This is a genomic window from Paraburkholderia sp. CNPSo 3274 (assembly GCF_024206475.1).
Taxonomy (GTDB): Bacteria; Pseudomonadota; Gammaproteobacteria; order Burkholderiales; family Burkholderiaceae; genus Paraburkholderia.
In genome coordinates, this window is sequence record NZ_JAMBPR010000061.1 from 1 (window position 1) to 54,230 (window position 54,230).

At 63.5% G+C, this 54,230-nt stretch carries 51 protein-coding genes, 1 tRNA gene and 12 pseudogenes; 36 read left to right on the top strand and 28 right to left on the bottom strand.

Going from position 1 to position 54,230, the window contains the following annotated elements; all coding sequences use genetic code 11:
* A pseudogene (locus M3I54_RS32035) lies at nt 1-210 on the top strand (IS3 family transposase); the annotation flags it as partial.
* A 124-nt stretch (nt 211-334) separates the two neighbouring features.
* Here the strand turns inward: M3I54_RS32035 and M3I54_RS32040 are convergent.
* The 6 genes and pseudogenes from M3I54_RS32040 to M3I54_RS32065 all read right to left on the bottom strand — a co-directional run.
* A complete protein-coding gene (locus M3I54_RS32040; protein WP_254343131.1) occupies nt 335-2,569 on the bottom strand; it encodes an ATP-binding protein in 2,235 nt (744 codons plus the stop codon).
* Between the two features lie 494 nt (nt 2,570-3,063).
* Complete coding sequence (locus M3I54_RS32045) at nt 3,064-3,432, bottom strand: hypothetical protein (RefSeq protein WP_254343132.1); 369 nt, start codon at nt 3,430-3,432, stop codon at nt 3,064-3,066.
* Nucleotides 3,433-4,041: 609 nt separating this feature from the next.
* Nucleotides 4,042-4,296 carry a hypothetical protein gene (locus M3I54_RS32050; protein ID WP_254343133.1) on the bottom strand — a complete coding sequence of 85 codons (255 nt, stop codon included), beginning with the start codon at nt 4,294-4,296 and terminating at the stop codon, nt 4,042-4,044.
* Nucleotides 4,297-4,406: 110 nt separating this feature from the next.
* Nucleotides 4,407-5,931: pseudogene (gene groL / locus M3I54_RS32055) on the bottom strand (chaperonin GroEL).
* A 75-nt stretch (nt 5,932-6,006) separates the two neighbouring features.
* Entirely contained in the window at nt 6,007-6,324 is a 318-nt protein-coding gene (locus tag M3I54_RS32060) for a co-chaperone GroES (protein ID WP_254343134.1), read from the bottom strand.
* 220 nt (nt 6,325-6,544) lie between these two features.
* Nucleotides 6,545-7,010: pseudogene (locus tag M3I54_RS32065) on the bottom strand (diguanylate cyclase); the annotation flags it as partial.
* Nucleotides 7,011-7,208: 198 nt separating this feature from the next.
* On the opposite strand from M3I54_RS32065, the gene M3I54_RS32070 reads away from it, so the two are divergent.
* The 6 genes from M3I54_RS32070 to M3I54_RS32095 all read left to right on the top strand — a co-directional run bounded on the left by M3I54_RS32070 (nt 7,209) and on the right by M3I54_RS32095 (nt 9,908).
* Nucleotides 7,209-7,649, top strand: a complete 441-nt coding sequence (locus M3I54_RS32070) for an Hsp20/alpha crystallin family protein (RefSeq protein ID WP_254343135.1) — start codon at nt 7,209-7,211, stop codon at nt 7,647-7,649.
* Nucleotides 7,650-7,681: 32 nt separating this feature from the next.
* Nucleotides 7,682-8,095, top strand: a complete 414-nt coding sequence (locus M3I54_RS32075; protein WP_254343136.1) for an Hsp20/alpha crystallin family protein — start codon at nt 7,682-7,684, stop codon at nt 8,093-8,095.
* 80 nt (nt 8,096-8,175) lie between these two features.
* Entirely contained in the window at nt 8,176-8,454 is a 279-nt protein-coding gene (locus M3I54_RS32080) for a hypothetical protein (protein ID WP_254343137.1), read from the top strand.
* A gap of 101 nt (nt 8,455-8,555) precedes the next feature.
* On the top strand, nt 8,556-8,861 hold the full coding sequence (locus tag M3I54_RS32085; protein ID WP_254343174.1) for a hypothetical protein: 306 nt from the start codon (nt 8,556-8,558) through the stop codon (nt 8,859-8,861).
* A 198-nt stretch (nt 8,862-9,059) separates the two neighbouring features.
* The gene (locus tag M3I54_RS32090; RefSeq protein WP_254343138.1) at nt 9,060-9,302 is read left to right on the top strand and encodes a hypothetical protein; all 243 of its coding nucleotides are present in this window, start codon (nt 9,060-9,062) and stop codon (nt 9,300-9,302) included.
* Nucleotides 9,303-9,440: 138 nt separating this feature from the next.
* The gene (locus M3I54_RS32095) at nt 9,441-9,908 is read left to right on the top strand and encodes a hypothetical protein (protein WP_254343139.1); all 468 of its coding nucleotides are present in this window, start codon (nt 9,441-9,443) and stop codon (nt 9,906-9,908) included.
* An 873-nt stretch (nt 9,909-10,781) separates the two neighbouring features.
* On the opposite strand, the gene M3I54_RS32100 is transcribed toward M3I54_RS32095, so the two are convergent.
* The 3 genes from M3I54_RS32100 to M3I54_RS32110 all read right to left on the bottom strand — a co-directional run bounded on the left by M3I54_RS32100 (nt 10,782) and on the right by M3I54_RS32110 (nt 12,258).
* Nucleotides 10,782-10,854: transfer RNA gene (locus M3I54_RS32100), tRNA-Lys, on the bottom strand.
* Between the two features lie 42 nt (nt 10,855-10,896).
* The gene (locus M3I54_RS32105) at nt 10,897-11,460 is read right to left on the bottom strand and encodes an Hsp20/alpha crystallin family protein (protein WP_254343140.1); all 564 of its coding nucleotides are present in this window, start codon (nt 11,458-11,460) and stop codon (nt 10,897-10,899) included.
* Between the two features lie 597 nt (nt 11,461-12,057).
* Nucleotides 12,058-12,258, bottom strand: coding sequence for a CsbD family protein (locus tag M3I54_RS32110; protein WP_254343141.1), 201 nt, complete (start codon nt 12,256-12,258; stop codon nt 12,058-12,060).
* A gap of 185 nt (nt 12,259-12,443) precedes the next feature.
* On the opposite strand from M3I54_RS32110, the gene M3I54_RS32115 reads away from it, so the two are divergent.
* From M3I54_RS32115 to M3I54_RS32140, 8 genes and pseudogenes are all read left to right on the top strand, one after another.
* A complete protein-coding gene (locus tag M3I54_RS32115; RefSeq protein ID WP_254343175.1) occupies nt 12,444-13,322 on the top strand; it encodes a YihY/virulence factor BrkB family protein in 879 nt (292 codons plus the stop codon).
* A 322-nt stretch (nt 13,323-13,644) separates the two neighbouring features.
* Complete coding sequence (locus M3I54_RS45445; protein WP_375542253.1) at nt 13,645-13,938, top strand: DUF2934 domain-containing protein; 294 nt, start codon at nt 13,645-13,647, stop codon at nt 13,936-13,938.
* Nucleotides 13,939-14,651: 713 nt separating this feature from the next.
* Nucleotides 14,652-15,568, top strand: a pseudogene (locus M3I54_RS32120) (YihY/virulence factor BrkB family protein).
* A gap of 321 nt (nt 15,569-15,889) precedes the next feature.
* Nucleotides 15,890-16,297, top strand: coding sequence for a hypothetical protein (locus M3I54_RS45200; RefSeq protein ID WP_309249663.1), 408 nt, complete (start codon nt 15,890-15,892; stop codon nt 16,295-16,297).
* The gene (locus M3I54_RS45205) at nt 16,254-16,442 is read left to right on the top strand and encodes a hypothetical protein (protein ID WP_309249661.1); all 189 of its coding nucleotides are present in this window, start codon (nt 16,254-16,256) and stop codon (nt 16,440-16,442) included. The genes M3I54_RS45200 and M3I54_RS45205 overlap by 44 nt, the downstream gene beginning before the upstream one ends.
* Nucleotides 16,443-16,768: 326 nt before the next feature.
* Nucleotides 16,769-17,236, top strand: a complete 468-nt coding sequence (locus tag M3I54_RS32130) for a response regulator (RefSeq protein ID WP_254343142.1) — start codon at nt 16,769-16,771, stop codon at nt 17,234-17,236.
* Nucleotides 17,237-17,353: 117 nt separating this feature from the next.
* Entirely contained in the window at nt 17,354-17,827 is a 474-nt protein-coding gene (locus M3I54_RS32135; RefSeq protein WP_254343143.1) for a PRC-barrel domain-containing protein, read from the top strand.
* Between the two features lie 497 nt (nt 17,828-18,324).
* Nucleotides 18,325-18,825: a ferritin-like domain-containing protein gene (locus tag M3I54_RS32140; protein WP_254343144.1), complete on the top strand. Its 501-nt coding sequence runs from the start codon at nt 18,325-18,327 to the stop codon at nt 18,823-18,825.
* Nucleotides 18,826-19,433: 608 nt separating this feature from the next.
* Here the strand turns inward: M3I54_RS32140 and M3I54_RS32145 are convergent.
* Both M3I54_RS32145 and M3I54_RS32150 read right to left on the bottom strand, forming a co-directional pair.
* Complete coding sequence (locus M3I54_RS32145) at nt 19,434-19,610, bottom strand: hypothetical protein (protein ID WP_254343145.1); 177 nt, start codon at nt 19,608-19,610, stop codon at nt 19,434-19,436.
* Nucleotide 19,611: 1 nt separating this feature from the next.
* Nucleotides 19,612-19,773 (bottom strand): annotated as a pseudogene (locus tag M3I54_RS32150) (transposase); the annotation flags it as partial.
* A gap of 132 nt (nt 19,774-19,905) precedes the next feature.
* Here M3I54_RS32150 and M3I54_RS32155 point away from each other — a divergent pair.
* Nucleotides 19,906-20,538: pseudogene (locus M3I54_RS32155) on the top strand (IS110 family transposase); the annotation flags it as partial.
* A 495-nt stretch (nt 20,539-21,033) separates the two neighbouring features.
* Nucleotides 21,034-21,600: a phosphate-starvation-inducible PsiE family protein gene (locus M3I54_RS32160; RefSeq protein WP_254343176.1), complete on the top strand. Its 567-nt coding sequence runs from the start codon at nt 21,034-21,036 to the stop codon at nt 21,598-21,600.
* 66 nt (nt 21,601-21,666) lie between these two features.
* Here M3I54_RS32160 and M3I54_RS32165 read toward each other — a convergent pair whose 3' ends face one another.
* The 3 genes from M3I54_RS32165 to M3I54_RS32175 are packed head-to-tail and all read right to left on the bottom strand — an operon-like array spanning nt 21,667 to nt 25,086.
* Entirely contained in the window at nt 21,667-22,689 is a 1,023-nt protein-coding gene (locus M3I54_RS32165) for an XdhC family protein (protein ID WP_254343146.1), read from the bottom strand.
* 19 nt (nt 22,690-22,708) lie between these two features.
* Nucleotides 22,709-24,148, bottom strand: a complete 1,440-nt coding sequence (locus M3I54_RS32170) for an aldehyde dehydrogenase family protein (protein WP_254343147.1) — start codon at nt 24,146-24,148, stop codon at nt 22,709-22,711.
* The gene (locus M3I54_RS32175; protein ID WP_254343148.1) at nt 24,145-25,086 is read right to left on the bottom strand and encodes a LysR family transcriptional regulator; all 942 of its coding nucleotides are present in this window, start codon (nt 25,084-25,086) and stop codon (nt 24,145-24,147) included. The genes M3I54_RS32170 and M3I54_RS32175 overlap by 4 nt, the downstream gene beginning before the upstream one ends.
* A gap of 279 nt (nt 25,087-25,365) precedes the next feature.
* Here M3I54_RS32175 and M3I54_RS32180 point away from each other — a divergent pair, with 279 nt between their 5' ends.
* The 10 genes from M3I54_RS32180 to M3I54_RS32225 all read left to right on the top strand — a co-directional run bounded on the left by M3I54_RS32180 (nt 25,366) and on the right by M3I54_RS32225 (nt 38,216).
* Entirely contained in the window at nt 25,366-26,859 is a 1,494-nt protein-coding gene (locus M3I54_RS32180; protein ID WP_254343177.1) for a UbiD family decarboxylase, read from the top strand.
* Entirely contained in the window at nt 26,852-27,466 is a 615-nt protein-coding gene (locus M3I54_RS32185) for a UbiX family flavin prenyltransferase (RefSeq protein ID WP_254343149.1), read from the top strand. The genes M3I54_RS32180 and M3I54_RS32185 overlap by 8 nt, the downstream gene beginning before the upstream one ends.
* Nucleotides 27,467-27,470: 4 nt before the next feature.
* Nucleotides 27,471-30,512 carry a molybdopterin cofactor-binding domain-containing protein gene (locus M3I54_RS32190; RefSeq protein WP_254343150.1) on the top strand — a complete coding sequence of 1,014 codons (3,042 nt, stop codon included), beginning with the start codon at nt 27,471-27,473 and terminating at the stop codon, nt 30,510-30,512.
* On the top strand, nt 30,509-31,330 hold the full coding sequence (locus M3I54_RS32195; RefSeq protein WP_254343151.1) for a xanthine dehydrogenase family protein subunit M: 822 nt from the start codon (nt 30,509-30,511) through the stop codon (nt 31,328-31,330). Before M3I54_RS32190 ends, M3I54_RS32195 begins: the two co-directional genes overlap by 4 nt.
* Nucleotides 31,327-31,863 (top strand): (2Fe-2S)-binding protein, encoded by a 537-nt coding sequence (locus M3I54_RS32200; protein WP_254343152.1) that lies wholly within the window; start codon nt 31,327-31,329, stop codon nt 31,861-31,863. Before M3I54_RS32195 ends, M3I54_RS32200 begins: the two co-directional genes overlap by 4 nt.
* Complete coding sequence (locus M3I54_RS32205) at nt 31,856-33,430, top strand: AMP-binding protein (protein ID WP_254343153.1); 1,575 nt, start codon at nt 31,856-31,858, stop codon at nt 33,428-33,430. The genes M3I54_RS32200 and M3I54_RS32205 overlap by 8 nt, the downstream gene beginning before the upstream one ends.
* Nucleotides 33,431-33,434: 4 nt before the next feature.
* Nucleotides 33,435-34,241 (top strand): enoyl-CoA hydratase/isomerase family protein, encoded by an 807-nt coding sequence (locus M3I54_RS32210; protein ID WP_254343154.1) that lies wholly within the window; start codon nt 33,435-33,437, stop codon nt 34,239-34,241.
* Nucleotides 34,242-34,286: 45 nt separating this feature from the next.
* Nucleotides 34,287-36,008, top strand: a complete 1,722-nt coding sequence (locus tag M3I54_RS32215) for a GMC family oxidoreductase (protein ID WP_254343155.1) — start codon at nt 34,287-34,289, stop codon at nt 36,006-36,008.
* A gap of 67 nt (nt 36,009-36,075) precedes the next feature.
* Nucleotides 36,076-37,452: an MFS transporter gene (locus M3I54_RS32220; RefSeq protein WP_254343156.1), complete on the top strand. Its 1,377-nt coding sequence runs from the start codon at nt 36,076-36,078 to the stop codon at nt 37,450-37,452.
* Between the two features lie 62 nt (nt 37,453-37,514).
* Complete coding sequence (locus M3I54_RS32225) at nt 37,515-38,216, top strand: sterol desaturase family protein (RefSeq protein ID WP_254343157.1); 702 nt, start codon at nt 37,515-37,517, stop codon at nt 38,214-38,216.
* Here the strand turns inward: M3I54_RS32225 and M3I54_RS32230 are convergent.
* The 3 genes and pseudogenes from M3I54_RS32230 to M3I54_RS32240 all read right to left on the bottom strand — a co-directional run.
* Nucleotides 38,213-39,133: a LysR family transcriptional regulator gene (locus tag M3I54_RS32230; protein WP_254343158.1), complete on the bottom strand. Its 921-nt coding sequence runs from the start codon at nt 39,131-39,133 to the stop codon at nt 38,213-38,215. The two genes, M3I54_RS32225 and M3I54_RS32230, sit on opposite strands and share 4 nt — an antisense overlap.
* Before the next feature lie 357 nt (nt 39,134-39,490).
* Nucleotides 39,491-39,655, bottom strand: a pseudogene (locus tag M3I54_RS32235) (SET domain-containing protein-lysine N-methyltransferase); the annotation flags it as partial.
* Nucleotides 39,656-39,667: 12 nt separating this feature from the next.
* Nucleotides 39,668-39,814 (bottom strand): annotated as a pseudogene (locus tag M3I54_RS32240) (IS6 family transposase); the annotation flags it as partial.
* On the opposite strand from M3I54_RS32240, the pseudogene M3I54_RS32245 reads away from it, so the two are divergent.
* The 3 genes and pseudogenes from M3I54_RS32245 to M3I54_RS32255 form a co-directional block, all read left to right on the top strand.
* Nucleotides 39,746-40,006, top strand: a pseudogene (locus M3I54_RS32245) (transposase); the annotation flags it as partial. The pseudogenes M3I54_RS32240 and M3I54_RS32245 overlap by 69 nt on opposite strands.
* Nucleotides 40,007-40,166: 160 nt before the next feature.
* Entirely contained in the window at nt 40,167-41,045 is an 879-nt protein-coding gene (locus M3I54_RS32250; RefSeq protein ID WP_254343159.1) for an FAD-binding oxidoreductase, read from the top strand.
* A gap of 112 nt (nt 41,046-41,157) precedes the next feature.
* A complete protein-coding gene (locus M3I54_RS32255) occupies nt 41,158-42,291 on the top strand; it encodes a HAMP domain-containing sensor histidine kinase (protein ID WP_254343160.1) in 1,134 nt (377 codons plus the stop codon).
* A gap of 242 nt (nt 42,292-42,533) precedes the next feature.
* Here the strand turns inward: M3I54_RS32255 and M3I54_RS32260 are convergent.
* The 3 genes and pseudogenes from M3I54_RS32260 to M3I54_RS32270 all read right to left on the bottom strand — a co-directional run.
* A pseudogene (locus tag M3I54_RS32260) lies at nt 42,534-42,816 on the bottom strand (integrase); the annotation flags it as partial.
* A gap of 57 nt (nt 42,817-42,873) precedes the next feature.
* Nucleotides 42,874-44,403, bottom strand: a complete 1,530-nt coding sequence (locus M3I54_RS32265; protein WP_254343161.1) for a CYTH and CHAD domain-containing protein — start codon at nt 44,401-44,403, stop codon at nt 42,874-42,876.
* A 631-nt stretch (nt 44,404-45,034) separates the two neighbouring features.
* Nucleotides 45,035-45,535 (bottom strand): DUF421 domain-containing protein, encoded by a 501-nt coding sequence (locus M3I54_RS32270; protein WP_254343162.1) that lies wholly within the window; start codon nt 45,533-45,535, stop codon nt 45,035-45,037.
* Nucleotides 45,536-45,790: 255 nt separating this feature from the next.
* Here M3I54_RS32270 and M3I54_RS32275 point away from each other — a divergent pair, with 255 nt between their 5' ends.
* On the top strand, nt 45,791-46,084 hold the full coding sequence (locus tag M3I54_RS32275) for a hypothetical protein (protein ID WP_254343163.1): 294 nt from the start codon (nt 45,791-45,793) through the stop codon (nt 46,082-46,084).
* A 57-nt stretch (nt 46,085-46,141) separates the two neighbouring features.
* Here the strand turns inward: M3I54_RS32275 and M3I54_RS32280 are convergent, their stop codons facing one another.
* From M3I54_RS32280 to M3I54_RS32300, 5 genes and pseudogenes are all read right to left on the bottom strand, one after another.
* Nucleotides 46,142-46,345, bottom strand: a complete 204-nt coding sequence (locus M3I54_RS32280) for a hypothetical protein (protein ID WP_254343164.1) — start codon at nt 46,343-46,345, stop codon at nt 46,142-46,144.
* Nucleotide 46,346: 1 nt separating this feature from the next.
* Nucleotides 46,347-47,057: a cytochrome c gene (locus M3I54_RS45210; RefSeq protein WP_254343165.1), complete on the bottom strand. Its 711-nt coding sequence runs from the start codon at nt 47,055-47,057 to the stop codon at nt 46,347-46,349.
* Nucleotides 47,058-47,068: 11 nt separating this feature from the next.
* Nucleotides 47,069-47,383: pseudogene (locus M3I54_RS32290) on the bottom strand (transposase); the annotation flags it as partial.
* A pseudogene (locus tag M3I54_RS32295) lies at nt 47,371-47,637 on the bottom strand (GMC family oxidoreductase); the annotation flags it as partial. The pseudogenes M3I54_RS32295 and M3I54_RS32290, both read right to left, overlap by 13 nt.
* A gap of 162 nt (nt 47,638-47,799) precedes the next feature.
* Nucleotides 47,800-48,354 carry a type 1 glutamine amidotransferase domain-containing protein gene (locus M3I54_RS32300; protein WP_254343166.1) on the bottom strand — a complete coding sequence of 185 codons (555 nt, stop codon included), beginning with the start codon at nt 48,352-48,354 and terminating at the stop codon, nt 47,800-47,802.
* 185 nt (nt 48,355-48,539) lie between these two features.
* Between M3I54_RS32300 and M3I54_RS32305 the strand changes: the two genes are divergently transcribed.
* The 4 genes from M3I54_RS32305 (at nt 48,540) to M3I54_RS32320 (ending at nt 50,979) form a co-directional block, all read left to right on the top strand.
* Complete coding sequence (locus M3I54_RS32305; protein WP_254343167.1) at nt 48,540-49,874, top strand: NRAMP family divalent metal transporter; 1,335 nt, start codon at nt 48,540-48,542, stop codon at nt 49,872-49,874.
* A gap of 105 nt (nt 49,875-49,979) precedes the next feature.
* Nucleotides 49,980-50,243: a CsbD family protein gene (locus M3I54_RS32310; protein WP_254343168.1), complete on the top strand. Its 264-nt coding sequence runs from the start codon at nt 49,980-49,982 to the stop codon at nt 50,241-50,243.
* Between the two features lie 53 nt (nt 50,244-50,296).
* The gene (locus M3I54_RS32315) at nt 50,297-50,671 is read left to right on the top strand and encodes a phage holin family protein (RefSeq protein ID WP_254343169.1); all 375 of its coding nucleotides are present in this window, start codon (nt 50,297-50,299) and stop codon (nt 50,669-50,671) included.
* Nucleotides 50,668-50,979 carry a hypothetical protein gene (locus M3I54_RS32320; RefSeq protein ID WP_254343170.1) on the top strand — a complete coding sequence of 104 codons (312 nt, stop codon included), beginning with the start codon at nt 50,668-50,670 and terminating at the stop codon, nt 50,977-50,979. The genes M3I54_RS32315 and M3I54_RS32320 overlap by 4 nt, the downstream gene beginning before the upstream one ends.
* A 611-nt stretch (nt 50,980-51,590) precedes the next feature.
* Here the strand turns inward: M3I54_RS32320 and M3I54_RS32325 are convergent.
* The 3 genes from M3I54_RS32325 to M3I54_RS32335 all read right to left on the bottom strand — a co-directional run bounded on the left by M3I54_RS32325 (nt 51,591) and on the right by M3I54_RS32335 (nt 52,967).
* Nucleotides 51,591-52,172 carry a pyridoxamine 5'-phosphate oxidase family protein gene (locus M3I54_RS32325; protein ID WP_254343171.1) on the bottom strand — a complete coding sequence of 194 codons (582 nt, stop codon included), beginning with the start codon at nt 52,170-52,172 and terminating at the stop codon, nt 51,591-51,593.
* Nucleotides 52,173-52,179: 7 nt separating this feature from the next.
* Entirely contained in the window at nt 52,180-52,512 is a 333-nt protein-coding gene (locus M3I54_RS32330) for a uracil-DNA glycosylase family protein (RefSeq protein ID WP_309249662.1), read from the bottom strand.
* A 161-nt stretch (nt 52,513-52,673) separates the two neighbouring features.
* Nucleotides 52,674-52,967 carry a hypothetical protein gene (locus M3I54_RS32335; protein ID WP_254343172.1) on the bottom strand — a complete coding sequence of 98 codons (294 nt, stop codon included), beginning with the start codon at nt 52,965-52,967 and terminating at the stop codon, nt 52,674-52,676.
* A 966-nt stretch (nt 52,968-53,933) separates the two neighbouring features.
* On the opposite strand from M3I54_RS32335, the gene M3I54_RS32340 reads away from it, so the two are divergent.
* A partial coding sequence (locus M3I54_RS32340) for a hypothetical protein (protein WP_254343173.1) occupies nt 53,934-54,230 on the top strand: 297 nt, incomplete at its 3' end.

Sequence of the window (54,230 nt, forward strand, 5' to 3'; positions counted from 1 at the left end):
CTGGCTGAAACGATCAACGGCTTGTACAAGGCAGAGGTGATCCATCGCCTCGGACCGTGGCGCAATCCGCAGGCCGTTGAAATGGCGACGCTCGAATGGGTTGACTGGTTCAACAATCGTCGACTATTCGGCCCCATCGGCAACATTCCACCTGCCGAGGCAGAAGCCGCTTATTATTCAAAACTCGCTGGGTCCGCCATCGCGGCGTGACTCAAGCAAAACAGCCTCCGGGAAACCCGGGGCGGTTCACCTGGCTGGCCACGTGCTTCGAGGTGTAGTCAGGTCGACGCGAGCCGGCGCTAACGGCCACTGGCCACTGGCCGCCGGGACGGTGTCATCCCCGGTAGCGGTCTGCGGGAACGGACATCACCAGTTCCAGAAGCTGCTGTGGCTGCAGCGGCTTGACAAAATAATGGTCGAAGCCCGCGGCGGTGCTGCGGGTACGGTCCGTTTCCTGCCCGTATCCGGTTAGCGCCGCGTAGGTGCGCGGCCGGCCGCCCGCCAACGACCGCAGACATCTGCATAGTTCGTAGCCATCCATGCCAGGAAGCCCGATGTCGAGGACGACGATATCGGGATCGAACGACGGCACCGCCTTCAGGGCGGCCGCCGGATCGTGCAGTGCCTCTACGATGTGCCCGCGGCTGCGCAGCCATTCAGCGAGCGCCAGGGCGTTGTCCACGCTGTCATCGACTACCAGAACGCGCCGGGGCACATCCGGCGGATTGGTGGCCGCGCACACCCCGCCACGGAGCGTGTGCGATTGCCTGATGACCGGCCCCGCATTGCCACGCGGTAATTCCACAACAAACTCGCTCCCGCGTCCGCGCCCATCACTTTGGGCATGGACCCGGCCGCCATGCAGTTCGACGAGATTTTTTACCAGTGCGAGCCCAAGTCCGAGTCCACCGGCGCCGCGTCCGTCCTCCGGCTTGCCGCGATAGAACGTATCAAAGATGCGCCCGAGGGTCTCGGGAGTCATGCCGATCCCGTTGTCGCGCACCTGGATGGTTATCCACCCGCCCTCGCTGCGGGCGAGCACCCGTATGTCGCCCGGCGCATCGGTGTATCGCGCGGCGTTGGTGAGCAGGTTACTGATTACCTGGGCAATGCGGGCAGGGTCCGCCTCGCAGGCAATGTCGCCAGCGACCTCCACGTCCAGCCTGTGGCCGCGCTGCTCGAGAAGTGGGCCTGCCATTTCGACAGCCCTGTCGATTACCTCGCAAATGCTGACCGTTTCCTTCTTCAGTACGACATCGCCGCGGGCAATCCTGGAGACGTCGAGGAGATCATCAACGAGACGCTCGAGGTGCCCGACCTGTCGCCGGATGATCGACTGCTCGCGGGACGTGCCCTGCGCGCCATGCAGCTGCATCAACTCCAGCGCGGTGACAATCGGTGCGAGCGGATTGCGTAGCTCGTGACCGAGCATGGCGAGGAATTCATCTTTCGCGCGGCTCGCATTTTCCAGACCGGCAAGCAGCCGTGCACGCTCGGCGTGCAGGTTTTCCAGGCGTTCCCGCGCGAGGACGTGGTCGGTCTCATCAATAGCCGTCAGCATGACGCTATCGACGGCCTGCCCGGTTACTGAACCCAGGGGGTTCATGTGCAGGGTGAAGATCCGTCCCTGGTCCCTGGTGCAAGGGGCGCCGTGCCCACGGTATTCTTCGAGGACCACAGGGTTACCGTCTTTGAGGACCTGTCCAAGCCCCTCCATGACACGTGGTTCGTGCGGGTAAACGTCGACGTAACGGGAGCCGGCGAGATCGTCGCGGCCGGCCATTGCCTGAAAGGCCCGGTTGGCCAGCCAGAAGCGGTGCTCCGGACCGACGAGCAGGGCCGACGCCACCGGGGAATTAACGAGCATGTCGTCGCGCTGCCGCTCGGTACGCTGCCGCCGTAGCATTTCCGCCTCGAGGGCGCCCGCCTTCTGTCGCCAGAGCGCAGCCAGTCTGAATGCGTCCGTGGCCGGAGCGTTCGTGAACACATCGTCTGGCAGCACCCGCGTATGTGCCGCGCATATGTCCTGGAAAATGGCCGTTTCGTTGCTGGTGGGAAAGAGCCGTCGAGGGTAGCCGCACATCAGCGAAAACCTGTAGTTCGCGCCCAGTGCACTCCACAGGCGTTCAAGGTGGAGGGCCGCCGCCTGACGTCCACGCTCGCAGAGAAGACCAACCATTTCGCCAAAGGCGTGGACAGGGCCTCCGCGAGCAGCAGCCCGCGCAATGGCGGCGCCTACCGTCGAATGAAACCGTTGCTCGTCCGGCCAGTCATCGACGCTCAACGCGGCGAGTGCGACGTCGGCGTCCATCAGGACGAGCGGACCGGGATCCGGGTCCGAGCCGTCTGAGGATTTTCCCGGAGAGACCCGGTAATGGATGCCCAGGCGGTCTTGCAGCATGGCCAGATGCGGCGCGGTCGCGATGACGACTGCGCTCCCACCGGCGCGAAGCGCCTGTTCCACGTAGTCTGCAACGCGCTGGACGAGCGGTGCATCCTCGTCGTAGAAGTGGACGAAGTGGCCGGCGTTTTCGTACGCATCCGTGGCCAGATGACCAGCAGGTTTCATTGACGGCACCTGAACAGTTTCGCTCCCTGAGGGGCCGCCGAACCGGGTAGCACAGGATGATGGCTCGGCAGCGCCAGTCGCCTTGACGATGGGACGGTTCAAAGTGGACCAGCGCATCTTTTCGCAGTTGAAGAGCGAAGAGTACACGAACGTATTTTATGCAAAATCGCGGGGGGCGCAAACGATCAGACATGTCCGGTGGCAGTTGAGCCCGCATGAAACCAGATGCCCACCGGCGGATCGCAGTGCCCCGCGGGCTGGCCGCAAGAACCCGGCGGACGGTCCGCTTTCACGCGTTGCGTTGCGGTCCGGGGATTTAATCATACAAAACGACGAGCGCACCCGGCAGTGTCGCGCCGTTTGCAGTGGCGGGGCCGGGCTGCCCCGTCCCGGACTTGTCAATCCACTCACGCCGCTTCTGGTGTACTGATGCTGCGCCCCCGAATGGCCGATTCGGTGCCTTGTTAGTTGCGCGCGCAACGAGCGCGCGTCTTTCAATAAACGGGAAAGACAACGTCCGGTTGCGGAGCAGGGCGCACCACCGAGCCCGGGCAGGCGACGGGACTCGTGGTAGCCACACGCTGATTCAGCTGAAAGAGCGGTGGCGAATGCGCACGCAGCCGCGTCGCGTTAACTTGGGTATCGCTCATGGCCGCTCGCCTGCAGGAGAACATGGCCGACGGGCCGGGGGTGGCCGTCGGCAGGTCATCGCGTGCTTCCGGCCCGCTGCTTCGCAGCTCCGTCCAGTATCCCATGCCGCCTTCGCCTGCGAGTGCCAGCCTTTGCTCGCTGGCCGTTACGGCTGCCATTGCCGAGGCAGCAAGGGTTACCACCGCCACAAACGCACAGATCTGCTTTTTCATGGCAAACCCCGTCCTTCAACCCTGTCCAGCACAGCCGAACACGCAGTGAGCGCCGGGGCGGATGTTGCACACTGCCTGACTGAGCCGGATATAACTTAGCTTCCCATATTAAATTTTTCAAGAGGCGGCCGGCGGCGTCCCCGGCTTCGGCAGGGCCTGGCTCCCTTCGCTGCGTGTGCAGGACGCTCCCTGCGCGGGGGAGCGGGCATCAGGCGGATGGCGGTCAGTAGACGTGTTGAATCAGTCACTTCAGTAACGATCCGTGGCCGAAGTCCATCGCGAGGCGTGTCGCCTGGCGTCATTATGGGTGCCCGGTTCAATTTCGCACCGGAACTCCTGGTGGCGGGCGCCCAGACGGCACGCTGCCTCGTAACGGTGAAGATCACCGGCGAGCCAGAACTGGCATCCATCGAAGAAGAGCTTCATCGCCGGTCGCGCTGCACGCATGGACCCGCCCCGGACGGCGCGCTTCGCCTGGCGCAGCGCGGAAGCGTCGATGGCCTGGCCGGTGCGAATCTCAGCACCAACCGAAGATTGCCGGAACGTGAGGAAGTCGCGCCCGAGTATTCTTGGGGGGAAGCTTCGCCACTGACCGCACAGGCACAAGGGTTACTGGTCAGCCATGAGATGGCGGATGACGAGCGCCGGGTCGGCGATGTCCAGGATCAGCCGGCGCAGGATGCGTCGGCGCATGTGTTCCTCGTCGAGAATCCAGGGCTCGCCCTTCTCGCTCAGATAGCGCGCGAGGGCGTCGCGGTTATCCTCGCCTGCTGGCAGGCCGAGCCTGACGGCCAGTAGTCCCGCCACGACGTCATCGATCTCGATGTCGAGCGGCCTTGAATCAATACGAAGTTCGAGTTTCATGACATTCCCGGGAAAAAGCGACACCGCCCCCGCGAAAACAGAAAGAGCGGTGCCGGAGGAAACGCACCGCCCGGGCCAGTTGAGCGGTGCACACAGCAAGACCGATGCGGTCAGTATTCCAGTTCCGGCGTGCTCGCCAGCACTGACTTTTCGTCCTTCGGTGCGTCGGCGATCGTCGCGTCCGTTGTCAGGATCAGCCCGGCAATCGACGCCGCATTCTGGAGCGCCGTGCGCGTGACCTTGGTCGGATCGACCACGCCCGCTTCGACGAGGTCACCGAACTCACCGGTAGCGGCGTTGGAGCCAAAGTTGCCCTTGCCTGCGAGCACCTTCGCGATGACCACAGAAGGCTCGTCCGCGGCGTTCGCGGCGATGACGCGCAGCGGCGACTCGAGCGCGCGCTGCACGATGCGGATGCCCGCGTCCTGATCGCCGTTGACGCCCTTAAGGGTGGACATCGCCTCGCGCGCGCGCAGCGGCGCTACGCCGCCGCCAGGGACGATCCCTTCCTCGACTGCCGCACGCGTGGCATGCAATGCATCGTCGACGCGGTCCTTTTTCTCCTTCATCTCGAACTCGGTCGCTGCACCGACCCTGATGACGGCCACACCGCCTGCAAGCTTCGCCAGACGCTCCTGGAGCTTCTCGCGATCGTAGTCGCCCGTCGTGTCCTCGATCTCCCTGCGGATCGACCATACGCGCATCCTGGATGCGCTTCTCCTCGCCCGCGCCGTCGATGATGATCGTGTCGTCCTTGCGGACTTCCACACGTTTCGCACGTCCGAGATCCTCGAGCGTTGCCTTCGGCAGCTGCTTGCCGGTCTCTTCGGAAATGACCGTTGCGCCCGTGAGGATCGCGATATCCTCGAGCATGGCCTTGCGCCGATCGCCGAAGCCTGGTGCCTTGACGGCCGCGACCTTCAGGATGCCTCGCATCGCGTTGACCACGAGCGTGGCCAGTGCTTCACCATCGATGTCCTCCGCGCCGATCAGCAGGGGCTTGCCGGCCTTTGAGGTCGCTTCGAGAACTGGCAGCAGATCCCGGATATTCGAGATCTTCTTGTCGAGCAGCAGGATCAGCGCGTCATCGAGATACGCCGCCTGCTTTTCCGGATCGTTGATGAAGTAGGGGCTCACGTAACCGCGGTCGAACTGCATCCCTTCGACCACATCGAGTTCGTTCTCGAGCGACTTGCCGTCCTCGACGGTGATGACGCCTTCCTTGCCGACACGCTCCATCGCATCGGCGATGATCTTGCGGATCGCTTCGTCGGAATTGGCCGAGATCGATCCGACCTGGGCGATTTCGCGGTTGGTCGAAATCGGCCTGGAGAGCTTGCGCAGCTCGTCGAGCACGGCGGCCGTGGTGGTGCCATCGCCGGCCACATCGGCGGTCTTTGACGCGACCTGCTTGACTACCTGCGCGCCCATGTTCTCGAAGCGGTCCTTCAGTTCGATTTCCTTTGCGACCGACACACCATCCTTGGTGATGGTCGGCGCGCCGGAGCTGCGTTCGATCAGCACGTTGCGGCCTTTGGGCCCGAGCGTGACCTTGACGGCATCGGCGAGCACGTTCACGCCGTTGACGATACGGGCGCGGGCGCTGTCGTGGAACCTGACGTCTTTTGCACTCATGTTGTTGCTCCGGGTAAAGTCGTTGACTCAACACGTCGCGAACGGCCGGGCGGGTGTCCGCGACCGGTCGAAAGATCAGGAGGCCTTGCGGGCGGCGCAGGCGTCAGCCTCGAGGACGCCCATGACGTCTTCCTCGCGCATGACGAGCAGTTCCTCGCCATCGACCTTGACGGTCTGGCCCGCGTACTTTCCGAAAAGCACCTGGTCACCGACTTTCAGCGGGAGCGCGCGCAGCGTTCCATCCTGCAGCGGCCGGCCGCTGCCGACCGCGACGACTTCCCCCTGTTCTGGTTTTTCTGCCGCTGAATCGGGAATCACGATGCCCGAGGCCGTCGTCCGCTGCGTTTCGATTCGCTTGACGATAACCCGGTCGTAGAGGGGACGAATCTGCATTTCCATCTCCTGAGCGATTAAAGGATCACCAATAAAGGGAATCCGGCTGCGGGTATCGGGGAACGTGATTCGCCTCGGTGCAGCCGATCCAATGTCTGGCGGAAAGCGAAATAGAGGCGGCCATCGCGCCCTTCAAGGGGCGTGAAGATGGCTCTTTGTAACAGATTGTTTCATCGCGGCAGCAGGATGCGATGGACTGCGCCAAGGCGATAAACCGTCCCCACACGCCACCCTTGATGGGGCGGAACAGCCAGCGCACGTAGCCCCTGCGCGCGGCAAGCTGCATCAGCTCGCCGCGATCGGTCTCGTCATCGAGAGGTTGCGGGTCGCGGGCCATGTCCTCTGCGTAGTCGCCGAACGCCTGCCGGCACGCGAGCGCCTCGGCAGCGCTTGCGCCGGTCACGTTGCAGCCGCGCTGCTCGATGCGCTCGACATCCCATGCACCGGATTGCCAGGCGGCGTCCAGAAGCAGGGCGTCCACGGTCTCGAAACTGTGCCACGGTGCATCGAGCTGGACGGCCGATCTCGATGCCAGGGAGGACGAGCGGTGTAGCGCGCCGGAATGCGTGCCAGTGGAGTATCGCGAGAAGCGGCGTATTCACCTGTGCCGCCGCCGTGAGCGTGACAGCAAAGAGCGGCAGGCGCACGCTGTCGATCTGTTCCTGAAGCGTATCGAAAAGAACCATAAGACTCCCCGAAAGACATGTTGCAGGGCCCCTTGAAATTTCCGTTCCTTGCGCTATTTTATTCATCGCTCAGGCAGTCGCGATTAGCGCTGCGTGTTTCGATTTGTTTGTCGGCGGGGCTATCCCACGGGCAGGCGGACTGGAGCGCGTGGTCCGGTTCGAAGCTTCGTGAGAGCCCCCGGTTTCAGGGAGCCAGTCATGAGCGATCTCTTTTTCAGCCCCGATCTGCTGGGCGAATTCGACCGCCTGCAACGGCAGATGGCCAGCGTCTTCGCGGGATTTCCCGCGAGCCTGCGCGCCGTGCGCAGCGAAACCTTTCCTCTCATCAACATAGGCAGTACTGACGACAGCGTTGAGATCGTCGCGTTCGCGCCGGGTCTGGATCCGGCATCGATCGATGTCTCGATCGACAAGGGACTGCTGACGATCAGCGGCGAACGCACGCCCCCGGAGACCGAAGTCGGGGACGAGGCGCGAGTCTATGCCAGGGAGCGTTTCATGGGCGCATTCCGGCGGGTGATCGAGCTGCCCCAGCACGCGGATCCTGACAAGGTCAACGCGCGCTACGTGAACGGTTGCCTGACGGTCAGCATCGGACGTTCCGAGGCCTCGAAGCCACGTGCCATCACTGTCCAGTAAGCCACCCGATACACAGGATCACGGAGGACATCATGAACGACAGCACTGAACTGGCGAACCGTCGTGCGGGAACGGACATTGCCTCGCGGGAGGGTGCCGAAGCAGCGAAGCAGCTCACCCGGATCGCGCCTGCAGTCGACGTATTCGAGGACAGCCGCGGCATTACGCTGTATGCCGACCTGCCAGGCGTGCCGCGCGAGAAGCTCGATGTGCGTGTGCAGGACGGCAGCCTGAACATCGAGGCGGAGTCAGTGATTCCTACGCCATCCGGGCTGCGCCTGCAGCACGGTGAAGTGCGCCATCCGCACTTCTGGCGCGCCTTCACGCTCAGCCCGGACTTCGACGTGTCGCGCATCGACGCGCAGCTGCGCGATGGCGTCCTGAAGCTCACCATTCCCCGCCGGGAGGAGGCGAAGCCGCGGCGCATCGAGGTGAGCGCTGGCTAGCCGTATGCGCACGAACGGCTCAAACCATGCGGCGCGGGCCGCCGGGCCTGCGCTGCCTCACCGGCCACGTGGAGGCACCCATGGAGAACACAGCAAGCAAAAGCTGGAAGGGTTTCACGATTGAGACCCGCGCATTTCCGGTATCGCACTGCGCGCTGCCCGGGAGCGTCCCGGACAGTTACATGGCCGTGGTCCGCATCCGGCGCGGCGAGCACGTAATCGCGAAGTGGCACCTGCCGCGCTACGCCCAGCACTGGGCAAGCGCGGACGAGGCACACCGGCAAACGACGGAGTATGCGATACGCGCCATCAATTCGGGCTGCTTCGCAGGCACGGTATCGCCGGGGCTGGTCGCATGAAGGTGCGTCGCTGCATCGCGGCGCAGCCCGAATGCGCTGTGCACCATGTGTCGTTTTTCTTCACCGCCCCTGCCTTAGTTGAGGTCTTTCGGGAGACGGAAATGCTCAGTCCACACGAATTTGCGACCCTGATGCTCGTTCGCCAGGCGCCGGACCAGCTCGACATGAACCGCGCCGAGCTCGACGCGCTGCTGGAGCGCCAGCTGGTCATGCTCGACCATTGTGCTGCCGGCGCACGACGCGCGTATCTGACCGGCAAAGGAGAGACGTTCCTCCAGGCGCTTCACCCTGACACCTCGCCGCGCCGAAGGCCAAAGGCCGCGACAGGCGGCGCTGACGAATCACAGGCTCCGCCTCCGCGGTCAGGCGAGCGCACGACGGATATGGAGGTGGATTCGCACAGCTGAACGTGGCGCAGGCTTACGGCATGCAATTGCAACCGCAGCAGCGCACGGGCACGAGGTTGCAGGGCGATCCGGCGAACTGTCGCCATGGTAGTTTTGCTGCGCGTTGACGACGGCCCGGCGCGCCCGCGTGCTGCACGGACTGGCTGCGGGCGGGCGTCGCCGGGCCCGCGGATGGCGCGGCAACTGAAGGGGTGACATATGCATATGGCAAACGTCATGGAGTATCACGGCTGTGAGGTTCGGCCGGTCGTGACCGGGACTGGCCAGGGCCGCTACGCGGCAGCGGCCATCGTCACCGGCCGGGACGGCGAAGCCCGAACGCTCGGGGTTGACGCAGACTTCGCCAACAGCGACGAGGCGTGCGATGAAGCCCTGGAGGCCGCCGTCGCCTGGATCCAGCAACGTTCCGTTGGTTCATGGCGGTATGTTCGACGGAGCTAGCCCACCGGCCACGAGCGTTCGTCTGTTTGTGAAGCGGGAACTGGCCGGTGCTGCCCACGGCGCGACCGGTCGTATTCCGGTGCAGCCTGGCTGGCTCAAACGTGTTGCAGGGGAGAAGGGATGAGAGGGACGCGAGTTATGGATCCGTCTGAAGACGCGCTCTATCAACGCGTCCGGCTGATGCTTTTTAGCGCTGACCTGCCGGTACAGCGTCTGCAAGCCGACGTTGAAGACATCGGACGTTTCACTGCGCCGGACGTGCGCTCCCCGCACCTGCGCCTCGTTGAGGCGATGCCGGCGCTTACGCCGGCTGCCGAGGCGATTGTGCGTGCCATGATCCGTGTGTACGGCCCAGAGCTTTTTGGTCCGGGCAGCGCCAGTTCGGGCCTTCGTGCGCTGTTAAAGGCCGGACCCGTAAAATTCGCACAGACGGCCTTGCTGCTTGGGCCTGACGCTCCGGTGCCGGAGCGCGCCCGTCCGCTCGTCGCGGAGTTCAACCGCATATTCGAGCGTCATCCCAGGAGCGGATTCGCCGAAGCCCGACGCCTGCTCTCGGCGATTGGCCTGCCAGTTGGCTGCGACGAGCCTCCCCAGACCAGTCGCTAGCGCTAGCGCGACCAGAACGGGGCAAATCGGGACGAACGAGCCGCGCCGGACACTACGCCGCCCGGTCAAGTTTGTGCCGCACAGGCCGTGCCGTTCAGACTATCGCGCGCGCGACACGAAAAACGGCCGCCATGTCGGCAGGGTGCAGCGGCCCCGAAGGTTGCAACCACCATGAAAAGCCGGGCAGGCGCTGGCCGTCCACTTTCCCGTGGATCGCCGGCGGCCGCCACACGGATCCCGTCGCGGACCGGCTCGCGGCGTCGGGTGTACCGCCAAACGGCAAAAGAAAAAAGAGCCCGTCACACTCTCGGGAATGCGACGGGCACAAGATCCGGGAGCCGTTGCGAGAACTCCCAGGGGCTGGGTGAGCGCGACTACCGCGCACCCGCTTCGAACCTTGGCAGGCGCGTTGCGGGGTGTCTATACGGCCTGTGTCCGGGTGAAAGGCTGTCGGCGTGATCTCCAGCGGGCGGTCGGACGCGATCCTTTTTCTTCATCGGTCGCGAGGCTTGCGTCGAGGTGTCCTGATGACGCTCAGGTCATGAGTGGTACGCACGCAAAGCGTATTCTTGATTCCAGCGGGCGATCTGCACGACTCCGGATTGAAGGCTTCACGCCTGCGGGAAGACCGCGTCGCGTTGAGCGGGACGATAGCGGGCCAGCAATGGACGACACTGCGCAGCACGTACGGAGATGCTGATGCGCGTGCAGGTCAAAACCGGGTCGGCGTGGACCGCGCGGATTCGTGGCGCCGTGATCCGGTCCACAGGTCGGCCATGCGGCAGTGTGCCGGGAAACCGGCGCTTCGCCGTCCCGGCGCGGGCCTTCGCCCCAAAAGGCCAGGATTGGCCTTCAGGAACGGCTGGCTGAATGTGGGCCGTACTGGGTTCGAACCAGTGACCAACGGATTAAAAGTCCGCTGCTCTACCAGCTGAGCTAACGGCCCCGCTCACCCGAAGCGTGCGACGGGTTTTTTTGGCGGCTGGTCCTAGCCGATATCAATCGGGCGACTCGCTGAGCGCGCGGGCTCCGTTTTCGGCACGGTCAATGTGAGCACGCCGTTATCAAATTTTGCCAGGGCGTGATCGGGATCGGCGTTCTCCGGCATCGGGATCGTGCGCATGAAGCTCCCATGGGCGCGCTCCAGCCGGTAGCAGCCGTTTTCCTCGCTGCGCACATCCTGCTTTTTTTCGCCGCGCAGCACGAGCGCCCCGTCCTCAACGCTCACGTTCACGTCTTCGCGCTCCATGCCGGGCAGCTCGGCGGTGATGCGCAGTACCTTCCCTTCGTCGACAACGTCGATGCGGGGCTGGAAGCGCGATGAACTGAAGTCGCCAAACCATCGTTCAAGCACGCCCCGACCCGCAAACGGGTCATGAAAAAACTCCTCGACGGCGCGCCACTGGTCCCGAGAGAACAGCCGCGGAATATCGGGCCACGAAGCCCGCCATTGATCGCCCGCCGGCTGACTTTCCGGGCCGTCCGCGTCGGACTTGCGGGCTGCCCCGCGAAGGAACTTGAAGGGACTCCACTTTTTGCGGTCGGTGTTCATCGCATCCTCCTCCAGGATAGGCCACGAACGATCAGCTCTCAGGCGCCGATGCCGAGATCCTTTCCGTGCAAATCCGCGGTGCCTGAATATGCCGCTTTCTGCGGTCAGATGAAGTGCCCGAAACATGTAGCGCGCTGAGATTGAAGCGGCGATCCCTGGGCGAAATTCAAGATAGGTCGCCGAGAGCAAATTTCAAGGGTTCTGCGCGTTTCGAGCGGTTTCAACGGCCTGTGCTTATGTCCGGCTCGAGGGGGGCCGGTAGAGCGAGGGACCGCGTCGTTAAATTCAATTTATCAGTTGCCAGGCAATGGCAGCGCACGTGTAGCCGTTGCGCCGCAATCGTGAGGAAGTTCCGGAACCCGGCGAGATGCCCGACGTGCCCAGTCTCATAGACGACGCAGTTATGCGCACGAATCGGCCTTTGACGTTCCCTTGATTCGAGGACAGCCACGGCCAAACGCGCCCAGCGATAGGCAACAGGTTTGATACGAAAGAAAGACGTTGATGGATGCTGCTGGATTCCGTCTGCGGGCCGTGAGTTGCACGCAGGCGTGCGGGCAGTTTCGTACCACCCGCACGCGCGATGCAACGCTCGCCTTACTCGCGGTCCTCCTCGCGATCATCGGCGGCATCCTTCGCGGCGTCCTTCAGGTCGCCTGCCTTCCTCTGTGTTTCGCCCGCCCCCTGCTGGACGTCGCCCTTGAGTTCCTGGGACTTGTTTCCGGTGACTTTTCCAGCGACTTCATTTGCCTTGCCTTTGAGCTTTTCAGCTTCGCCTTTCACGTGGTCCTTGTTCATGACACCTCTCCCAATATGTTCGCGCCGGACGCGCGCATTCCTTCCGCAACGGTCGTGCCTGATGTCACCGGCAGGCGGGGCCAATCAGGCACCGCGCCCCGCCCGGTGCGTTCGTTTCGGGAGGTATCAGGCTTGCGGCTGGTCCGATGTCCATCGGTCCTCCCTCGAGCCTCCGGAGCCATGCGATGAAAGGACGCTCCCAGCCTGTTCGCGCGCGCAGTCGCACGGGCCTTCGCGGTTGCTGGGCCGTTGCGTCGAAAGCAGTCAACCGTTTCGGCCGGGACCGCTGTTCGACTCTCGCGGCGAGCATCGGATTCTTTTCGGCTTTTTCGCTCGCCCCCACCTTGATCATTGCGCTCGCCATTGCGGGACGGGTTTTCGGTGCGGACGCTGCCCGGGGCAGACTGTTTGCCCAGATCCACGACATCATGGGAAATGACGCGGCGGCGGCCATGCAGGCGATCGTCGCGCACGCTCACCGTTCCGGGCAGGGTGGCTTCGCAGCTTTCGTATCGGTGATACTGCTGGCTATAGGCGCATCTGCGACATTCACTTCGCTCAATACGGCGCTCGATGTGGTTTTCGACGAGCTTGCGCTCAAGAACCGCAGCAGCATCTCGATGCTCATACGGGCGCGGTTGATGTCCCTGGGCATGGTCATGGGCGTCGGATTTTTGCTGGTCGTCTCGCTTGTGCTCGATGCGGCCATCGAGTGGGCCGGAGATCATCTGTTCGGCGTTTCTCCTCTCGCGGTTATCGCGCAAGTGGTCCAGACCGTGTTGGCGTTCGCCGTTCTGGCTGCTGCCTTTGCTGCGCTTATGAAATTCATGCCCGATGCGAGGGTGCCGCTGAAGCATGCGATATGGGGCGGCCTGGTGGCGGCGCTGTTGTTCTCCGCCGGCCGCCATGTCTTCGGGCTGTATCTCGCACATGCGGGCACCGCGAACGAATTCGGGGCTGCTGGCTCACTCGCGGTGCTGATGATGTGGCTGTATTTTTCGGCCGCCACCTTCCTGCTGGGCGCTGAAGTGGCAGCGTCGATCGGGCGTGCCAGGCTGCGGTGAGGCGAGAGGGTCGAAGGCCCCCGACGGGGCCGCATGCGTAGGTTTCGCGCGTCATGTGCGGTCGATCAGTTCCGGGCATGCGGGGTCGTTTCTCTGGGCCCTCGGCCATTCCTGAGCGGGTTCAGGCGCTTCAGCGCACGATCTATCGCGGTGACCCGCTTTGCGACGAACGTGCGGGCACACCACCAGCGCTTTTCACCTATTCGCATCTCGCGGGATGCGGTCGGGGGACGGGCGCAACAGACGTGGCAGTGCTCAACTCCGCCGTGGCCGGAGGAACGCCATTTGCGGAGCTGTCCTTACTAGTGCAATGGAGGGCGAGATGGGGAAGACAGTGAGTGAGCAAAAGAGCGCGACCGGCGTATCCGATCGCACAATTGATGATGCTGTAGAGGCGTCATTTCCGGCGAGTGATCCGCCGGCGCGTGGCCGAGCGACGAGGATCGATGAACCGCCTGCGGACAGTGACCGGGAGGCTCGCATCCGGCGTCGCGCATACGAGTTGTGGGACGAAGCGGGATGTCCGGACGACCACACCGACGAGTACTGGTATAGGGCGGAGGCGGAGATTTCAGAAGCCGGCCCGTCCGGCTCGACGGAGCCTGGTCCGACGTAGGCAAGCCGTGCCGCACGAGGTCGTCGTGCGTGTTGTTTGCCGCATCTCATACTGCGTCTCAGCTTCGCTGCCAAAGCCATTTTGCAGCGGGAGTTTCGCTTTTCCGCAATCTTTTCCGCAATGCCAGAGCGGGGCTGCCCTCTGGCTCGCGTCCTGTCGACCTAGAGGCCGCGCAGGGGGGCACCGGGGGTGGGACAGTCGCTAAGGATCGTTGTTTACATCGGCCCGGTTTGCATCGGCCGCGTAGCCCTTGCGGGATCTCGCCGTATTTTCAGGTCAATTTCAAGGTCTATTGCAATAGAGGCAAACGGGAAGACAATCGAGGTGCAACTCTTCGCAGCGCTGGCGTGTCCTGCTCTGTCCGGCGGCGCGTTCGCGCAGGCGGCGGGCGGTGGGGCTGGAGGCGGCGGCACGGGTATGAGCACACCGAACTCGCACGGATGCACCGCAACGACCGCGAATGCCAGGGGCGCAAACCCATGGGCGTACCCGGCAGCGGCTTCGTCAGTGAGCGCTCGCCTCGGGGCCTGAGGCGGGCCCGTTTTTCGAAAGAGGTACGGTCTGTCTCGCAGGGGGACTGGAAGCGCGCCGACTGCGGAGATTTTGCCCGGCGCCCACAACGGGGTCGGTCCGCCCAGGTGGACTCGGGCTGTTCACAACGGATGCAAGGTTGAGGACACGTGCACCGGCCGTATAGGCGCAGAGGAACGGGGGTGGCATTTGAGCAAGACCAGCAATCCGCGTGGGCGCGCCTTTCGCTTCGTGCGTCGCATCCGCTCCGATTCGTGTTCGTGGTGTGCAGGGCGTTCCGGAGCAATCAGGGCCTGCTGCTTGCAGGCGCGATCGCGTACTATGCGTTGCTCTCGATCGTCCCGCTCCTGATTCTGGCAGCTATCGCATTGAGCCATTTCGTCGGGGAGCAACTGCTGCTGGATACGCTCGCGAACCTGCTCGAATGGCTGATCCCGGGCAGTCTGCAGCGATCGTGGCCGAGCTTGCAAATTTCCTTGCTCATCGCGCCGTAGTTGGCTGGTTTCTCGTCGTCACGATGGTGTTTTTCAGTTCGCTCGCGTCTACCGTGCTCGAGAATGCACTGTCAATCATCTTCGTCCATCGGGTCGCGATCCGGCGCAGACACTTCCTCCTGTCGGCAATCGTGCCGTACCTGTTCAGCCTCTCCCTTGGTATCGGCGTGCTGCTGGTGACGCTCGTGTCAAGCGGACTGCACGCGGTAGCAAGCGACAGCATCGTGCTGTTCGGCCATGCTCTGTCGCTGACTGGTGCGACTCGCGTCGCACTGTATTTATGCGGATTCGCCGGAGAAATTCTCGTCTTGACGGCGATTTATCTGGTCATACCGGCGGGACGCACGACGTTGCGTCACGCGCTCCTTGGCGCAGTCGCCGCCGGTGTGCTGTGGGAGATAACGCGGCGTGTACTGGTGTGGTATTTTGTGACACTCTCCCAGGTAAGCGTCGTCTACGGGTCACTGACAACGGCGATCGTCGTGCTTTTCAGCCTTGAAGCGCTGGCTACGCTCATGCTGTTCGGGGCGCAGCTTATCGCGGAATACGAGCGCCTCGAGATGCACGGTGGCGATGCGGCTCCGCAGCCTTTAGAGACTGGTTGAAACGGGGCGCACAATAAGCACCGTACGTAGCGCTGTGAGGCTTTGGTGGTCGTCTGCGGTGGCCGGCCCCGTGGGCTTCGACGAGCTGCCCCGCGCGCCTGGTCGGCTTGCGCGCCGCCTCCACGGGAGCGGAGGCGCGCGGGTTCGATCCCACTCTCATCGCGACGCACTAGCAGCTTTCGTCCGCGCAAAAGGCGCGCGCTCCGACCCGCACGACCCGCGAAGCGCTCATGACGCAGCCCACACTTCACAGTGCAAAGCCGTCCCGTCTTCCAGCCCTGCCGGGTGCTCGCGTCACGAGCCATCCGCCGGGAACAAGCAATGCGCACCTTTTTCCCGCTCGACGTAAAGACTCGCAGCATGGCACCCAGGGATCGCAAAGCTCATGGTGCGGGTACACCGAACCTGAGTACTCCCACCGATCTTGGAGCGGAGGCTCGTAACGCGGCTTCCGCCGGGCTCACGAATCTGCTGGCCGATGGCTTTGCACTATTCGTCACCTGGAACTTTCACTGGCACGTGAGCGCACCGCACTTCCGCGACCATCATCTGCTGCTCGACGACCAGGCCGCACTGGTCTTTGCGATGGTCGATCCCGTGGCAGGGGGCGTGCAAGCTTGGCGGACCAACGCCGCGCGGTCAGAATGCGTCATTCAAGCGCCTTTTCGACAACGACGCTGCGTTTGTGGCGCCGGAGGCGATGCTCGACGAACTGCGTCGCGACAATAAGTCCCAGGTCAAATTCATGCGCGAACTCCATCAGCTCTGCTACGACAAGGAACATGTGGAGACGGCGAGCCTGATCGAGAACTGGATCGATCAGACCGAGGAGCGTGTCTGGTTCCTTTTCGAGACGGCTCGCCATACGCGCTGAAATCCCGCCCAATAGCTGGCCGCCGCGGCGCGACGCCTGCAAGCAGTCCCGTGTCGCGCAGCGCCAGCAGCGCCATCATTCGCCATCACCCAACGCTCCCTCCCTGCGCCATCGTTCGCAACCGTGTCCAACCACGGCTGCAGTGCCTGCGGGCCCTGGCGTTCCTTTCTTTCTCGCGTGGCACGCGTGATGCGGAATCGTAAGCGGGTACTTCTGGCCCGGTGGGCACATTGCGAGAGCGTGCTCGAGAAGACGGAGGGAAAACCGGCGAACGGGCGACGGGGCGCGTGGGGGTTGACGCTCCTGATAGAGGTAGGGAGAGTTTTGTGGCGAACGTCCTGCTGGTTGATGATGAACCGGAAAATGCGTGCTCCCTCGCGTTGGCGCTCGAGCACAGCGGCCACCGTGTGCACATCACTGGCGACGCGCGGGCTGCCCTGGATTTCATGCGGCGAGAAAGCATTGAATGTCTTATTACTGACTACCAGATGCCAGACATTGACGGCGTGCAATTGTGTCTGATGATCCGGGCCTGTCCTCGCCTCGCCGGAACGCCGGTGTTGATGGTCTCGGCTGCGCCAGAACCTGCGGAGTGCCAATGGTGTTGTTCCCAATTTTTTCGAAAGCCGGTGTGCATTGAAGAAGTCATCGAGGCTGTTGACGCTCATGTCGCAGCGCGGATCACGGTTGGACTGCGCGCAGGGATACACAAGGTTTCACTTCGAGCTGCAATGCGGTGTGGGGCACCCGCCGCCTCAAGATGGGCTCCGGTGAGATCCGCGTGCTGGCCTTGACCGCAAGCGTGTACCGCCAGGCGCGCCCTGGACACGGCTGCGCATACTGCTCGCCAAGTGGGGTGGCACACGGCATGCGCTGTAGTCGGCGCAACTCTTAACCGAAAGGAGCGCAAGATGACTATTCTCAATCCCCAAACGAGCGGTACTGGCGCACAGATCGTCGGCGGGGGTGGCGGCGAAGGCCCGGGCCCAGACGTCATGGCCGCGGCCACGCTTGACGGCAACAAGGTGATTTCCGCCGATGGCGAACATGTCGGCAAGATTTCCGACATCATGCTTGACGTGCGTAGCGGTCGCGTCGCGTACGCTGTTCTGTCCGAGGGTGGATTCCTCGGCATGGGCAATACGCTTCATGCGATTCCATGGAGTGCACTGACACTTGACACCAACGAGAAGTGTTTTCGCGTCGACATCCAGGCACAGCGTATCAAGGACGACCCTGGATTTGATAAGGATCACTGGCCGTCGATGGTTGATCCGACATGGGGCACGCAGCTGCATGATTACTACAACCGCCGCCCGTACTGGTTGGCAGCCGGCGAGCTTCCGGGACGTGATCCCGGTGTGAACAACCCGATGGACGTGTGACACCATTCAGGTTTAAGGGCGCCTCTGCATCAACAGGAGGATCGACGCGCACCTTCTGTAGAAGAGTCGTATGAGCGGCAAGTTGGGCATCGGCTTCCTTCGGTCGATGCCCGTTTTTATATCCTGACGGTCGTTACAGACCCCGCGGGTCGGTCGCGCGGCACGCTTCTGCTCTGCCGGTGGCGCCTGGTGCATGTCTGGCCCGGGCCTTCGACCTGAGAGAAGAGGCTTCATGGGAGAGATGGATCTACAGGCGGATTTCGCGACGGAGCGGCACTCAAACAGCCGTACGGGCACGCACGCGGCGCAGTTTCACGGGCTGAGATGCTAGCAGGCGCGGTCGCCATGGTCGCCTTTTCTCTCATCCTGCTCAGGTCCGATGGACGTCGGAAGAAAGCCCTGCGGACGGGAGCAGCCTCCGCGTGGCCGGGCGACCGCTGGCGTGGTCGCGGGAATAGTGGTTGCGCTTCACACGTCGCCCAACCATGGAGGCAATCATGAGCCAGAGAAAGACGGTCGACGACCTTTTCGTCCACATGCTGTCGGACATCTACAGCGCAGAAAAACAGCTGACTCGTGCGCTAGGGAAGCTTTCGCGCACCGTTAGCGACCCGGAACTTGCGGAGGCATTCAAGACTCACCTGGAAGAAACGCGGGGGCAGATCGAGCGGATCGACAAGGTTGTCGAAGTGACGGGACTGCGCCTCAAACGCATGAAATGTGTCGCGATGGAAGGCCTTATCGAGGAAGCGGATGAACTGATCGAGGAAATCGAAAAGGGTCCCGTTTTGGACGCAGGGCTCATCGCGGCAGCACAAAAGGTCGAGCACTACGAGATCGCTGCATATGGCAGTCTGTGTGCGCTCGGCAAACTGCTCGGTCACAGCGAGGCGGTGAATCTGCTCAAGGAAACGCTTGAGGAAGAAAAGGCTACCGATCTGAAGCTCTCAAAGTTTGCCGAGACGGCGGGTAACGCCAGGGCGGCAGAAAAAGCGTAGCCAGCGGGCCGGAAATTCCATCTGCTGGTTTAAATCTGTTAGCAATCCAAATTGTCAGGTCTGGCAAAAATACTGGAGATCCTCCGCCGTCGAGGGAGTTGCCCCGGACCTTGTTCGGCGGCTTCTGCGATACTAGGCAGCAGTCCGACTTCCCGCGCCCGTCGCTCATCGTGGTACGCCCTCAGGCTTCACGATGCGCACTGCGTTCAACGCTTCCCAGCGCGACACAGCAGGGCACGGGATCTCCCGGTTCCCGTGCAAGGTGTTTCCGCACGCGCTCAGGGTCTCCGACTGCGCGGGATCCGGGATTGCCTTGCCAATACGGCAATCCCGGCGTGGCTTTCGGCAAGCGCCAAGTGCCTCGGCACCCCGATCAGCCCGCGCCTTTCGGCGCGGGGAATGGATTTCGCAGCTCGATACCTGGCCCAGGCGTACCTCTGCCAACGCTTCGCCTGCGTCCCTACGGACGCAGGCGCATGACTCGAGGCCGTCGTGGCTGGCTAGGCCTTCAACGCCTTACTCTTTCATTCACCACATTTTGCCGATGTTGACCGGTGCACGGACACTATCATTTCGCATCTTCGCTACGCCGCGCCTGACTGGCGACGTCAGGCACGATTGGTGACTCCCTGGTTCGCGTCCAGGTTGATCCACGCATTGCCGTCGCCACCGTCCACCGCCGGTTCGCCTTGCTGCATTTCCTGACCGCTGCCGCTATTCCACGGCGCGGCCACGTCTCCGCCGCCGTGCGACATCTTGTAGTAGACGTTCGCGAATCTGGCCACAGGCGGCCGCTTGCCCGGCGGAAAGTTGATGGGGAGTCATCCAGTTCCCTAACGTCGCCACTGGCACCCCAAGCCTGCGCGCAGCCTCATGCTGCCCGACTGACTCGGCAAGCCTGACAGCCTCGACCTTGAATTCGTCCGTGTATTGCCGTTTCCGTAGAACTCGATAACGTTGTCACCGACTTGGCCCCGCAGTGACGGGATCTGCGCCGGACGAATTGACACTAATGGGATGGTCCCTCCCGCCCCCTCGAGCGCGTAAGCTTCCGAAATCCCAAACCGTTTGGAGACCATCATGGACACGGTGACGCTGGTTGGAATAGATCTCGGCAAACACACATTCCACTTGCATGGCCAGGACAAACGTGGGGAAGCCGTGTTCCGCAAGAAGTTGAGCCGGAAGCAACTGGTTGAGTTCTTCTCCACGTTTCACCCGTGCACCGTGGCAATGGAGGCTTGCGCCGGCGCTCATCATACTGCTCGCCTACTCGCCGCTTTCGGCCATAACGTCAAGCTGATCTCGCCGCAATTCGTGCACCCGTTCGTCAAATCGAACAAGAATGATTTCGTCGACGCAGAAGCTATCTGTGAGGCCGCTTGCCGACCGGCGATGCGTTTTGTGACACCGAAGACTGAATCCCAGCAAACGCTTTCGACGCTGCATCGTGTTCGTGAATCGCTGGTCAGGGATCGTACCAAGGCCGTCAACCAGATACATGGGTTCCTGCTCGAGTTCGGCGTTAGCTTGCCCGTTGGATCTGCAACGATCAGGCGTCTACCGGCCGTCCTTGCGGAGCATCCGTTGCCGCCAAAGCTCGTAGCGATCATTGAGCGTTTGCGTCTTCACGTTAAGTATCTCGAAGAGCAGATTGGTCAGCTCGAGAGAGGCATCGCGCGCCAAGTCTCGGACGATGAGGTTGGAAGGCGCGCCGCAAAGCTGCTCTTCGGAGAAACGCCCAAAAGGCTACAGGGGCCTGAACATCTCCAGGCCAGTCCGTATCGAATTTAAAGCCGGTGTCCGCGGTTGATGATCCGCGAGGCCTCCCAAGACCTGCATAAATCGTATGAGATGTTGACGGCCGGTCGACGCATCCTGGGTGGGGCGGGTGGTGACGCAATCCCTGTGGCGCCGCCAAAATGGCGTATTCCATATTGCGCTCGTTGGGGTACAGTGCATGGACCTGCTGCTTCAGGCTGAGTACCTCTTCGAACAGATGACAGGAACGGGTATCAGAATCGCGAGATAGTTCGACCTCGGTTATCGATAACTGAATATGTCAGTATCCACAAAGAAGCCGCGCAAACGCGAAGGACCGTAGCCTGTGCGTTACGCGACCGTCGGATGGACTGTGCACGGCGCATGTGCAATCCATGCACGTGCGGTGCGCTCGCGGCGCAGCGACGGCCCTCCGGGAGTCTAATCATGGAAAGTAAGAGAAGCTGGCTACGCAAGGATCTCGATGCGTTGCGTCTGCAGTGGGACATGCTCAGCTTTTATGAACGATTCGAGCAGCTTGTCGTGCATGTGCTGAGCGTCGTGATTTCCGTCATTATCCTCGTGTCGCTCTGGCAGTTGATTCACGCCGTGATTGCATTGCTGGTTTCGGACGCGCTGAACCCGCTGGATCACGCGGTGTATCAAACCATCTTCGGTATGGTCATGACACTGCTGATCGCGATGGAATTCAAACATTCGATTACGCGGGTGATGGCGCGGCGCGATCACATCGTGCAGGTCAAAACGGTGCTTCTGGTTGCGCTGCTGGCTATCGCCCGGAAATTCATCATTCTCGATCCCGCCAGTGCGCCCGCCCAGATCGCGGCGCTTGCATTTGCGCTGGTGGCACTGGGGAGCGTCTACTGGCTGATGCGGCAGCGTGATGACCCGGTCGACGCGGCGACCGCCGCGCAAGCGGAGCATGATCGAGTGATGCACGCGCGGCAACAGCAAGGCGGACCGCCCCGCGAAGGCGGCCAGACCGACAATTGACCTGAGTTGCCGCGCTCGTCACGTGATGAGCGCGTAAGCTTCAGGCAAAATTCTTTTCTGCTCCGCTTACAAGGCGCCACAGCCCACCGCGTTGCCCGCCATCTCGCGGACCGCCTTAGCGCCTTCGACCCGTAGCAGTTCCGGCAACGACACGCCATTTTTCGCGGCCGTCAATTCGGCCAGTATCGACAGGGCGATCTCCAGCGGCGTCCGGCTGCCGATGTAGATGCCCACCGGTCCGTGCAGGCGCGCGAGTTCTTCATCGTTGAGATCGAACTCCTTCAAGCGCTTGCGCCGCGCCGCGTTATTGCGACGCGAACCGGGCGCACCCACATAGAACGCAGGCGTTTTCAGCGCTTCCATCAGCGCGAGATCGTCGAGCTTCGGATCGTGCGTCAGCGCGATCACCGCACAGCGTTCGTCGAGCTTCATGTCCATCACGGTGTCGTCGGGCATGGTGCGAACGATGGTCGTGCCCGGCAGGTTCCACTCGTCCGTATATTCCTCGCGCGGATCGCACACCGTGACCTGATAATCCAGCCCCACCGCGATGCTGCACAGATAGCGCGACAACTGTCCCGCGCCGATCACCAGCATCCGGTAACGTGGCCCATGGATAGTCAGCAGCGTCGTCCCGTCGAAGAGGACGCCGTCCGTCGCCTGCGCGGGTTCGAGGCGCGCAGCGCCCGTCGCCATGTCGAGCGTGCGCGCGACGAGCCTGCCTGCCTCCACCGTTGCACACAGCTCGGCGATACCGCTCGCAAGCGTCAACGGCTCCAGCACGAGCTGAATGGTGCCGCCACAAGGCAGGCCGAAGCGATGCGCCTCTTGCGCGCTGACGCCGTACTTCAACGCCTGCGGCCTTTCCTGTTCGATGCCTCGCTGCCGCACGCGATCGATCAGATCGTCTTCGATGCATCCGCCCGACACCGACCCGACCACATGCCCATCGGCGCGCACGGCGAGCATCGCGCCTACGGGACGCGGCGACGATCCCCATGTCTTCACCACCGTCACCAGCAGCACGCGATGCCCGTCTGCCAGCCATCGCGCGCTGCTTTTCAGGACTTCGAGATCCACGCTATCCATTGACTCGCCTCCCTGCCATTCACCGCAACGGCGCGATATGTTCCGCAACGCCGGCCGGCATGCAGATGTGCTTGATTTCCGTGAAGTCGGCGAGGGCATCGTAGCCGTGCAGCCGACCCAGTCCGCTTTGGCGATACCCGCCCGTTTCGGCTTCGGCGAAAAGCTTGTTGTGGTCATTGATCCACACAGTGCCGTTGCGCAGCGCACGCGCGACGCGGAACGCGCGCGCTCCGTCGTGCGTCCATACGCTTGCCGAGAGACCGAAGACCGTGTCGTTGGCTTTGTCGATCGCTTCCATTTCGTTCGCAAAGACTTCCAGCGTGACGAACGGGCCAAAGATCTCGTCCTGACAGAAGAACGCCTTGGGATCGCCGTGTTCGACGAGCGTCGGCGACAGAAACGCATGCCCCGAGCAAGTGCCTCGCAGCAGCACGCGCTCGGCCATCCCGCACGCGCGCTCGATCGTCCGTTGCACCGCATCGCGCGTCGTGCCGTCGATGAGCGCGCCGATATCCGTTGCCGGATCGATGCCCGGTCCGACCCTCAGCGACGCTAGCGCCGATGTGAGGTGCTCGCGCATCTCCGTGGCGCGCGACGCATGAACCAGCACCCGGCGCGCCGCCGTGCATTGCTGCCCGGAGATGATCGTCGCGGCGCGCGCGAGACGCGGCGCTATCGCCGCAATATCGGCATCGTCGAAGACGACGCAGCATGACTTGCCGCCAAGTTCGAGCGACAGCTTCTTCATGCTGTCGGCAGCGGCCGCCATGATCTTCTTGCCCGTTGCCGTCGATCCCGTGAAGCTCACCACATCGACGTCGTGAGAATCCACGAGCCGCTGGCTGGCCGCGTGTCCCCGTTCGTTGACGAGGTTCACCGCGCCTTCAGGCAACGCCGTGCGTTCGAAGCAGCGCAACATCGCGGCCGTGAGCAGCGACGTCTGTGCCGCCGGTTTGACGATCGCCGTGCAGCCGGCCGCCAGTGCAGGCGCGAGCGAGCGCACGAGCAGCACGGCGGGTGCATTCCACGGCACGATGATCGCCGCAACGCCGGCCGCTTCGCGCAGCATCGTCGATATCGTGCCCGGTTCCGGTTCGAGCACGTGCCCGGCAATATGCCGCGCGAGCCCCGCGTAATAGCGTACTTCCGATATCGCGCCCGCAATCTCGCCGCGCGATTGCGCGATCGCCTTGCCGTTTTCGCGCGTGAGCAGCGTCGCGAGCATGTCGCGTTCGGCTTCGAGCGCTGAAGCCCAGCCGAGCAACACGTCCTGGCGCAGGCGCGCGTCCTGCGCCCATGCCGTGTGATCGAACACGTGCCGAGCAGCGGCGATGGCGGCATCGGCTTCGATCGCGCCGCCGTCGGCGAACTGGCCGACGGCCTCGCCAGTCGCGGGATCGATGCTGTCGACGTTGGGCATCCCCGTCCATTCGCCGGCAATCCAGTGTCGTGCATTCATGCTGAGCGTTCCTTCGTGTCGTTTGAGGGCTCGTCACCCGTAATGGTCGACGCCCGATGCAACTCGTCGCCGATGGTCGCGATCAACGCCTCCGCCGCCGCGCTCAATGGGCGGCGCGGATGGCTCACGCAGAGAATGTGCCGGACGATACGCGGCGCGAGGATCGGGCACGCGCGCAAGGTGCCGTGCCGCGCGGCACGCTCGACGACGATGCGCGGCAGGATCGTCGCGAAGCGCGTGTGCTCGACGAGCTTGAGAATCGTCGAGAGCGCGTCGATCTCGAAGCGCGGCGCGAGCAAAACGTCCTCGTGTTGCGCCGCGCTGTCGAGCACGCCGCGCAGGCCGTGGCGCTTCGTCGGCAGCACCAGTTCGAGTTCGGGCAATTGCGCGAGTTCGATTGCATGGGGCAAGTCGGGACCATGCGCGGCGCTGGTGGCAAGCACCATCTCTTCGTCGAGCAGCGGGCGCGAGTCGAGCGAAAGGCGCGCTCGCGGCTTGTTGATGATGGCGGCATCGAGCTGGCCGCCCGCCACCCAGTCGATGAAGGTCGCGCTGTAGCCATCGGCGACGGTGACTTCGACATCGGGGTAACGCGCGTGAAAGCGCGACAGCGAATCCGCGAGCACGCTTTCCGTCACCGATGCGATCAGCCCGATGCCGACATGCCCCGTCACCACTTCGTCGCGCTGCACGAGTTGCTGCCGCGCGTGGGCAAGGTCGCGCATGATCGGTAAAAACAGGCGGTACATCAGCCGTCCGGCGGCGGTTGGCGCCATGCCGTCTGCGCCGCGCTCGAACAGTTGCTGATGTAGTTCGTCCTCGAGCTTCGCGATCTGCATGCTCAAGGCCGGTTGCACGATGTTCAGCCGCTTCGCGGCGCGCGTGACCGAGCCGTCCTCGAACAGCGCGATGAAGTACCGGATTTGCTTGAGGTCCATGTTCCCTCGGGGCATCAGCGACGCTAATGGGGTGCGGTGACATTATCACCCTGCGTTCGTCGACGGTGCAGGGCGGCTTATCGTGGCGCGCCCTTCCGTAAGGGCGTGCGCGAGCGGTCTATTCATACGTAACTGTAAGAACGCTGTCATCCGGGCTAACACGGATATAAGAACGAATGATTCGTCGCATCAGTAAACAGTATTAGATGTTATGGCGCGATCTCGCTACGCTTCATCCCATGCGCTTGCCATGGCAGGCGCTCACAGATGGAGACGATGATGAACACACGCGATGCCGCAACGCACGGCATTCCCTCATTCGCCTGGGCACGGGATCACGCCGACACCGGCTCGCTGTCGCTGCGCGACTGGCTCGCGCATCTCGCGAAAACCGGTCGTGTCGCCACGATCGACAAGCCCGTCGCGCTCGAGCACGAACTCGCCGCCATTGCGAAGCGGCTCGACGGCGAACAAGCTGCTTTTTTCACGCAGCCGCACGGACATGCGATGCCCGTCGTGAGCGGCTTCATGTCGAAGCGCGCGTGGATCGCGGAAGCGATGGGCGTCGATGAATCCGCGTTGCTCGCGCGTTTTTCCGCTGCAGCCGCCGCGCCGCTCGCATCGAAACTGATTCAACGTGAGGACGCGCCCTGTCAGCAAGTGGTACATACGAGCGGCATCGATCTTCACGCGCTGCTGCCCATTCCCACCCACAGCGAACACGACAACGGCCCGTACATCACCGCCGGTCTCGTGATCGCGCGCAATCCGCGCACCGGCGTGCAGAACGTCTCGATCAACCGCATTCAGGTGCACGGCCCCGATCGCATGGCGATCCTGCTGCTGCCGCGCCATCTCTACGCGTTTCAGCGCGCAGCCGAAGAAGCGGGCGATGCGCTCGACGTCGCCATCGTGATTGGCGTCGATCCCCTGACGATGCTCGCGTCGCAAGCGATCACGCCGATCGATCACGACGAACTCGAAATCGCGGGCGCGCTGCACAGTGCGCCGCTGCCTGTCGCGCGATGCATGACGAACGGCGTGCACGTGCCGGCGTTTGCGGAGATCGTCATCGAAGGGCGCATTCTGCCGAACGTGCGCGAGCCGGAAGGTCCGTTCGGCGAATTTCCGAAGTACTACAGCGCTAAGGAAGCACGCGAAGTCATCGAAGTGACGGCCGTCACGCATCGGCGCGATCCGATCTTTCATACGATCGTGCCCGCGGAAATGGAGCATCTGCTGCTCGGCGCGATTCCGCGCGAAGCCACGTTGCTCGCGCATCTTCAGCGCAGCCATCCTGCCGTGAGGGACGTGCATCTGTCGGTGGGCGGCGTGTGCCGCTATCACCTGTGGGTGCAATTCGACAAGAAGCGCGAAGGCGAAGCGAAGAACGTCATCCTGTGCGCGTTCGGCGCGCATTACGACATCAAGCAGGTCGTCGTCGTCGATGCCGATGTGGACGTGCACGATCCCGCCGAAATCGAATGGGCGATCGCGACGCGCTTCCAGGCAGACCGCGATCTCGTCGTAATAGCGGGCGCGCAAGGCTCGCCGCTCGATCCATCGACGACGGTCGGTCAGCCCGACGATGCGCCGTCGCATCTGCAAGGCGTGAGCGCGAAGATGGGCCTCGATGCGACGCGCCCCGTCGTGTATCCCGCGCATGTGTTCACGCGCGTGCACATACCGGGGCAAGACACGGTCGATCTGCACGCACTCGTCGCCGCTGACAACAGCGCGTTCGACGCCTATTTGTCGCGCGATCATGGCTGAACGAAAGAAGCGCATCGTCGTCGGCATTTCGGGCGCAAGCGGCGCGGTGATCGGCGTGCGTTTGCTCGCCGCGTTGCGCCGGCTCGGCACGCACGAGACGCATCTCATCGTGTCGTCGTCGGGCGCGGTGACGGCCGCACAGGAACTCGGCTTCGCGCGTGGTGATCTCGAAGCCGTTGCCGATGTCGTGTACAACGTGCGCGATATCGGCGCGGCCGTGGCGAGCGGATCGTTTCTGACCGAAGGCATGGTGATCGCGCCATGTTCGATGAAAACGCTCGCGGGCGTCGCGAACGGCTTCGCGGACAACCTGCTGACGCGTGCCGCCGATGTGATGCTCAAGGAGCGCCGCCGCCTCGTGCTGGTCGCGCGCGAAACGCCGCTCAATCTCGCGCATCTGCGCAACATGACGCTCGCCACGGAAATGGGCGCGATCGTGATGCCGCCGGTGCCCGCGTTCTACGCGCATCCGCAGACTATCGAGGACGTGGTCGACCACACGGTCGGGCGCATTCTCGATCTGTTCGGCATCGAGCACGACGAGATTACGCGCCGCTGGAGCGGTCTCGCAGATGAATTCGGCGGCCGCGCCGCACTTGAGGAGTAACGTCATGAATCAGCGCGAAACCGCATTTGCCGACATGGACGCGCGCGTCGCCGGCAAAGAGATGCGCGAAGCGACCGCACCGCAGCGTCACATCGGACGCCCGATGGAGCGCCTCGAAGACCCGGCGATCCTGACGGGCCGTGGCCGTTATGGCGACGACATCGCTGTCAAGCCGGGCACGCTGCACGCCGCGATTCTGCGTTCGCCGCACGCGCACGCGGACATCCTTTCGATCGATACGCAAGCCGCGTCGAAACTCGCGGGCGTGCGCGCCGTGCTCACGCGCGACGATTTGCGTCCGTGGTCGCGACCGTTCGTCGTCGGCGTGAAGTCGCCGATGGAACAGTGGGCGCTCGCGATGGACCGCGTGCGCTACGTCGGCGAGCCGGTCGCGGTCGTGATGGCCGAATCGCGTGCGCTCGCGGAAGACGCGCTCGATCTGATCAAGGTCGACTACGCGATGCTCGATCCCGTGACGTCGATCGAACAAGCCGCGAAGGACGACGCGCCGGTGCTGCACGAACGCGTCGGCAGCAATGTCATCAGCGACCGGCATTTCCGCTACGGCGAGCCGGAAGCGGCCTTCGAGCGCGCGCCGAATCGCGTGAAGCTGGTCGCGCATTATCCGCGCAACACGTGCGCGCCGATCGAGTGCGGCGTGGTCATCGCCGAGTATCTTTCGGGCGACGAAGGCTACGACGTCACGTCGAATTTCATGGGGCCGTTCTCGCTGCACGCCGTCATGGCAATGGCGTTGAACGTGCCCGCCAATCGCCTGCGTCATAAGGCCCCACGCGATTCCGGCGGCAGCTTCGGCGTGAAGCAGGCCGTGTTTCCGTATGTCGTGCTGATGTGCCTCGCGTCGCGCAAGGCGGGCGCGCCGGTGAAGTGGGTCGAGGATCGGCTCGAACACCTGAGCGCGGCGACATCGGCGACGGCGCGTGTTTCAACGATAGAAGCGGCCGTCGAAGGGGATGGCCGCATCGTCGCGCTGTCCTACGATCAGTTGGAAGACGTCGGCGGCTACGTGCGCGCGCCCGAGCCCGCGACGTTCTACCGGATGCACGGCTGCCTGACGGGCGCGTACGCGATCCCGAATCTGCTCGTGCGCAATCGCGTCGTGCTGACGAACAAGACGCCGACGGGGCTCGTGCGCGGCTTCGGCGGGCCGCAGGTGTACTTCGCGCTTGAGCGGCTTATCCAGCGCATCGCGATCGAACTGAAGCTCGATGTGCTCGACGTGTATCGCCGCAACTTCGTTCCCGCCGATGCGTTCCCGTATCGCGCGGCGGCGGGCGCGCTGCTCGATTCGGGCAACTATCAGGAAGCGCTGCGCCGTTCACTCGACGAAGGCGGATACCGGGAACTTGTTGCGCGCCGTGACGCCTTGCGCAACGAAGGGCGGCTGTATGGCATCGGCTTCGCGGCGATCGTCGAGCCGTCGGTATCGAACATGGGCTACATCACGACCGTGATGCCCGCCGACGCACGCAGGAAGGCCGGGCCGAAGAACGGCGCGATCGCGAGCGCGACCGTCAGCGTCGATCTGCTCGGTGGCGTGGTCGTCACGATCGCATCGACGCCAGCGGGCCAGGGCCACATGACGGTGTGCGCGCAAGTCGTCGCCGATGTGCTCGGGCTCGATCCGAAGGACATCGTCGTCAACGTCGAATTCGATACGCACAAGGACGCCTGGTCCGTCGCGGCGGGCAATTATTCGAGCCGCTTCGCGGGCGCGGTGGCGGGCACGGTGCATCTGGCCGCGACGCGCGTGCGCGACAAGCTCGCGCGCGTGCTCGCGAAGCAGTTCAACTGCGCGCCCGGCGACGTGCGCTTCGAAGGCGCGCGCGTCTTTGCGCACGACGCCGAAGACCGCGCGCTGCCGTTCGCGCGCGCCGCGAGCAATGCACCGCACTGGGCGCCCGCGCTGTTGCCCGAGGGCGAAGAGCCGGGCCTGCGCGAAACCGTGTTCTGGTCGCCGCCGCACATGGATGCGCCCGACGAACAGGACCGCATCAATACATCGGCGGCGTATGGCTTCGCGTTCGACATGTGCGGCGTCGAAGTGGATCGCGTGACGGGACGCGTGCGCGTCGACCGATATGTGACCGTGCACGACGCGGGCACCATCCTCAATCCCGCACTCGCCGATGGCCAGATTCGCGGCGCGTTCGCGCAAGGCGTCGGCGCGGCGCTGATGGAAGAGTTCCGCTACGGCGCGGACGGCAGCTTCCAGTCCGGCACGCTCGCCGACTATCTGATGCCGACGACCTGCGAAGTGCCCGATCCGCTGATCGTGCATCTGGAGACGCCTTCGCCTTTCACGCCGCTTGGCGCGAAGGGTCTCGGCGAAGGCAACAACATGAGCACGCCGCCGTGCATCGCGAATGCGGTGGCGGACGCGCTCGGCGTCGAAGACATTCGCCTGCCGCTCACGCCGCCCAGAGTGATGGCGATGATCGGCATGGACGATCCCGAACCGTCGCGGCCGGAATATCGCGAAGCGCCCGCCACGAAGCCCGCGACGCCCGGCGGCGGACGCGCACTGACGGCGCAGGGCGCTGTCGATCTGCCCGCGACGCCCGAAGCTGTGTTCGCCGTGCTGCTCGATCCGAAGGCACTCGCGAACGTCATTCCCGGCTGTCACGCGCTCGAAGAGACGGCGCCGAACCAGTATCGCGCGGACGTGACGGTGGGCGTCGGCATGATCAAGGCGCGCTTCGAGGCGCGTATCGGCTTGTCGGAGATCGATGCGCCGCGCCGCCTGCGACTCGCTGGCGCGGGGATCTCGCCGCTCGGCAGCGCCCGCGGCAGCGGTCTCGTCGAACTGACGCCGCAGGGCAGCGGCACGCGCCTCACGTACGACTACGACGCGCAGGTGTCAGGCAAGGTCGCGGCGGTTGGCGGCCGGATGCTCGAAGGCGCGGCGAAGGTGGTGCTCAGGCAATTGTTCGAATCGCTCGGCCGGCAGGCGGCGGGCAAGCCCGTGCAAGCGCACGGATCGTGGATCGCGAGACTCCTCGCACGTTTCAGGAGACACGCATGAAGCCCGCACCGTTCGATTACCTGCGCGCGATGACCGCGCAAGACGCGCTCGACGCGCTCGCGCAATACGGCGAAGAAGCGCGCGTGCTGGCGGGTGGCCAGTCGCTGATGGCCGTGCTCAACATGCGGCTCGCGCAGCCGAAGGTGCTCGTCGATATCTCGCGCACCGCCGAACTCGATGCCGTGCGCGTGGACAAGCAGGCGGGGCATCTCGTCGTGAACGCCGCGGCGACGCAAGGCAGCGTCGAATGGCGCAGCACGCTCACCGACGAAGCGCCGCTGCTCGCGATGGCCTTCCCGCATATCTCGCACTTTCAGATTCGCAATCGCGGAACCGTGTGCGGATCGATCGCGCATGCGGACCCGAGCGCGGAGTTGCCGCTCGTGCTTTCCGCGCTTGGCGGCGACGTGATGCTGCGCTCGCGAAAGAGGCGGCGCACGCTCGCCGCGCAGGACTTCTTTCAGGGAATGCTGATGACCGCGCGCGAGCCCGACGAACTCGTCGAAGCGGTGCGCTTCCCGCTGCGCAAGGCAGGCGAGCGCTACGCGTTCGCGGAATTTTCCGCGCGACACGGCGATTTCGCGATCGCCGCGTGCGCGGCCGTGGTCACCGACGAGTCGATCCGTATTGCAGTCGGCGGCGTCGCGGACCGGCCGGTGACGGAGCAATGGCCGCGTCTGCAGGGCGACGACCTGCGCGGCGCACTGAACGATTTGAGCTGGAAACTGAACGCGCAGGACGATGCGCACATCAGCGCGAAATATCGCCGGAATCTGGTCCGGCGACTCGGATGGCGCGTGATCGAGGAGGCAAAGTGAGCAAGATGTCGGGCACCATCATGCGGCACGGCAAAGCGCAGCGCATCGCGCTGACGCTGAACGGCCGCGAACGAAGCGGCTATTGCGAGCCGCGCGAACTGCTGTCGGACTTTATCCGGCACGAACTCGGCGCGACGGGCACGCACGTCGGCTGCGAACACGGCGTGTGCGGCGCCTGTACCGTGCAGGTCGATGGCGTCGCGGCGCGCTCGTGCCTGATGCTCGCGGTGCAGGCCGATGGGCGGCATATCGATACCGTCGAAGGCCTTGCGCCCGATCAGACGCTTGGCGACCTGCAGCAGGCGTTCCAGCGGCATCACGCGCTGCAATGCGGCTTCTGCACGGCGGGCATTCTGATGTCGTGCGCGGATTATCTGCGGCGCGTGCCGGATCCGTCCGAACAGCAAGTGCGCGAGATGCTCTCGGGTCATATCTGCCGCTGTACGGGCTACACGCCCATCGTGGCCGCGGTGCTCGACGTGGCCGCGCGCCGCCGGGCCGAGGCAAGCACGAAGGAGGTCGAACATGCTTGATCTCGGACGCACGTTCCTGCAAAGCGTCGAGCGCAGTCCGAACGCGCTCGCGCTCGTCGATGGCGATGTGCAACTGACGTACGCGCAGTGGCATCGCATGATCCTGAATGTCGCCGATGGCCTGCGCGAGCTCGGCCTGCAACGCGGCGACCGGCTGCTCGTCGTGCTGCAAAACCGCTGGGAGATGGCGACGCTGCATTGGGCCGGACAGTTTGCGGGCATCGTGATCGTGCCGCTCAACTGGCGCGCGAAGCCGGAAGAAGTCGACTACTGCGTGACCGACGCGGGGGCGAAGGCGATCGTCTACGAACCCGTCAGCGCCGATTCCGTCGCGCAGAGCGCCGCCGCGCAAAACGTGCCGCGCGTCGGACTCGACGATGCACCCGGCCGCACCACCGCCTTCGATGCGCTCATCGTCGAACGAACACGCAGCGGCGACGTGACCGACACGACGCACGCCACCGCCGACGACATCTCGCTGTTCCTTTACACGTCGGGCACGACGGGCAAAGGCAAGGGCGTGCCGCGCCGGCATCGGCATGAACGCGCGGGCGCGCTCGCGCACGTCGCGCAGAACCTGTACAGGCGCGGCGAACGCACGCTCGGCGTGATGCCGCTCTATCACACGATGGGCGTGCGCTCGCTGCTCGCGATGGCGCTCGTCGATGGCCTTTTCGTCTGCGTGCGGCGCTGGAACGCGAAGCTCGCGCTCGAATGCATCTCGAAGCACGCGCTCACCTGCCTCTATCTCGTGCCGACGCTCTATCACGATCTGCTCGCCGACAGCGCGTTCGCGAGCACGGACACGTCGTCGGTCAGAAAGCTCGGATTCGCGGGCGCACCGATGAACGACGGCCTGCTCAAGCGCCTCTCGGCCGCGTTCGAGCCGGAGCTCTTTGTCAATCACTACGGCTCGTCCGAGGTCTACACGTTCAGCATCGACCAGGACGCGACAAAGAAGCCCGGCAGCGCGGGCCGCGCGGGCATCAATACGCGGCTGCGCGTCGTGAAGCTCGATGCGCTCTCGCCCGATGAGATCGCCGAAGTCGGCGAAGAAGGGCAGATCATCGTGGACCTGCTCGGCGACGAAGCGTTCGAAGGCTACTGGAACCGTCCGGACGCCAACGCGAAGTCGCTGCGCGACGGCTGGTACTTCACCGGCGACACCGGCTACTTCGATACCGACGGCGATCTCTACGTGACCGGCCGCGTCGACGACATGATCATCAGCGGCGGAGAAAACATCTCGCCGGTGGATATCGAATCGGTGTTGTCGCTGCATCCTGCCGTCGACGAAGTCGCGGTCGCGGGCATCAAGGACGAGCGCTGGGGCCAGCGTGTGGTTGCATTCATCAAGCGCCGCGAGTACGTCGATTCCGACTCGCTCGATGCATGGTGCCGCCAGTCCGACCTCGTCAACTTCAAGCGCCCGCGCGATTACGTCTTCGTCGACGACATCCCGAAGTCGCCGGTCGGCAAGATTCTGCGCCGCAAGCTGCAAGCGGGCGAGTACACGCCCGATTCGAAAGCGCAGGCCGCGCAACCTACAGCAACCACCAAGGAGTAACACAATGAGTGATCTCAACCATCGCGGCCAGACGCTGCTGCAAGACCTCGACGGCTTCTCGGTCGAAATCGACGCGCAGCGCGAGCGCGCGGACATCATCCTGCATCGGCCGCCGTTCAACGTCATTTCGATGCACGCACGCGAGCAGTTGCGCGCCGTGTTCGAAGCCCTCGACGAGGACGACCGCGTGCGCGTGATCGTCGTGCGCGCGAAGGGCGAGCATTTTTCGAGCGGCGGCGACATCAAGGGCTTTCTGGAAGCCTCGCCGGAGCACGTATCGAAGCTCGCCTGGAACATCGCGGCGCCCGCGCGGTGCTCCAAACCGGTGATCGCGGCCAATCGCGGCTTCTGCTTCGGCGTGGGCTTCGAGTTGTCGCTGGCGTGCGATTTCCGCATCGTCACCGATACGACCTTCTATGCGCTGCCGGAGCAGAAGCTCGGCCAGATTCCCGGTTCGGGCGGCTCGGCGCGTTTGCAGTCGATGGTCGGCATCGGCCGCACGAAGGACATCGTGATGCGCTCGCGCCGCATTCCGGGCAAGCAGGCGTACGAGTGGGGCATCGCCGTCGAATGCGTCGCGGACGCCGAACTCGAATCGGCGACGGATGCGCTCGTCGACGAGCTGCGCGCGTTCTCGCCGCTCGCGCAGCGCACCGCGAAGAAGCTCTTGAACGATTCGGAAGACGCACCGTTGTCGATCGCGATCGAACTTGAAGGGCATTGCTATAGCCGTCTGCGCGCGTCGGACGATTTCCGCGAAGGCGTCGAAGCGTTTCATGGCAAGCGCAAGCCGGTGTTTCGCGGCAGCTGATACCGGACACGCCGCGCGGCGGACGAGACAAGAGGAGACAACGCGATGGATCGCTTCGACTACGTGATCGTAGGCGGCGGCTCGGCGGGATGCGTGCTTGCGCATCGGCTGTCGGCGGAGCCGTCGGTGCGCGTCGCGCTGATCGAGGCGGGCGCCGATACGCCGCCGGGCGCGGTGCCCGCGGCGATACTCGACAGCTATCCGATGCCCGTCTTCTGCGGCGACACGTACATCTGGCCCGATCTGCAAGCGAAAGCCACGCAGGACGCCGCGCCGCGCGTCTACGAGCAGGGTCGCGTGATGGGCGGCGGGTCGAGCATCAACGTGCAGTCGGCCAATCGCGGCCTGCCGCGCGACTACGACGAATGGGCCGCGAACGGCGCCGAAGGCTGGTCGTGGCGCGAGGTGCTGCCGTACTTTCGCAAGCTCGAACGCGACGTGGACTTTCCCGGCGGCGAGTTGCACGGCGGCGACGGTCCCGTGCCGATCCGCCGCATCTTGCCGAAGGACTGGCCGGCGTTCTGTCATGCATTCGCGAAGGGTTTGCGCGCGAACGGCTTCGCGGAACTTCAGGACCAGAACGGCGAATTCGGCGACGGCTTCTTTCCGGGCGCGTTCTCGAACCTCGACGACAAGCGCGTGTCGACGGCCATCGCCTATCTCGACGAAGCCACGCGCAAGCGCCCGAATCTCAACATCTATTCGAATCTGCGCGTCGAGCGCATCGTGATGGAAGGCGCGACGGCGCGCGGTGTCGTCGCGATTGCGGCGAACGGCGAGCGCGTGCGTTTCGATGCGGGTGAAGTGGTGCTGAGCGCGGGCGCGTTGCAGTCGCCCGCGATGCTGATGCGCGCCGGTCTCGGCGATGCGCGCCAACTCGTGGCGATGGGCATCCCGTGTACGGTGGATTTGCCGGGCGTCGGACGCAATCTGCAGGATCATCCGTCGCTCACGTTCTGTCATTTTCTCGAGCCGCGCTTTCGGATGCCGCTCGCGCGACGCCGCGCGAGCATGATGGCCGCGCGCATGAGTTCGGGCGTCGCGGGCTGCGACGAGTCGGATCTGTATTTGTCGAGCGCGACGCGCGCCGCGTGGCATGCGCTCGGCAACCGGCTCGGCCTCTTTTTCCTGTGGTGCAACCGGCCGTATTCGCGTGGCCGCGTGCAACTGGCGTCGCCCGATGCGGCCGTTGCGCCGCGCGTCGATCTGAATCTGCTCGACGACGAACGCGATCTGCAACGGCTCGCCGCTGGCGTGCGGATGCTGGCGCGCATTGTCGATGCATCGGGTCTGGGACGCGATGCGCGCGACTTCTTTCCCGCGGCTTTCTCGCCGCGCGTGAAGGCGCTGAGCAAGGTCGGCGAAGGCAATGCGCTGCTGACTTCGATGCTCGGCGTGCTGCTCGACACACCGGCGCCGCTGCGGCGTCTGCTGATCGAACGCTTCTTCACGCGCGGCCTGAAGATGACTTCGCTGATCCACGACGAGCGCGCGCTCACCGATTTCATCCGCGCGAACGTGTTCGGCGTGTGGCATGCGAGCGGCACCTGCCGCATGGGTGGCGCGCAGGACCGCGACGCCGTCACCGACACGGCAGGCCGCGTCCGAGGCACACGAGGGCTGCGCGTTGTGGATGCATCGCTGATGCCGCGACTGCCATCGGCGAATACGAACATACCGACCATCATGATCGCCGAGAAAATCGCCGATGCGATGGTTGCCCAGCGACGGGCGAGCGTGGCATCGCCGCTCGCCGCGGCCCACTGACGATTTTTCAACCTCGACAAGAGCGCGCATCCAACAAAGCGTGCCTGTGACACACAAGGAGATACAAATGTCTGTAGCAGCGCAAGACGGGGCCACCGTGCTTCCGGTTAATCAGCGGCAGATCATGGGCGCGGTGCTGGCGTCGTGCATGGGCTGGGCGCTCGATCTGTTCGACCTGTTCGTGTTGTTGTACGTCGCGCCGATCGTCGGGCGTCTGTTCTTCCCGTCCGAGCACGCGATGCTTTCGCTCGCTGCGGTCTACGCGTCGTTTGCGGTGACGCTGTTGATGCGGCCGCTCGGCTCCGCGCTCTTCGGGTCTTACGCGGACCGTCACGGCCGCAAGGGCGCGATGATCGTCGCGGTCGTCGGCGTCGGCGTGTCGACGGCGGCCTTCGGCGTGCTGCCGACGGTCGCGCAGGCGGGCGTCGTCGCGCCGGTGTTGTTCTTGCTGCTGCGTCTCGTGCAGGGCGTGTTCGTCGGCGGCGTGGTCGCATCCACGCATACCATTGGCACCGAATCCGTCGCGCCGAAGTATCGCGGCGCGGTGTCGGGGCTGATCGGCGGCGGCGGCGCGGGACTCGGCGCGCTGCTCGCTTCAGTAACGTTCCTCGCGATGTCGGCGCTTTTCCCCGGCGATGCCTTTGACATATGGGGCTGGCGCTGCATGTTCTTCACCGGCATCATCAGCTCGGTGCTTGGTCTCTTCGTGTTCAACAGCCTTGAAGAGTCGCCTCTGTGGAAGAAGCTCGCCGCCGAAAAGGCTGCGAGGGCCACCGCGCAGGTCAAGAGCGCGACCGTCGAAGTGGCGCGCTCGCCGATCCGCACGCTTTTCTCGCGTGAATATCGCAGCGTGCTGTTCGTCAATCTGCTGCTGACTATCGGCGGCGGCAGCGGCTACTACCTGACATCGGGCTACCTGCCGACGTTCCTCAAAGTCGTGAGTCATGCGCCGAACGGTGCCGCCGCCGCGATCCTGATGATCTGCAGCGTGGCCGTGGTGATCGCTTCGGTCGCGGCAGGGCACGTGAGTACGTTCATCGGACGCAAGGGCGCGTTTATCTTGATCGGCATCATCCGGCTCATCGCGTTGCCCGCGCTATTTTTGCTGCTGCCTACCGCTAACAGCATCATGATGGTCGGCGTCTATGCAGTCCTTCTCAGCGCGCTCGGCAGCGCCGGCTATGCGCCGATCCTGATCTTCCTGAACGAACGCTTCCCGACTTCGATCCGCGCGACCGGCACGGGCCTTTCGTGGAATATCGGCTTCGCGATCGGCGGAGTGATGCCGACGGCCGTGTCGCTGGCGGCGAAGGACGCGAGCCAGTTGCCGATGACGCTAGCCATCTTCGTCGGCGCGATCAGCGTGATCTTTCTCGTGGGCGCATTCGTCGTGCCCGAGACGCTCGGCAAGCTCGAAGGCGGTTCCGCGCGCAGTCCCTCCTGAGTCATTGGGCATAACGGCGGACGCCAACGGGCGCACGCCTTTCACAACAGCCGGAGACATCGATGAAATACGAAGAAGACGTTCGTGCGCGTTCCTACAAGTTCCGTGACGAGTATGTCAATGCCACGCCATGGTGGTATCGCGGCGAAATGCACCTCGGCTTCACATTGCTCTTCACCGGCGGCGTGATCGTGTATTGCCTGATGCAGCTTCATGCACCGACGCTCGCCGAATGGCTGGCGGTCATTCCGCTCTTTCTGTTCGGCAACTGGGCGGAATGGGCGGCGCACCGCTACGTGCTGCATCGTCCGACGAAGTATTTCAGCATGATCTACAAGCGCCATTGCGCCGTCCATCACCGGTTCTTCACACATGTGACGCTTGAATACAAGGGTCACCGTCACTGGCGCGCGCTGCTGTTTCCGCCTTTTGCGCCGGTTGCGTTCGTGCTGGCGGCCGTGCCGTTCGCGCTCGTGATTGGGTTCGTATTCTCCCGCAACGCAGGCTACATCGCGCTGCTCACGATGGCGGCGTACTTTCTGATGTACGAGGGCCTGCATACGCTCTCACACGTCACCGACAGCCCGTTCCTCGACCGCGTTCCGCTCGTCAACACAGTTCGGCGCCTGCACGCCACACACCACGATCCCGAAGTGATGGCGACACAGAACTTCAACCTCACGTTCCCGATCTGCGACACGCTGTTCGGCACGCGCAGCGACGTTCCGAGTAGTGCGCGCGAACCGTTGGAACGCGGCCGCTAAGGCGCTTGTTTCCCCAAAACACCCGTCGTCACGCGCTTTATCTCATCAGTGATAATCGTGATGAGCGCCTGGGCGGCCGGCCCGATCGGCCGCTTCGGATGCGTGACCTGAATGATGTGGCGCACGATCGGCGGCGACGCGATCGTGCGTGCGCGCAAGCGCCCTTCGTCCACTTTCGCCTGCACGACGACGCGCGGCAGGATTGTCGCGACACTGCTCTGCTCAACGAACTGCACGATGGTGCTGAGCAGATCGATTTCGAACTTCGGCTTGATGACGACGTCAGCCGCCATCAGCGCGGCATCGAGCGCGCCTCGCAGGCCGTTGCGGCGCGTGGGCAGCACGAATTCGATGCTCAACTGCTGCGTGAGATCGATCTCGTCGGGCAGCTTTGGGCCTTGCGCCACGCTCGTCACCAGCACCATTTCTTCGACGAGCAAAGGCTCTACGTGGAGCGTCAGCCGTCCGCGCGGCTTATTGATGATGGCGGCATCGAGCCGGCCAGATTCGACAGCGTCGATCAGTTGCGCGCTGAAGCCATCGGCGACGGAGACTTCGACTTGCGGGAAAAGCGCATCGAATCTGGCGAGCGATTCGGGCAATACGCTCTGCGCCTCCGACGACACCATGCCCAGCGACACGCGGCCCGTCACGATGACATCGCGACGACTCAGGTGCTCGCGTGCGTGATCGATGTCGCGCATGATCGGCGTGTAAAGGCGGTACATCAACCGTGCGGCTTCGGTCGGCGCCATGCCGTGCGGCCCACGCTCGAAGAGCTTCTGCCGAATTTCCGTTTCGAGCTTGGCGATCTGCATGCTGAGCGCCGGTTGCGCGATGTTGAGCCGCCTGGCGGCGCGCGTGACGGTGCCTTCTTCGAAAAGCGCGATGAAGTACTGGATCTGCTTCAGTTCCATGGGACAGGGGTATACGGGACGGGGCCGACGAAGATAGTACCGCGCGCCGTCTTTCATGAGGTGGGCGTCGTATCGCTAACCTACGGTATCGAGTCATTGTTTGCAGCCGGGCGTCCATCAAGGCCACCCGAGGCGATCGCGTAAGGCATACCACGGGGGAGACAGCGTGGCGTTGTGGGCTACCGTTTCTTGCGCACGGAGCCCGGTTCGCAGCCCCAGAGCGGTAGTCCCGCCGTGTCCTCGGCCGTCAGCCTTGCGCCGACCTCCCGGTGTTTTCAGCGCGCAAAAAATTTGTTTCGACTCTTAATAGAGTCCACCCCCGAATTCGGCACATCGTTGGATATATTCGTCTATTGATTGGCTGCCATCAATGACCCGTCCGTCTGAAAGACCGAAGACGAAAGTGTGTCCGGCATTCGTCCGCTGAGGCCCGGCCGCGCGCCGCCAGCTGGTGATTTCGTCCTTGTATTCAATGAGGGGTTCTGTCGCAATAAGAACTGGGCGGCGACAGAATTCCGATATGCGTAGGGCTGCTTATGCAACCAGCGAGTTGAATCGCTGGACCGGAGATTGCGCCTTGCCGCCGTCTTTCATCTGGCCTTTTCGGATCATGTGCATGAGCTCGACGCCGCCAAGAATGATGCACGCACAACGAAAATCCTTGAATCCGAGCATGGATCGGCCGACGAATTCTATGTATGGCTGCTCACGCAACGGCGGCGCGTGCCGGACGGATCCGGGATCGCCTCAGCCCTTGACTACAACCTCAAACGTTGGGAAGCGCTTACGCGCTATCTGGATGACGGGCACGTGTCAGCGGACAATATTTGGGTCGCGAATCCAATACGTCCATGGGCCCAGGGGAGGTCGAACTGAACCGCCCCGGGTTTTCCTGGTCTCGCTGGTCGATATCCAGAATACGCTGCTCGAATGCACGGGCTGCGATGCGGCGCTGATCGACGGTCCGGGCGAGTCGCTGGTTGAACTTGCATGCGCGGAGGACGTACCCGAGCGGAAGTCGAAGAACTGATCTATGCGGCCCACCTCGAAGCGCGCCTGCTCGCGCGTCACGAAGAACACGACAGGTGTCGATCTCAAGCAGCTTTTCATCGGCTCCGAAGGCTCGCTGGGCGTGATTACGCGCGTCGTGCTCAAGCTCGAGCCGAAGCCTTCAGCGGCGAATACGGTGCTATGCGCGGTCGCATCGTTCGATGACGCGACGCGGCTTCTCAAGTACCTGCGCGCGCACCTCGCAAGTCTCTCTTCGTTTGAGCTGGTGTGGCAGGGCTTCATGAGCGCGGCGATGGATATCGCCCATTTGAAGCATCCATTCGGCAACGCGTATCCCGTGTATGTGCTGATCGAAACGCTGGGCGAATCCGATGACGACGACAGGCGAGCGCTCGAACAGTCGCTCGAACGGATGCTCGAAGAGGGCGTCGTGCAGGACGTGATCATTGCGCAAACCATCGAGCACGCAAAGCAGTTGTGGGCATACCGTGAGACGGTCGGCGAATTGCTGTCGAAGCTGAAGCCGCACGCCGCGTTCGATATCGGCATACCAATGGACAGGATGGAGCAATTCGTCGAGGACGCGCGAGCGTCCTTGAGCGAACGCTTCCCCCAGCAAACCCGTCTGTTCTTCGGCCATCTCGGCGATGGGAATCTGCACCTTCTTTCCGGTCCGTACGCGGACGCTTCCGACCTGCTTGAAGTCGAAGAACTGATCTATGCGGCCGTGAGTGAAGCGCAGGGTTGCATTTCCGCCGAGCATGGTATCGGGGTGATCAAGGAGCCGTTTCTGCACTACAGCCGCTCAGAGCCCGAAATGGAGCTGATGAAGAAACTCAAAGGGCTGTTGGACCCCTTCGGGGACGTCGCCGCTCGGCCACAAGCGGCTGGTCGGCGATGATGCCGGAAGCCGCCGCTCGACACAGCGTAAACCCGACCGAGTCGTATCACGAATTCACGTGTAGGACAAATCCGGCAAAAATGCCCCGTTGACCTCTTCTCCAGGAGCAGGCATGCGACTCGCTGATTTCATCTTGGGAAATATGGAGTCAATTGTGGCTCAATGGGAGGCGTTTGCAGCCACCCTGCTTCCCGCTGCAGCCGGCATGGAATCGCTAGCTTTACGCGACGACGCGCAGCAGATTCTCGAAGCTGTGGCCAAGGACTTGCGGAATTCGCAAACCAGGGAAGCACAACACGAAAAATCGCTGGGGCGAGCCGCGAGACCGGCCGACGCCTCCGAAACAGCCGCGGAAATGCATGCCATTCTGCGCGCGCGAGGCGGCTTCAACATCAGGCAACTGGCCGCCGAGTACCGCGCCCTGCGCGCGAGCGTGCTTCGATTGTGGATGGACGACTGCCAGCCCGACGCGCCTCATCTGGATGACGTCATCCGCTTCGATGAGGCCATCGATCAGGCGCTCGCCGAATCGGTTGACCATTTCAGCGAGCAAGTCGATCAGGCACGCAGTCTGTTGCTTGGGATGCTCGGGCACGACATGCGCAGCCCGCTTCAGACGATTCAGGTGACAGCCTCCTATCTGGCCGCCCTGAACGCGGGGGAGCGCGTTTCGGACGCCGCAGGCCGCCTGATACGAAGCGGCGCTCGCATGCAGTCGCTTCTTGATGATCTATGCGATTTCAATCGGATCAGGCTGGGCCTCGGTATTAATGTCACGCCCACCAACGTTGATCTGGCGGATGTGTTCACGGATGAGTTAGACCGGTTGCGAGCAGTTCATCCGGACAGGCAGATCGAGATGGAGTTGCAGGGCAATCCTCAGGGCGTCTGGGATGGCCCGCGTCTGCAGCAGTTGCTTGGCAATCTGGTTCTCAATGCGCTCAGGTATGGCGCGCCGAACGCGGCAGTGCGCGTGGCGGTGACTGGCGACGAAGCGGAGGTGCGTTTAGAGGTCAGGAACAGCGGACCCGCCATCGAGGGGTCGTTACTGGATCACATCTTTGATCCCCTCCAGCGCGGTCCGGATCATGAGAATGGACGAGACGGCAACGGAAGTCTCGGACTTGGTTTGTATATCGTCAGCGAAATCGCCAAGGCCCATCACGGTACGATCGAAGCGCGGTCCGACCAGACAGAAACTGCATTCACGGTACGTCTGCCGCGCAGCACGGAACGTAGCAAGTGATGTCCGCGCCGCGACGGGCATGTAACGAGGTCTATGGATGTCCGCTTTCCCTGAACACCAACGGCCGTTTCGGGGTCGCTTGCCGCCCTTTGCCTCGAAAATGGTGCGGCCCCTTGCGACCTGTACAGAGGATTTGAAGGAGCGAGGTCCGGAGTAATAGACGCAGAACGGGCGCCCAACATGTGGCAGCGGACCGTTACGGGCGAGCTGGTCATGAGCGGTCGCATATGGTCCCCAGGCACTCACTTCATCCTGGCAAACGCTTCAGCGATCTGCCATGCACGTTCGACGTCGTCGCTGCACAGATGGTTCGAGATGGTCGAGACAGATGCGTGTCGCAGGTTGTCGCCGACGGTGGTGAGTTCCGCAACTGCGGCCGCGCGCGTGTGTGGCATGCATGTGGCGTATGCAGTGCGGGCTCGCGCGGCGCAGCTTTTCTGCAAGAGGTGCATGATCGGCCTCGATGGCCTGGGCGGCCAGCAGGAACGTGCGCCGCAGCACGCGCCACAAGCGCACGCTGCTGGTCGTGGCGGAGCTGCCGCGTACGCATCGTCGTCTTCGCATTCGATCCGTAAGAGGTGCTCAGTGCGGCGCGGAAAGCCGTCTGAAACGCTTCCATAGCTTCGTCATTGTCCGATGATCGGCCGCGACGCGCGAAGCGAGGTAGCCTCGAGCGAAGGCGGCGCCTCGAGCCGCTTCCGGGAACGTGTTCGGCAACGTCTGAAGGAACCGCTCAGCGACGACGGCGTCATTGCGCCATCCGAGGTCATCCTGAAGCGCCGTCAGCGCATCAACGTAGCGCTGCACAGCGCGTTTCGGGCATAAGGACGCAAAGAACTCCGTAGCATATCGAACCTTCTTCGCCGCGATGCGCGCACGATGTCGACGATGATCGTCGAGATCGGCAAGCCGGTTGCCGCGCTTGATCAACTTGCGGTGCCGTTTGCGCAGGACTTCTGCAGCGAACTGCGAAACGGGTTTTTCGATCTCCGCGAGCGCTTCGTCGGTTATGGTGTCGCGCCACTTTTTTGTGTCCAGCCATAACGTCAGCTCCAGAGCCATTCGCGTGTAGCGTACCGATTCGATTGCGGCCGCGGCACGCTGCCGGTTTTCACTGGCGAGCTGGCCGCATGCCTGCCGCACAGGCTTCAATTCGCTGGCGTTGGCGTCCGCTCCGGCCCGGTCCAGCGTGGGTCCTGACAGCACTTCCCAATCGCGCGCGGCGCCCAGCTCCGATGCGACCCAACGCAGTTCGTCGTCGAGACCCGCGTAGGCCGGGATCACCTTCCCGAACAGTCCGAGCGCCGAGCGCAATCTCCGGACCCCCACCCGCATCTGGTGTACACACGCTGGATCGTGAGCCGATACGACGCCGCGCTCGTTGGCGTGCACCTGGTCGAGGCAGTTATGCGCGATCGTACGGAACGCTTCCTCGACAGAATCGTTCTTCCCGAGCTGCACATGCCGGGCCTTTATGCATTCGGCGTGCTCCGCGACAAGTAACCCATAACCCACATCGGCCTTGCTGCGACGGTCGATGCGAAGCGGCGCCGTCTGCAGGAGTTCGAGCGCAAGGGCATAGAGTCCCTGCGGCTTGCCACGCTTGAGTTCGAGTTCGACGGCTGCAATGGGTGCGGAACCCGTGGGAGCGTCAATGGTTCCCTCGTCCAGCGCCACTTCGATTTCGTTCTCCGCCGACGTACGCAGCGCGATAGTTGACCGGTTGATCCGTGTGACGAAGATCGGCGCGAGGTTGGCCGCAACGGCTTCATCTCGAACGAGTTGGCCGCAATCCGTATCGGCGGATAGCGCATCGTGCAACAGCGTCAGGTCGGGCGTGGCCCGGTCGATGGGTGTCTCGAACTCGTCCCTGTCGAACATTCCGGCCTGAGCCGAGCCACCCAGCTTCAGTGTCTGGATTCGCACCTGACCGACGCCACGCACTCGAAGCGACGCTCCGCACTGGTGAAAGGCCAGTTCCGGAGTATCGAAGTAGGTACTGGATAGCAACTTCGCCGGACTGGCGCTGCGCTTGCCGTGTGCGAGCAATGGCGCCCGGCGCAGTTTGGCGAGATCCCTGGAGGTAATTCTCAGTTTGAGTTCCCGTTCCATCACGTCTCCCTTTCCAGGCTGTGCTCTTGACGGCACATTAGCAGCAAGTCTCAGTCCGGCTCCGTGCTCAAACGGGTACTGCGTGGACGCGCATTACGCCAGGCGCAACGCATCGGGGGCCTCCGCTGCCCGCTGGGCCGTTCGGTTGCTCTTTGAGAAAGGAGGTAACCGAAGGGGCGCCCCAGAAGGAGCGTCCAGCTCGTATCGTCTGTGTCGAGGCAACCCAGAACAGCGCAGCATTTTGCGTTCCGTGGGCAAAGCTCATCGCTGGCTACCCGTTTCGACCGCCGGACGCGCATTTCAACAGTCAAGAGTTCAAACCGCTGCGTTTCAGCTGGAGGCATTTGAACCGTTAGGAATTCAAACCGCTACGTTTCAGCTTCAGGCGTCGATGCCTCGATAGAAGGGTAAAGGGGCCTTTACCGCAAGGACGGCGCCAAACGCCACATCATTCGAGGCCGGCCGTGACCCGCGCCATCGCGGTACCTGGTAAGCGCGCTGGCGCTGGCAAGCAGGAATCCGGTGTTGCCGTATTCCTCACGGGCAGCAAGCCCTCGAATCGCTCTCGGACGCGTCGGCTGCGGGTGCCGCGAGAACCCGGGCGTGGCGCGCTAGCGGCGGTGTTTTGGGGCTACGGGCTCGCAGAACGCTTGCGAATCAGGCTGATTTCTCCGTTACGCTCGAGGATGGCTGCCTCGACGTCTTCTAGTTGTGTCGCATGGAGTTCCTGTCGGACCGTCTCCAGTACATCCGCGCGCGTGATGAGGGCAGCGGACATCTGGGCGCGATTGAACGTGCCGTCGCGGTAGACCTCCCTCTCGACACCGACCACCAGCGTTTCCAGCCATCGGTATCGCACGCACAGCCATGCGAGCGCCCGATGCATGAGCACGAGGACCAGCGACGCCACAAACGTTGCAACAGCTGGCGAGGCGCCGACAATGAAGCGGCTGAGTGTCGCGCCGAGCAGAATCGCGACCACGTAATCAAAAGGCGAACGCTGGCCAAACGAGCGTCTGCCCGATATGCGGATGAGTGCAAGTGTGCAAACGAACGCAAGAGCTGCGCGCAATGCCATCTGCAGCGAATCGAGTTCCTTTCCGGCGCCGAACAGCGCCACGAGAACGTCCATGATTTCCTCCCTGCTTACTCTTCGAATGGCTCCCTTGCTTTGCGCGGTCGGCGTCGGCCTTTAGAAGCGGCGTGATCGCGAAGATGCGCCCGCCCCGGACTTTTGCAGGTTGCCAGCAAGATCGCAATACGCATGCCGCATGGAGAAGGCGCCGCACGAGCGCATGGCATGCGATGTGCGCTTAGGAGAGCTGCGCGAGGCCGGTTCCAGACCAGCCGCCCGCATGTCTTTCAACACGATGATGAGGAGCCAGTCATGAAAGCACGTCAGTACGTTGTTCCCGCACTCGTTAGCGTCACGCTTGCCGCGTCTTCGGGCTTCGCGCTAGCGCAAGGGTCGGGCGGAGGGGCCGGGGGTGGCAGCAACGGCACCGGCAACGCCGGGGCGACCGGCACACAGCCTCCGGACGCTGGGCAGAATTCCTCTGACATGGGCACGACGCCCAAGCCTGCGCATCACACCCAGAAGAAGATGCATGCGAAAAAGCCAATGAACGATGCGACCACTACCCCAGGGGCCGACGCGAGCAGCGATACCAAGGGACACTAAGCGGTGCGCGCCGTACGAAGCGGCGGACAGCGTTGCGTGCCGTCCGCCGCGACCTGCTCAGCGATGAATCGCGTCGCGCAGTCGCGTAACTTTGGCTGGCGCGATGGGCGGAGCGTTGTTGCCCCACGCGCCGCGCACGAAGCTCGCCACATGGGCGATCTCGCTGTCCGTGAACTGCGTGCGGAACGCGGGCATCTTGCGCGGCGTGCCGCCGTTGCTGGTTTGCGGACTCTGGCTGCCTTCGACGATGAGGCGCAGCACGCTAGTCGCGTCGGACGAGAGCGCAAGCGAACTGCCCGCAAGCGGCGGCGTTGTCGGGTTTGCCAGCGCCGTCAGCGCCGTGGCATTTCGCGCAGTACGAAAGATACAGGCCTGCGCCGGGCCGCTCGGGCGTGCCGCCGCGCAGGGCCGCCATGGTCGAGGCGCGCGCGGCGGCGGTATCGGCATACTGGCCGCTCGCTTCGCGCACGGGCAGCGACTTCAGATACGTGGCGATGGCGTGCAGATCGTCGTCGCCCAGGTATTGCGTGCTCGCCCCCACCACGGGCGCCATGGCGCCGAACGCATAGGCGCGATCGTTGTGGCCGTCGGGCAGGAACGCGGCGATGTCGTCGGCGCTCCAGCGGCCAAGACCGCTGCCGGGGTCGCCCGTGAGATTCGGCGCGTACCAGTGGTCGGTCACGCCGCCCGTGAGATAGAGCGGGCTGTTTTGCGTGTAGCCCATTTCGTTGTAGGCGGGCCCGCGCGGCGTGTGGCACGCGCCGCAGTGGCCGAGTCCCTGCACGAGCCATGCACCGCGATTCCACTGCGCGGAGTGTGCGGGGTCGGGCTCGAAGCGGCCATGTTGTGCGAACGCGAGACGCCAGAACATCATCACCCAGCGCTGGTTGAAGGGAAACGGCAGATGCGTTTGCGGCGCGGCGTTCGGCACCGGCTTCACGCCATACATGAAGTACTGGTAGAGCGCGTTCACGTCGCTTGCCTCTAGTGTCCCGAGTTAGAAATTCGTAGACAAAATCGCTTGACGCTGGCGAGGATGTCGTCGGCCGATTTGGTCCAGTTGAAAGGTCTCGGATCAGTGTTGTTGATCTGGATGTATTGGCGAATCGCCTGTTCGAGTTGCCGGGTGGAGCGATGAGTGCCGCGGCGGATGTATGTCTCGCGTAGCGTGGCAAACCATCGTTCGACCTGGTTAATCCACGAAGCAGACGTGGGAGTGAAATGCGCATGGAAACGCGGATGGCGAGCCAGCCAGGTATTGATCGAAGAGGTCTTGTGCGTGCCGTAGTTATCCATCCGTAGCCGCCGTAAAAGTCCTTGCCTTCGTCCGGATAGTTCCAGTGTTCGGTGAGCGCCAGCGAAGGCGGCCCCTTGTACCCGCGGATTTCGTCGTCGAGCAAGCCCCATGCGGCCTGGTTCGCCTGCACCATGAGATTCTTGCCGACGAGCCCGGAGCGGTTCGCGAGGCCTTCGGGAAAGCGCCCGTTAGCGGAGAGCAGCAGCAGGCGCGGCGTTTCAATGGCATAGCCCGCCCCGACCACGTTGCGCGCGCGGGTGCAGGCGCGTACTTCGCCTCGCGTAGATCGCGCGTGGACCAGATCGCGAGCGCGGGGCCTGCCGCGATGCTGGCGATGCCGGCGGCAACGCGGGTGGTTTGTGTCATCGTCGACCCTCCGTGTGCTGTTGGCGCGACGCGCTCAGCGTCACCTTCGGCCTCATGCAGTTCCCGCCGCGGCCGCAAGCGTGGAGATCAGTTCCGCGTCGAAGGCGGGCAGGTCGTCGGGCTTGCGGCTTGTAATGAAATTGCCGTCGTGCACCATGGCTTCGTCGACCCATCGGCCGCCCGCGTTGCGGATATCGTCCTGCAGCGACGGCCAGCTCGTCATTGTGTGTCCCTTGACGATGCCAGCCGACACCGGCAGCCAGCCGCCATGGCAGATCACCGCGATGGGCTTGTGTGCGTCGTTGGCCGCGCGTACGAACGCCTGCGCTTCGGGGATCAGGCGGATGGCGTCGCTGTTCACCACGCCGCCCGGGAGCACGACCGCGTCGTAGTCGTCGGCCTTTGCGCCGCCAAAGGTACGGTCGACCTTGATCTTGCTTCCCTTGTCGACGTGACGAAAGCCCTGAATCTCGCCGCCTTTCTGTGAGATCACGTCAACCTGTGCGCCGGCCTCCTTTAGCGCGCGGCGCGGTTCGGTAAGTTCGACTTCTTCGAATCCATCCATTGCAAGAATTGCGACCTTGCAGTTGTCGAGAATGTTAGCCATTGCGATCTGCTCCTGGTTTCGATGCCATAGAAATGCCGTCGATGAAAAAATCGGCATGCGTGCACTCCGACACAGCAAACAGGATGCCGCGTCATGCCCGCAGCGCATGCGCGCAGAGCGGACGCAGGAATGCCGCCTGCGGCGGCAGGCGAGTGCGTCTCCCAACGAGCCATTTACCTCTTGTCATGAAAGCTGGCGAGGCCTCGCGGCCGCAACGCTTGCTCGCGAACCGAACCCATCGACGCAGCCCAGGCGAACTCCCGGCGCACGCATGGGCCGCGGACATCGGTCCGGGCTTGGGCACGATAGCGACGGACAACGACCCCGGCGGGATCCTGACGTACTCGCTGGCCGGCGCCCAGTACGGCTTCGATCTGCTGTGGGTCTGTGTGCTTTCCTGGCCGTCGATGGTGGCGCTCCAGCTGGTGGCCGCGCGCGTGGCGGTCGTCACGGGCAAAGGCCTGACGGAAAACATGCGCGAACACTATTCGCGCTGGTTGTTTCTGCTCGCGGTTGTCCGTTTTCTCGGCGCCAATACCGTCAACATGGCCGCTGACATGCTGGCGATGGGCGAGGCCGCGCAACTGATATTCCGGGGATCGGTCCCGCTCTTCACGATCGTTTTTGCCTGCGTGTCGCTCGCGCTCCAGTGGTGGCTGCCTTACGCACGGTATGCGCGCTACCTCAAATGGCTTGCCCTTGCGCTGTTCTGCTATGCAGGCGTCATGCTGGTGGCGGATGTGCCATGGCGCACCGTGGCCTGGCGAGCGGTCGTGCCGCACGTCGCCTGGTCGGAAGCTTATCTTGCGATGCTGCTCGCGGTGCTCGGCACCACAGTCAGCCCGTATCTGCTGTTCTCGCAGGCCGAGCAGGAAGTCGAAGAGCGCTCGCGCGACGGCGCTCGAGGCAGCGCCCGCGCACCGCCGGAAGACATGCGGCGCCAGTTAAAGACAATCCGTCGCGACACGCTGGTGCGCACCTTGATGTCCAACTTATGCGGGGCGCTCATCCTCTGCGCCGCGGCTGCGACATTGCATGCGACCCATCCATCGTTCGTGCCGCTCGGCACGGCCCGCGAGGCCGCGCAGGCGATCGCGCCGGTCGCGGGCGGCTATGCGCAGCCGCTGCTCGGCCTCGCGCTCCTTGGCACCGCGCTGCTCGCGCTGCCGCCGCTGGCCGGCTCGGCTGCGCACGCCGCGGCCAGTTCGTTCGGCTGGCCGCAGGGCGAGCAAAGGGACCGCCGGATCGCCGGCATTCTGGTGCTGCTCATGGCGGCCAGCGCCATCATCGCTTTGCTGTTTTGCGCATTCGGCGTCGATCCGCTCAGGGCCTGTTACTGGAGTGCGCTGACCAACGGGATGACCGTTTCCCCGGTGTTGATCCTGCTCGTACTCCTGAGCGCTCGCCGTGCGGCGGTGGGTGAGATGAAGGCTCACTGGTTCACGCGCACATTGTGCTGGCTCGCAACCGTCATGACCTGCGCCGCGCTGGCCGTTCATTTCGTACTGAAGGTCTTTTAGCTGCGGTCAGCGCCTCGTGGCACGTCCGTTGCGCATGGGCTCTTGCCGGATATCCGATTCGCGCGGGTTTTGCGCGTTGCGCAGGCAAACTGACTGGAGAGAGACATGAACACCGAAACAACGAAGGCCGCAGGCACGATCCGCGAACTCGCAGGCGACGCGCAGGAGGCGGTCGGAGACATGCTCGATGACGCCAGCATGCGGCTGTCGGGCAAGGCAAAGGCGCTATGCGGCAAGTCACAACAGCTTGCGACCGACGCGGCGGTCTTGACGCGCGAGGCGATTGCGGACAACCCCCTGGCGACACTAGGCCTCGCCGTGGGCATCGGCTTCGCGCTCGGAGCGTTATGGGCCGCGAGCCGACACTAGGCGCAGCCAGACTCGACGGCTGTTGCGAGCACGCCGCATGTGCGAGGTGGGCCATGACAATTCACGCGAAGCTCGACCGCTGGCACAACGTGTTGCGGTTCCTCGCTGCCCGTACGACGGACTATGGGGAACTGCTCTCGCTCGAATTGTCCGACGCCCGCACCTACGTTACGCGAGAACTCCTCGCACTCGTGGCCCTCGCTGTCAGCGGGCTATTCACGCTCTCATTCTTCTGCGTCGCGCTGATCGCATCCGCCTGGAATACGCGCTATTTCCTCACCGTCGTATGGAGCATAGCGGGGATCTGGTTGATTGCTTCGATCACGGCATTGCTGGTCTCCCGGGCGCAACGGCCGGTACGTTCATTCGCAATACTAAAAGACGAACTGCAAGCGGATCTTGAAACACTCAAGGAGGCGCTCAAATGAGCCACCGCGCCCGGCTGAGACGCCACGCATCTGAAGCGGTCCTGCTCAGCCACATGGAACTGGCGCGCGCGCAGCTGCTCGCGGCCAATGTTGGCTCGCGGTTGGTCGAGCGCGCATCCGCCCGCACGAATTCGCTTAGCGTGGCGAACGTTGGCCGGGCGTTGATCGCCGCGCCAAACGTCACCCTGCTCGGATCCCTCTTGCTCGGCACACTGCTGATCGGCCCGAGACGCGTCGTGCCGGTCGTGCTGCGCACCGGATTGACTGGCTGGATTGCACGCAACGTCCGGATCCTTTTCGCTCGTTGACGTGTCGCCGTGAACGAGGTCGAACTCGCGCACCCGTTCTGCGCATGAATGACGCGCCAGGAACAAACAATGTGGGACTGCGAGCCCACCTGAACGAAGATCCGCGAGGCGGCCGCTCAATGCGCGCTGTCGCGTAACGCGCATTACTTCGAGCAATTGCACCGGCGCCCGCAGTGACACGCCGCTACCTTGCCCGTATCCGCGAAGTGAGGCTGGAATTTGCGTAACGTGCCCGGCATGTGCCGTGCAGAATGCGTGTGCTGCCGCCTGAGACGCCGACCGCCGCGCACTACATCCGTAGTGCAGCGGTTAGCTCATTCCATTCCGGCGGCGGCGGTGGGGGTGGAACGGGCATGAGCGCGTCCAGCTCGGGCGGTGCTACCGTAACGGACTCCCACGCGCAGGGCGGCAACACAATGGGCAATTCGGATGCCTCTACCAAGACGATGCGGCACGGGAAGGCGTCACATCCCAACGCTGCCTCAACGCAATGAGCGTGTCGCGATGCCGGTGCCATCGGACCGGCCAGTTACTCCAGACTGAGCCGGCGAAGTTGGCAGCTAGCGTGTGCCATCGCTCGGAATGCGTCCAAAACGGCATCGTGTGCACGATCAGGGTGCGATCCAGCTGTGGACCCAGATGTCGCCCTGACGTACATACAACGCGCGTTGATGACAATCCGCTCTCGAGAGGTCTAGCCATTCCAGGCGCGCAGGGCGCAGCTCAACGACGCCGAAATGCTTGAGACCTTCGCCCGGACCAGGAACGTGCGCTTCGTCGAGCTCATCACCCACGTCGTTCATGGGAGTTCCTGGCGCAAGGCGCGTCCGGTAGGCGACGAGGTCATGGTCGGGACTGGACCTCCACGCATCGAGTCGCACTTGCCCGTCGCGAATGATGCGGGTTTCGCCCGACACGCGCACCTGCAGGTTGTGAACGGTGTCGACGCCGACGAGCGCGATGCGTGGCTCCCGGCTAAGCTCGGCAATCTTCTGCGAGCGCAGATCGGTATGGAAAGTGAGCAGGTTCTTCGTTTCACTGGCACTTCGAAGCAGCACTGTGCGCACGTTCGGGGCACCATCAAGGCTGATTGTCGCCGCCTGCATGACCTTGAAAGGGTGATTGTCTGCGCGCACCGCGGCAGCGAGGCAATCCCAGACGCGGGCATAGACCTGTTCGAGGTTCCTTGACACGGCACCCTCAGCACTCGCCCGCGAGCGCATGCGCACGGCGCAACGCCGCAACCATCTGGGCGCGCGCCTGTTCGCGCGGGCCGGCATTCAGCGAGCGCAGCACGTCCGACGGGTGCCAGGTTGCGACGACCATCAGACCGCTGACATGCGCCGCCTGTTTCTGTTCCATGTATTCCTTCAATCGCGCCTTTGGTTCGTGCAGCAACGCACGCAATGTGGTCGCGCCGAGCGCGACGACAACTTTCGGCCGCACCTGCGCGAGTTCGCCTTCCAGCCAGTAGGCGCATGCGTCGACTTCGCGCTGCGCCGGAGTCTTGTGCAGACGGCGGTGAGCGTCCAGGGGAGGACTCCCGGCATGTCACTCATCCCCGACAAACCCCGACTGAACCGCCCGACATTGGGTGCTGACGAACCTGGGACACGCGACGCGATGAAGCGGGCCGCACGCGCCGGAAGCGTCCCTAAGCGCTACCCGGGTGGCTAGGGGACCAGGCGAAAGGCTCATGCCTTGGGTGGATGTGTGCGTTCCGCCGCGGGAAAGAACGCGTTCCACGCCGCCCGTACGCCTTGCGCGGCGGCGGCCTGCGCGTCCATGTGCTCGCTGTCCGGCGAGATCCCCGGATCCGCGTTCAGGCCACGCCAGTGCGTGAATACGAGCACGGGCTGCTCAGTCCAACGCCCGTCGACGAACCGGCAGAACGCCGTGTCACCGCTCGTGAGCTTAACTTCGTACCAGCCTTCTCGGGCCGGCGGAAATTGGTCCAATGGGAACCACCCGGTGGTATCGATTTCCATTTGCGCCCCCATATTAAACCGTCTCACAAGCGAAGCAGCACGTGGCGTACCCGTTACAGGCACGCGCCGTGCTGCGGCTCGACGAAGCTTGCAACCCAAGCGGGGGCCAAAACCGAGCGGACGAGTCGGACACACGAGGTTCGCTCTCCTGGAGATAGTACCCAATTTTATAGCATAGCGGATTGCGTGATTAGGAATGCAGACATTTTCTGCCTGCACAATTGTGATCAGCGTAACTCCCAAAACAGGCACTTTCGTAGGTTTGGATAGCACTATCTGCTAACTCGCCCTGGCCAAAGTGTGTTTCTTGCGGCACAGGGGCAGTTTGCAACCTTCCTTGCCCAGGACGTGGCGCCAGGCGCCAGGCGACAGGCGACAGGCGACAGGCGACAGTATCGAACGTTGGCAGGCGGAGGACTCAGTCAGGTGATTTTTGATGCGCCGTAGTTTTATCCACTGATCGCATTTTGGTTTTGCTTCGTATTCCTATATATTTATATCGGTGCGGTGCCAGTTACGAGGCTTCGGGCATATCACCCTGTACCGCCACCGCATGCAAACCACCGTGCGGCACAACCTCATGGAACGCGCCGGTCATGGATGGCGTGTCACCTTGCTGGTCACATGGCGCCAGACACCTGGCATCAGTTAGGCGCAGCTCGTCGTGTCTGTCAAAATAGCGGTATCCGTTCGCCAGCTACTGCGCACCCCAATACGCCTTCGCGGGCCGCATGTTGCCGCCAACGTCCGATCAACAGTGTCGAAAACGGCAACCGGAATCCAACATCCTGGCGATCGCAGGGAAAACGTTACAGCAGGCTGGATGGCAGTTCCGGCTCGAGATCGCTGACCCGGGCGACGAGCTTTGAGTCGCGGTGCCGACGCGGCAAACGGGCGGCCATCCCTGGCCTCGAGCCGGTTTGCAAGCCGGGGCCTCGGACCTTATAACCCGGGCGGAGGGGAGCCGTGGTCGCAGTCCGGTACGACGATCTTTCCATGGCCTTTGACTTCGTGAGCTGCGCGGCGCCAGCGGAGCATAACGCGTATGTCTCGCTCGATACGGGCAAGATCTGGTGGACTTCCGATTCCAGTGACGCGTTCGACGAGGAGATCCCTGACGACCTTGAGACTTCCGATCGCTACCTCGCGATACCGCACAGGAACGAGCTTGATCTCGGAAGCCGTCTCGCCTTGCGCTTTGTCGCACAGACGTTGCCTGCATGTTACGACCAGGTCGAAGGATTTTTCCGGAGGCGAGGGGCT

Coding starts and splice junctions, on each gene's coding strand:
- M3I54_RS32040 (WP_254343131.1), bottom strand. CDS start 2,569: ATGAAACCTGCTGGTCATCTGGCCACGGATGCGTACGAAAACGCCGGC.
- M3I54_RS32045 (WP_254343132.1), bottom strand. CDS start 3,432: ATGAAAAAGCAGATCTGTGCGTTTGTGGCGGTGGTAACCCTTGCTGCC.
- M3I54_RS32050 (WP_254343133.1), bottom strand. CDS start 4,296: ATGAAACTCGAACTTCGTATTGATTCAAGGCCGCTCGACATCGAGATC.
- M3I54_RS32060 (WP_254343134.1), bottom strand. CDS start 6,324: ATGCAGATTCGTCCCCTCTACGACCGGGTTATCGTCAAGCGAATCGAA.
- M3I54_RS32070 (WP_254343135.1), top strand. CDS start 7,209: ATGAGCGATCTCTTTTTCAGCCCCGATCTGCTGGGCGAATTCGACCGC.
- M3I54_RS32075 (WP_254343136.1), top strand. CDS start 7,682: ATGAACGACAGCACTGAACTGGCGAACCGTCGTGCGGGAACGGACATT.
- M3I54_RS32080 (WP_254343137.1), top strand. CDS start 8,176: ATGGAGAACACAGCAAGCAAAAGCTGGAAGGGTTTCACGATTGAGACC.
- M3I54_RS32085 (WP_254343174.1), top strand. CDS start 8,556: ATGCTCAGTCCACACGAATTTGCGACCCTGATGCTCGTTCGCCAGGCG.
- M3I54_RS32090 (WP_254343138.1), top strand. CDS start 9,060: ATGCATATGGCAAACGTCATGGAGTATCACGGCTGTGAGGTTCGGCCG.
- M3I54_RS32095 (WP_254343139.1), top strand. CDS start 9,441: ATGGATCCGTCTGAAGACGCGCTCTATCAACGCGTCCGGCTGATGCTT.
- M3I54_RS32105 (WP_254343140.1), bottom strand. CDS start 11,460: ATGAACACCGACCGCAAAAAGTGGAGTCCCTTCAAGTTCCTTCGCGGG.
- M3I54_RS32110 (WP_254343141.1), bottom strand. CDS start 12,258: ATGAACAAGGACCACGTGAAAGGCGAAGCTGAAAAGCTCAAAGGCAAG.
- M3I54_RS32115 (WP_254343175.1), top strand. CDS start 12,444: ATGAAAGGACGCTCCCAGCCTGTTCGCGCGCGCAGTCGCACGGGCCTT.
- M3I54_RS45445 (WP_375542253.1), top strand. CDS start 13,645: ATGGGGAAGACAGTGAGTGAGCAAAAGAGCGCGACCGGCGTATCCGAT.
- M3I54_RS45200 (WP_309249663.1), top strand. CDS start 15,890: ATGCGCACCTTTTTCCCGCTCGACGTAAAGACTCGCAGCATGGCACCC.
- M3I54_RS32135 (WP_254343143.1), top strand. CDS start 17,354: ATGACTATTCTCAATCCCCAAACGAGCGGTACTGGCGCACAGATCGTC.
- M3I54_RS32140 (WP_254343144.1), top strand. CDS start 18,325: ATGAGCCAGAGAAAGACGGTCGACGACCTTTTCGTCCACATGCTGTCG.
- M3I54_RS32160 (WP_254343176.1), top strand. CDS start 21,034: ATGGAAAGTAAGAGAAGCTGGCTACGCAAGGATCTCGATGCGTTGCGT.
- M3I54_RS32165 (WP_254343146.1), bottom strand. CDS start 22,689: ATGGATAGCGTGGATCTCGAAGTCCTGAAAAGCAGCGCGCGATGGCTG.
- M3I54_RS32170 (WP_254343147.1), bottom strand. CDS start 24,148: ATGAATGCACGACACTGGATTGCCGGCGAATGGACGGGGATGCCCAAC.
- M3I54_RS32175 (WP_254343148.1), bottom strand. CDS start 25,086: ATGGACCTCAAGCAAATCCGGTACTTCATCGCGCTGTTCGAGGACGGC.
- M3I54_RS32180 (WP_254343177.1), top strand. CDS start 25,366: ATGAACACACGCGATGCCGCAACGCACGGCATTCCCTCATTCGCCTGG.
- M3I54_RS32185 (WP_254343149.1), top strand. CDS start 26,852: ATGGCTGAACGAAAGAAGCGCATCGTCGTCGGCATTTCGGGCGCAAGC.
- M3I54_RS32190 (WP_254343150.1), top strand. CDS start 27,471: ATGAATCAGCGCGAAACCGCATTTGCCGACATGGACGCGCGCGTCGCC.
- M3I54_RS32195 (WP_254343151.1), top strand. CDS start 30,509: ATGAAGCCCGCACCGTTCGATTACCTGCGCGCGATGACCGCGCAAGAC.
- M3I54_RS32205 (WP_254343153.1), top strand. CDS start 31,856: ATGCTTGATCTCGGACGCACGTTCCTGCAAAGCGTCGAGCGCAGTCCG.
- M3I54_RS32210 (WP_254343154.1), top strand. CDS start 33,435: ATGAGTGATCTCAACCATCGCGGCCAGACGCTGCTGCAAGACCTCGAC.
- M3I54_RS32215 (WP_254343155.1), top strand. CDS start 34,287: ATGGATCGCTTCGACTACGTGATCGTAGGCGGCGGCTCGGCGGGATGC.
- M3I54_RS32220 (WP_254343156.1), top strand. CDS start 36,076: ATGTCTGTAGCAGCGCAAGACGGGGCCACCGTGCTTCCGGTTAATCAG.
- M3I54_RS32225 (WP_254343157.1), top strand. CDS start 37,515: ATGAAATACGAAGAAGACGTTCGTGCGCGTTCCTACAAGTTCCGTGAC.
- M3I54_RS32230 (WP_254343158.1), bottom strand. CDS start 39,133: ATGGAACTGAAGCAGATCCAGTACTTCATCGCGCTTTTCGAAGAAGGC.
- M3I54_RS32250 (WP_254343159.1), top strand. CDS start 40,167: ATGCGGCCCACCTCGAAGCGCGCCTGCTCGCGCGTCACGAAGAACACG.
- M3I54_RS32255 (WP_254343160.1), top strand. CDS start 41,158: ATGCGACTCGCTGATTTCATCTTGGGAAATATGGAGTCAATTGTGGCT.
- M3I54_RS32265 (WP_254343161.1), bottom strand. CDS start 44,403: ATGGAACGGGAACTCAAACTGAGAATTACCTCCAGGGATCTCGCCAAA.
- M3I54_RS32270 (WP_254343162.1), bottom strand. CDS start 45,535: ATGGACGTTCTCGTGGCGCTGTTCGGCGCCGGAAAGGAACTCGATTCG.
- M3I54_RS32275 (WP_254343163.1), top strand. CDS start 45,791: ATGAAAGCACGTCAGTACGTTGTTCCCGCACTCGTTAGCGTCACGCTT.
- M3I54_RS32300 (WP_254343166.1), bottom strand. CDS start 48,354: ATGGCTAACATTCTCGACAACTGCAAGGTCGCAATTCTTGCAATGGAT.
- M3I54_RS32305 (WP_254343167.1), top strand. CDS start 48,540: ATGAAAGCTGGCGAGGCCTCGCGGCCGCAACGCTTGCTCGCGAACCGA.
- M3I54_RS32310 (WP_254343168.1), top strand. CDS start 49,980: ATGAACACCGAAACAACGAAGGCCGCAGGCACGATCCGCGAACTCGCA.
- M3I54_RS32315 (WP_254343169.1), top strand. CDS start 50,297: ATGACAATTCACGCGAAGCTCGACCGCTGGCACAACGTGTTGCGGTTC.
- M3I54_RS32320 (WP_254343170.1), top strand. CDS start 50,668: ATGAGCCACCGCGCCCGGCTGAGACGCCACGCATCTGAAGCGGTCCTG.
- M3I54_RS32335 (WP_254343172.1), bottom strand. CDS start 52,967: ATGGAAATCGATACCACCGGGTGGTTCCCATTGGACCAATTTCCGCCG.